The organism is Streptomyces sp. NPDC028305 (assembly GCF_055569495.1).
Genome location: NZ_JBVHTN010000005.1, coordinates 230,687 through 288,084, shown reverse-complemented (window position 1 = coordinate 288,084; position 57,398 = coordinate 230,687). Strand labels below are relative to the sequence as shown.

General features: G+C 70.8%; 46 protein-coding genes and 1 pseudogene (2 of these 47 running past the window's edge). 21 read left to right on the top strand and 26 right to left on the bottom strand.

Translation table 11 applies throughout. From position 1 onward, the window contains the following. The 6 genes and pseudogenes from ACZ4WQ_RS22210 to ACZ4WQ_RS22185 form a co-directional block, all read left to right on the top strand. Nucleotides 1-718, top strand: the 3' portion of a protein-coding gene (locus tag ACZ4WQ_RS22210; RefSeq protein WP_358846165.1) for a DUF3000 domain-containing protein. Its footprint begins 41 nt before the window's first position; the window shows 718 of its 759 coding nt (coding positions 42-759); its start codon lies off the left edge, out of view; it ends in the stop codon at nucleotides 716-718. Between the two features lie 396 nt (nucleotides 719-1,114). Next, nucleotides 1,115-1,774, top strand: a complete 660-nt coding sequence (locus tag ACZ4WQ_RS22205) for a response regulator transcription factor (protein WP_311723620.1) — start codon at nucleotides 1,115-1,117, stop codon at nucleotides 1,772-1,774. Nucleotides 1,775-1,998: 224 nt separating this feature from the next. After that, the gene (locus ACZ4WQ_RS22200; protein ID WP_311723621.1) at nucleotides 1,999-3,273 is read left to right on the top strand and encodes a ribonuclease D; all 1,275 of its coding nucleotides are present in this window, start codon (nucleotides 1,999-2,001) and stop codon (nucleotides 3,271-3,273) included. A gap of 186 nt (nucleotides 3,274-3,459) precedes the next feature. Then, nucleotides 3,460-4,677 carry a thiolase family protein gene (locus ACZ4WQ_RS22195; RefSeq protein ID WP_311723622.1) on the top strand — a complete coding sequence of 406 codons (1,218 nt, stop codon included), beginning with the start codon at nucleotides 3,460-3,462 and terminating at the stop codon, nucleotides 4,675-4,677. Nucleotides 4,678-4,682: 5 nt separating this feature from the next. Then, nucleotides 4,683-6,812, top strand: a complete 2,130-nt coding sequence (locus ACZ4WQ_RS22190) for a 3-hydroxyacyl-CoA dehydrogenase NAD-binding domain-containing protein (RefSeq protein WP_361187124.1) — start codon at nucleotides 4,683-4,685, stop codon at nucleotides 6,810-6,812. Between the two features lie 390 nt (nucleotides 6,813-7,202). Beyond that, nucleotides 7,203-7,316, top strand: a pseudogene (locus tag ACZ4WQ_RS22185) (DUF397 domain-containing protein); the annotation flags it as partial. 135 nt (nucleotides 7,317-7,451) lie between these two features. Here the strand turns inward: ACZ4WQ_RS22185 and ACZ4WQ_RS22180 are convergent. Together ACZ4WQ_RS22180 and ACZ4WQ_RS22175 are read right to left on the bottom strand one after the other, a co-directional pair. Further along, nucleotides 7,452-7,985, bottom strand: a complete 534-nt coding sequence (locus tag ACZ4WQ_RS22180) for an AAA family ATPase (RefSeq protein ID WP_398373746.1) — start codon at nucleotides 7,983-7,985, stop codon at nucleotides 7,452-7,454. 259 nt (nucleotides 7,986-8,244) lie between these two features. Continuing rightward, nucleotides 8,245-9,270 carry a hypothetical protein gene (locus ACZ4WQ_RS22175; protein WP_468022345.1) on the bottom strand — a complete coding sequence of 342 codons (1,026 nt, stop codon included), beginning with the start codon at nucleotides 9,268-9,270 and terminating at the stop codon, nucleotides 8,245-8,247. A gap of 406 nt (nucleotides 9,271-9,676) precedes the next feature. On the opposite strand from ACZ4WQ_RS22175, the gene ACZ4WQ_RS22170 reads away from it, so the two are divergent. The 3 genes from ACZ4WQ_RS22170 to ACZ4WQ_RS22160 are packed head-to-tail and all read left to right on the top strand — an operon-like array spanning nucleotide 9,677 to nucleotide 12,555. After that, nucleotides 9,677-10,039, top strand: a complete 363-nt coding sequence (locus ACZ4WQ_RS22170; RefSeq protein ID WP_311723630.1) for a hypothetical protein — start codon at nucleotides 9,677-9,679, stop codon at nucleotides 10,037-10,039. Between the two features lie 9 nt (nucleotides 10,040-10,048). Then, nucleotides 10,049-10,468 (top strand): hypothetical protein, encoded by a 420-nt coding sequence (locus ACZ4WQ_RS22165; RefSeq protein WP_398373744.1) that lies wholly within the window; start codon nucleotides 10,049-10,051, stop codon nucleotides 10,466-10,468. After that, nucleotides 10,465-12,555: an esterase/lipase family protein gene (locus ACZ4WQ_RS22160; protein WP_398373743.1), complete on the top strand. Its 2,091-nt coding sequence runs from the start codon at nucleotides 10,465-10,467 to the stop codon at nucleotides 12,553-12,555. Before ACZ4WQ_RS22165 ends, ACZ4WQ_RS22160 begins: the two co-directional genes overlap by 4 nt. Nucleotides 12,556-12,586: 31 nt before the next feature. On the opposite strand, the gene ACZ4WQ_RS22155 is transcribed toward ACZ4WQ_RS22160, so the two are convergent. Beyond that, the gene (locus tag ACZ4WQ_RS22155; RefSeq protein WP_398373742.1) at nucleotides 12,587-13,630 is read right to left on the bottom strand and encodes a hypothetical protein; all 1,044 of its coding nucleotides are present in this window, start codon (nucleotides 13,628-13,630) and stop codon (nucleotides 12,587-12,589) included. A 104-nt stretch (nucleotides 13,631-13,734) separates the two neighbouring features. On the opposite strand from ACZ4WQ_RS22155, the gene ACZ4WQ_RS22150 reads away from it, so the two are divergent. The 5 genes from ACZ4WQ_RS22150 (at nucleotide 13,735) to ACZ4WQ_RS22130 (ending at nucleotide 18,351) form a co-directional block, all read left to right on the top strand. Then, entirely contained in the window at nucleotides 13,735-14,136 is a 402-nt protein-coding gene (locus tag ACZ4WQ_RS22150; RefSeq protein ID WP_311723634.1) for a PIN domain-containing protein, read from the top strand. A 113-nt stretch (nucleotides 14,137-14,249) separates the two neighbouring features. Then, on the top strand, nucleotides 14,250-15,254 hold the full coding sequence (locus ACZ4WQ_RS22145; protein ID WP_398373741.1) for a FecCD family ABC transporter permease: 1,005 nt from the start codon (nucleotides 14,250-14,252) through the stop codon (nucleotides 15,252-15,254). A gap of 118 nt (nucleotides 15,255-15,372) precedes the next feature. Next, entirely contained in the window at nucleotides 15,373-16,428 is a 1,056-nt protein-coding gene (locus tag ACZ4WQ_RS22140; protein ID WP_468022344.1) for a FecCD family ABC transporter permease, read from the top strand. Continuing rightward, the gene (locus ACZ4WQ_RS22135; RefSeq protein WP_311723637.1) at nucleotides 16,425-17,276 is read left to right on the top strand and encodes an ABC transporter ATP-binding protein; all 852 of its coding nucleotides are present in this window, start codon (nucleotides 16,425-16,427) and stop codon (nucleotides 17,274-17,276) included. Before ACZ4WQ_RS22140 ends, ACZ4WQ_RS22135 begins: the two co-directional genes overlap by 4 nt. Nucleotides 17,277-17,313: 37 nt before the next feature. After that, the gene (locus ACZ4WQ_RS22130) at nucleotides 17,314-18,351 is read left to right on the top strand and encodes an ABC transporter substrate-binding protein (protein WP_398373740.1); all 1,038 of its coding nucleotides are present in this window, start codon (nucleotides 17,314-17,316) and stop codon (nucleotides 18,349-18,351) included. A gap of 28 nt (nucleotides 18,352-18,379) precedes the next feature. On the opposite strand, the gene ACZ4WQ_RS22125 is transcribed toward ACZ4WQ_RS22130, so the two are convergent. From ACZ4WQ_RS22125 to ACZ4WQ_RS22070, 12 genes are all read right to left on the bottom strand, one after another. Beyond that, nucleotides 18,380-19,852: an amino acid permease gene (locus ACZ4WQ_RS22125; protein WP_398374001.1), complete on the bottom strand. Its 1,473-nt coding sequence runs from the start codon at nucleotides 19,850-19,852 to the stop codon at nucleotides 18,380-18,382. A 256-nt stretch (nucleotides 19,853-20,108) separates the two neighbouring features. Further along, entirely contained in the window at nucleotides 20,109-22,091 is a 1,983-nt protein-coding gene (gene dxs, locus ACZ4WQ_RS22120) for a 1-deoxy-D-xylulose-5-phosphate synthase (protein WP_311723640.1), read from the bottom strand. A 222-nt stretch (nucleotides 22,092-22,313) separates the two neighbouring features. Continuing rightward, the gene (locus ACZ4WQ_RS22115) at nucleotides 22,314-23,603 is read right to left on the bottom strand and encodes a sugar ABC transporter permease (RefSeq protein WP_398373739.1); all 1,290 of its coding nucleotides are present in this window, start codon (nucleotides 23,601-23,603) and stop codon (nucleotides 22,314-22,316) included. After that, a complete protein-coding gene (locus ACZ4WQ_RS22110; RefSeq protein ID WP_311723642.1) occupies nucleotides 23,600-24,388 on the bottom strand; it encodes an ATP-binding cassette domain-containing protein in 789 nt (262 codons plus the stop codon). Before ACZ4WQ_RS22110 ends, ACZ4WQ_RS22115 begins: the two co-directional genes overlap by 4 nt. A 127-nt stretch (nucleotides 24,389-24,515) precedes the next feature. Then, nucleotides 24,516-25,619, bottom strand: a complete 1,104-nt coding sequence (locus ACZ4WQ_RS22105; RefSeq protein ID WP_385348231.1) for a substrate-binding domain-containing protein — start codon at nucleotides 25,617-25,619, stop codon at nucleotides 24,516-24,518. Between the two features lie 301 nt (nucleotides 25,620-25,920). Continuing rightward, nucleotides 25,921-27,120 carry an ROK family transcriptional regulator gene (locus tag ACZ4WQ_RS22100; RefSeq protein WP_398373738.1) on the bottom strand — a complete coding sequence of 400 codons (1,200 nt, stop codon included), beginning with the start codon at nucleotides 27,118-27,120 and terminating at the stop codon, nucleotides 25,921-25,923. Nucleotides 27,121-27,617: 497 nt separating this feature from the next. After that, complete coding sequence (locus tag ACZ4WQ_RS22095; protein ID WP_398373737.1) at nucleotides 27,618-28,316, bottom strand: hypothetical protein; 699 nt, start codon at nucleotides 28,314-28,316, stop codon at nucleotides 27,618-27,620. A 3-nt stretch (nucleotides 28,317-28,319) separates the two neighbouring features. Continuing rightward, on the bottom strand, nucleotides 28,320-28,577 hold the full coding sequence (locus ACZ4WQ_RS22090) for an acyl carrier protein (RefSeq protein WP_311723646.1): 258 nt from the start codon (nucleotides 28,575-28,577) through the stop codon (nucleotides 28,320-28,322). A 35-nt stretch (nucleotides 28,578-28,612) separates the two neighbouring features. After that, nucleotides 28,613-29,884 carry a type III PLP-dependent enzyme gene (locus ACZ4WQ_RS22085; protein ID WP_398373736.1) on the bottom strand — a complete coding sequence of 424 codons (1,272 nt, stop codon included), beginning with the start codon at nucleotides 29,882-29,884 and terminating at the stop codon, nucleotides 28,613-28,615. Further along, complete coding sequence (locus ACZ4WQ_RS22080; protein ID WP_398373735.1) at nucleotides 29,871-30,929, bottom strand: 3-oxoacyl-[acyl-carrier-protein] synthase III C-terminal domain-containing protein; 1,059 nt, start codon at nucleotides 30,927-30,929, stop codon at nucleotides 29,871-29,873. The genes ACZ4WQ_RS22085 and ACZ4WQ_RS22080 overlap by 14 nt, the downstream gene beginning before the upstream one ends. A gap of 5 nt (nucleotides 30,930-30,934) precedes the next feature. Then, the gene (locus ACZ4WQ_RS22075; RefSeq protein WP_358847771.1) at nucleotides 30,935-32,155 is read right to left on the bottom strand and encodes an acyl-CoA dehydrogenase family protein; all 1,221 of its coding nucleotides are present in this window, start codon (nucleotides 32,153-32,155) and stop codon (nucleotides 30,935-30,937) included. Then, nucleotides 32,152-32,889: an acyl-CoA dehydrogenase family protein gene (locus ACZ4WQ_RS22070; protein ID WP_398374000.1), complete on the bottom strand. Its 738-nt coding sequence runs from the start codon at nucleotides 32,887-32,889 to the stop codon at nucleotides 32,152-32,154. The genes ACZ4WQ_RS22075 and ACZ4WQ_RS22070 overlap by 4 nt, the downstream gene beginning before the upstream one ends. A 150-nt stretch (nucleotides 32,890-33,039) precedes the next feature. Between ACZ4WQ_RS22070 and ACZ4WQ_RS22065 the strand changes: the two genes are divergently transcribed. Genes ACZ4WQ_RS22065 through ACZ4WQ_RS22055 form a run of 3 tightly spaced genes read left to right on the top strand, consistent with a single transcriptional unit; the run spans nucleotide 33,040 to nucleotide 36,392 of the window. Further along, entirely contained in the window at nucleotides 33,040-33,288 is a 249-nt protein-coding gene (locus ACZ4WQ_RS22065; protein ID WP_352134952.1) for an acyl carrier protein, read from the top strand. Beyond that, nucleotides 33,281-34,897, top strand: a complete 1,617-nt coding sequence (locus ACZ4WQ_RS22060; RefSeq protein WP_385348243.1) for an AMP-binding protein — start codon at nucleotides 33,281-33,283, stop codon at nucleotides 34,895-34,897. The genes ACZ4WQ_RS22065 and ACZ4WQ_RS22060 overlap by 8 nt, the downstream gene beginning before the upstream one ends. Continuing rightward, nucleotides 34,884-36,392: a class I adenylate-forming enzyme family protein gene (locus ACZ4WQ_RS22055; protein WP_398373734.1), complete on the top strand. Its 1,509-nt coding sequence runs from the start codon at nucleotides 34,884-34,886 to the stop codon at nucleotides 36,390-36,392. Before ACZ4WQ_RS22060 ends, ACZ4WQ_RS22055 begins: the two co-directional genes overlap by 14 nt. On the opposite strand, the gene ACZ4WQ_RS22050 is transcribed toward ACZ4WQ_RS22055, so the two are convergent. From ACZ4WQ_RS22050 to ngcE, 8 genes are all read right to left on the bottom strand, one after another. Next, nucleotides 36,367-37,323 carry a hypothetical protein gene (locus tag ACZ4WQ_RS22050; RefSeq protein WP_398373733.1) on the bottom strand — a complete coding sequence of 319 codons (957 nt, stop codon included), beginning with the start codon at nucleotides 37,321-37,323 and terminating at the stop codon, nucleotides 36,367-36,369. The two genes, ACZ4WQ_RS22055 and ACZ4WQ_RS22050, sit on opposite strands and share 26 nt — an antisense overlap. Further along, nucleotides 37,320-38,360: a glycosyltransferase gene (locus ACZ4WQ_RS22045; protein WP_398373732.1), complete on the bottom strand. Its 1,041-nt coding sequence runs from the start codon at nucleotides 38,358-38,360 to the stop codon at nucleotides 37,320-37,322. The genes ACZ4WQ_RS22050 and ACZ4WQ_RS22045 overlap by 4 nt, the downstream gene beginning before the upstream one ends. Further along, nucleotides 38,350-39,759 (bottom strand): condensation domain-containing protein, encoded by a 1,410-nt coding sequence (locus ACZ4WQ_RS22040; RefSeq protein WP_398373731.1) that lies wholly within the window; start codon nucleotides 39,757-39,759, stop codon nucleotides 38,350-38,352. The genes ACZ4WQ_RS22045 and ACZ4WQ_RS22040 overlap by 11 nt, the downstream gene beginning before the upstream one ends. Continuing rightward, nucleotides 39,756-40,004, bottom strand: coding sequence for an acyl carrier protein (locus ACZ4WQ_RS22035; protein ID WP_311723656.1), 249 nt, complete (start codon nucleotides 40,002-40,004; stop codon nucleotides 39,756-39,758). Before ACZ4WQ_RS22035 ends, ACZ4WQ_RS22040 begins: the two co-directional genes overlap by 4 nt. After that, on the bottom strand, nucleotides 40,004-41,488 hold the full coding sequence (locus tag ACZ4WQ_RS22030) for a class I adenylate-forming enzyme family protein (RefSeq protein WP_398373729.1): 1,485 nt from the start codon (nucleotides 41,486-41,488) through the stop codon (nucleotides 40,004-40,006). The genes ACZ4WQ_RS22035 and ACZ4WQ_RS22030 overlap by 1 nt, the downstream gene beginning before the upstream one ends. Nucleotides 41,489-41,793: 305 nt before the next feature. Beyond that, the gene (locus ACZ4WQ_RS22025; protein WP_311723875.1) at nucleotides 41,794-42,666 is read right to left on the bottom strand and encodes a carbohydrate ABC transporter permease; all 873 of its coding nucleotides are present in this window, start codon (nucleotides 42,664-42,666) and stop codon (nucleotides 41,794-41,796) included. A 136-nt stretch (nucleotides 42,667-42,802) separates the two neighbouring features. Next, nucleotides 42,803-43,762 (bottom strand): carbohydrate ABC transporter permease, encoded by a 960-nt coding sequence (locus ACZ4WQ_RS22020; protein WP_311723876.1) that lies wholly within the window; start codon nucleotides 43,760-43,762, stop codon nucleotides 42,803-42,805. Between the two features lie 156 nt (nucleotides 43,763-43,918). Continuing rightward, on the bottom strand, nucleotides 43,919-45,355 hold the full coding sequence (gene ngcE, locus ACZ4WQ_RS22015) for an N-acetylglucosamine/diacetylchitobiose ABC transporter substrate-binding protein (protein ID WP_311723658.1): 1,437 nt from the start codon (nucleotides 45,353-45,355) through the stop codon (nucleotides 43,919-43,921). 345 nt (nucleotides 45,356-45,700) lie between these two features. Here ngcE and ACZ4WQ_RS22010 point away from each other — a divergent pair, with 345 nt between their 5' ends. Together ACZ4WQ_RS22010 and ACZ4WQ_RS22005 are read left to right on the top strand one after the other, a co-directional pair. Continuing rightward, complete coding sequence (locus ACZ4WQ_RS22010) at nucleotides 45,701-46,219, top strand: hypothetical protein (RefSeq protein ID WP_311723659.1); 519 nt, start codon at nucleotides 45,701-45,703, stop codon at nucleotides 46,217-46,219. Between the two features lie 201 nt (nucleotides 46,220-46,420). After that, nucleotides 46,421-50,290 carry a GH92 family glycosyl hydrolase gene (locus ACZ4WQ_RS22005; protein ID WP_398373728.1) on the top strand — a complete coding sequence of 1,290 codons (3,870 nt, stop codon included), beginning with the start codon at nucleotides 46,421-46,423 and terminating at the stop codon, nucleotides 50,288-50,290. Nucleotides 50,291-50,351: 61 nt separating this feature from the next. Here the strand turns inward: ACZ4WQ_RS22005 and ACZ4WQ_RS22000 are convergent, their stop codons facing one another. Beyond that, complete coding sequence (locus ACZ4WQ_RS22000) at nucleotides 50,352-50,666, bottom strand: hypothetical protein (protein ID WP_385348265.1); 315 nt, start codon at nucleotides 50,664-50,666, stop codon at nucleotides 50,352-50,354. Between the two features lie 197 nt (nucleotides 50,667-50,863). Between ACZ4WQ_RS22000 and ACZ4WQ_RS21995 the strand changes: the two genes are divergently transcribed. Both ACZ4WQ_RS21995 and ACZ4WQ_RS21990 read left to right on the top strand, forming a co-directional pair. Further along, entirely contained in the window at nucleotides 50,864-51,718 is an 855-nt protein-coding gene (locus tag ACZ4WQ_RS21995) for a helix-turn-helix domain-containing protein (RefSeq protein WP_385348268.1), read from the top strand. A gap of 84 nt (nucleotides 51,719-51,802) precedes the next feature. Continuing rightward, on the top strand, nucleotides 51,803-52,000 hold the full coding sequence (locus ACZ4WQ_RS21990; protein ID WP_385348271.1) for a DUF397 domain-containing protein: 198 nt from the start codon (nucleotides 51,803-51,805) through the stop codon (nucleotides 51,998-52,000). A gap of 625 nt (nucleotides 52,001-52,625) precedes the next feature. Here ACZ4WQ_RS21990 and ACZ4WQ_RS21985 read toward each other — a convergent pair. Together ACZ4WQ_RS21985 and ACZ4WQ_RS21980 are read right to left on the bottom strand one after the other, a co-directional pair. Then, complete coding sequence (locus ACZ4WQ_RS21985; protein WP_398373727.1) at nucleotides 52,626-57,311, bottom strand: putative T7SS-secreted protein; 4,686 nt, start codon at nucleotides 57,309-57,311, stop codon at nucleotides 52,626-52,628. Then, nucleotides 57,311-57,398, bottom strand: the final stretch of a protein-coding gene (locus ACZ4WQ_RS21980) for a hypothetical protein (RefSeq protein ID WP_398373726.1). 494 nt of this gene lie beyond the right edge of the window; the window shows 88 of its 582 coding nt (coding positions 495-582); its start codon lies off the right edge, out of view — the gene reads right to left on this strand; its stop codon occupies nucleotides 57,311-57,313. The genes ACZ4WQ_RS21985 and ACZ4WQ_RS21980 overlap by 1 nt, the downstream gene beginning before the upstream one ends.

The window sequence follows — 57,398 nt, the reverse complement described above, 5'->3', positions numbered from 1 at the left end:
CGCCGAGAGCGCCGACGGGGCGGACGCGGCGGGCGGGGAAGGGGCCCCGGCCGCCTTCCGGCATGCCGTGGCCGGGCTGTGCGCCGTGCGGCCGCGGCCCGAGGTGGAGCTCTCCCCGACGCCGCCGCCGCGGCGGCTGGCCCCGTTCTCGTACGCGCTCGAGGCGGCGGTCACGGCGAGCCCGGCGAACGCCGTCGACGATGACGACGAGGAGCTGGCCGAGGGGAGGCTGATCCTGCTGCACGACCCGGCCGGGCACGACTCCTGGCACGGTACGTTCCGCCTGGTCACCCTGGTCCACGCGGACCTGGAGCCGGAGATGGCGGCGGATCCGCTGCTGCCCGAGGTGTGCTGGTCGTGGCTGACCGGCGCGCTGGAGGCGCGCGGGGTCTCGTACCGGCAGCCCAGCGGCACGGTGACCCGGGCGAGCTCGCACTACTTCGGCGGGATAGGGGAGCGCGAGCCCTCGACCCGGATCGAGATCCGCGCCTCCTGGACCCCGGCCGAGCGGCCGGCGGCGGAGCCGGGGCGGACGGAGCACCGCCGTCCTGACCGGGGCGGCGCCCCGGGCGACGGGGCGGCCGGGGCACCCGACACCGCGGCGCACCTGGCGGCCTGGTGCGATCTGCTGTGCCAGATCGCGGGCCTGCCGCCGGCCGGGGCCGCCGAGGCGGGCGTCGTATCGCTCCCGCAGCGGCGCGGCCCTCAGCCGCGTTAGGCCCCGCCTCCCCGATCCCCGCGGGCCCGCGACGCCTGGCACGCGCCCCCGCGCTGCGTTGTCGGGCCCGCCCGAGTAGGCCCGCCCCAGCCTTCGGCCGGGCGGGGGTACCTCCCGACCGAAGGCTGGGGGCACCCCCGGAGGGCGACCCTCCGCCTTGCGATCGCACGCGCCCCCAGCTACCGCTGGCGGGGGCACCTCCCCGCGGTAGCTGGGGGCGTCACCGTCGCAGGGATCGGGGAGGCGGGACCTAGCACTCGCTGATCAGGCTTGATCGATCAGTCGTCCTAATTGCCCGAATTGTTACTCACCAAATCGTGATCATTCCCTAAAGCCGGGCCGTATCGGTGCCGAAGGACGTGGTGACCCGTCCCACCACTTCCCCCAGGAGGCCTGGTGTCTGTTCTCCTCGAGCAACCTTCCAGCCTGGTCGCCTACCGCCCGAACAAGCCGACGGCCATGGTCGTCGTCGCCGACCCCCGCGTACGTTCCACCGTCACCCGTCACCTGTGGGCCCTCGGGGTGCGCGACGTCATCGAGGCGTCGTCCGTCGCGGAGGCCCGTCCCCGGATCGCCAACCCGCGCGACATCTGCGTCGCCGACGTCCACCTCCCCGACGGCTCCGGCCTCACGCTGCTGTCCGAGACCCGCGCCGCGGGCTGGCCGAACGGCCTGGCCCTCTCCGCGGCCGACGACATCGGTGCCGTCCGCAACGCCCTGGCCGGTGGCGTCAAGGGCTACGTCGTCACCGGCACCCGCACCAACCTGGGCATCCCGGGCCGCCCCGGCGCCGCCCCCCTCGGCGCCGCCGCCCGGATGCACCGCCGCCCGCCGGGCGCCCCCGGACACCCGGGCGGCTACCGCGAGCTGTCGGGACGCGAGGTCGAGGTGCTGCGGCTGGTTGCGGAGGGCCAGTCCAACAAGGCCATCGGCGTCTCGATGGGCCTGTCGGCGCTCACCGTCAAGAGCCACCTCGCCCGCATCGCCCGCAAACTGGGCACCGGCGACCGGGCCGGCATGGTCGCGGTCGCGCTGCGCACCGGGATCATCCACTGAGCCACCCCACCCGTCCCCTCGAACCCCCCGCAGGGCCCCGCACGGGGCCCCCGTAAGCCGCACACCAGCCCCCTACGAGCCGCGTCAGACCTTCCGCACACCACCCGCACCACCCCTGGCTCCCGCCCAGGCGCACACCGTCCACCCAACGCCCGGCGCCCGCCGACGGAACGTTCCGTCGGCGGGCGCCATGCGTACCCGGTACGCACAGCTACCCTTGACAGGTGACCGACGCCCAAGAGACCGCAGCAGAGACGACACTGCGAACCACCGGGGGCGCTCCCCCGGACGACCTCCCCTCGGCGCCGGTCCCCTTGCTGGAGCCGCGTGAGGGCATCCCGCCCGTCACCGCCGACCCGGACGCGCTCGCCGAGGTCGTCGCCGCGTTCGCGGCGGGCCGCGGCCCGGTCGCCGTGGACGCCGAGCGCGCGTCCGGGTACCGCTACGGGCAGCGGGCCTATCTGGTCCAGCTGCGCCGCTCCGGCGCGGGGACCGCCCTGATCGACCCCGTCGGCTGCCCCGACCTGTCCGGCCTGGGCGACGCGATCGCCGACGCCGAATGGGTGCTGCACGCCGCCACCCAGGACCTGCCATGCCTGCGGGACATAGGCATGCTGCCCGGCCGCCTCTTCGACACCGAACTGGCGGGCCGGCTGGCCGGGTTCGCCCGGGTGGGCCTGGGCGCCATGGTCGAGAACATCCTCGGATACGCCCTGGAGAAGGGCCACTCCGCCGTCGACTGGTCCACCCGCCCGCTGCCCGATCCGTGGCTGCACTACGCCGCGCTCGACGTCGAGCTGCTGGTCGACCTGCGCGACGCGCTGGAGGAGGAGCTGGCGCGGCAGGGCAAGCTGGACTGGGCGCACCAGGAGTTCGCCGCCATCGCCGCGGCCCCGCCCGCCCCGCCCCGCAAGGACCCCTGGCGGCGTACGTCGGGGATGCACAAGGTCCGGCGGCGCCGGCAGATGGCCGTGGTGCGCGAGCTGTGGACCGCCCGGGACAAGATCGCGCAGCGCCGTGACGTCTCACCGGGCAAGGTGCTGGGCGACGCGGCCATCATCGAGGCCGCGCTGACCCTGCCGACGACCGTGCGCGCCCTGGGCGCGCTGAGCGGCTTCGGCCACCGCATGGGCCGCCGTCAGCTGGAGCAGTGGCAGGCCGCGGTGGACCGGGCGCGGGCCCTGCCGGAGTCCGAGCTCCCCCAGCCGGGCCAGCCGGTGGCCGGCCCGCCGCCCCCGCGCGCCTGGGCCGACAAGGACCCGGCCGCGGCGGCCCGCCTTTCAGCGGCTCGTACGGCGGTGACCGCGCTGGCCGAGCAGCTGAACCTGCCTCAGGAGAACCTGATCGCCCCGGACACGGTCCGGCGGCTGTGCTGGGAGCCCCCGGCCGAGCTGACCGCCGAGTCCGTCAAGGCCGTCCTGCACGGCTACGGCGCCCGGCCCTGGCAGATCGAGCAGACCACCCCGATCCTGCTGACGGCTCTGGGCACGGCGGCGTGACATGACGCGCCCCCCTTTAAGGCTCGGTTCGGACGGGAAGGCGAATTCCCGGGTGTGACCTTCACCCCTCCCGGAGCGGGGACTGGGCACCGTGGTTACTCATAAGTAGCATGAGGGTGTGGAGGCACGCCCCTTGCCGGGCGTGCCCGCAGCAGTGCCATCCCGCGCACCTGGAGGAGAGCCAACGTGCCTCGTACCGCTAGGGACGTCGTCTTCGTCGACGGCGTCCGGACCCCGTTCGGCAAGGCGGGTCCCAAGGGCATCTACCACGAGACCCGCGCCGACGACCTGGTCGTCAAGTGCATCCGGGAGCTGCTGCGCCGCAACCCGGACCTGCCGCCGGAGCGCATCGACGAGGTGGCCGTCGCCGCGACCACGCAGATCGGCGACCAGGGCCTGACCATCGGCCGCACCGCGGGCATCCTGGCCGGGCTGCCCCAGTCCGTGCCCGGCTACGCCATCGACCGGATGTGCGCCGGCGCGATGACCGCCGTGACGACGACCGCGGGCTCCATCGCCTTCGGCGCGTACGACGTGGTCGTCGCGGCCGGGGTGGAGCACATGGGCCGCCACCCGATGGGCGAGGGCGTCGACCCGAACCCGCGGTTCGTCTCGGAGAAGCTCGTCGACGAGTCGGCCCTGTTCATGGGCATGACCGCGGAGAACCTCCACGACCGGCTGCCGCACATCTCCAAGCAGCGCGCCGACGAGTTCGCGGTGCGCAGCCAGGAGAAGGCCGCCAAGGCCTACGCCAACGGCAAGATCCAGCAGGACCTGGTGCCGATCTCGGTACGGCGCACCAGCCCGGACGGCGGTGAGCTGGGCTGGGGCCTGGCGACCGCCGACGAGCCGATGCGCCCCGGCACCACGCTGGAGGGCCTGGCCGCCCTGAAGACCCCGTTCCGCCCGCATGGCCGGGTCACCGCGGGCAACTCCGCGGGGCTCAACGACGGCGCGACCGCCTCGCTGGTCGCCGCCGAGGACGTGGCCCGGGAACTGGGCCTGCCGGTGAAGATGCGGCTGGTCGGCTACGCCTTCGCGGGCGTCGAGCCGGAGGTGATGGGCTACGGCCCGGTCCCGGCGACCAAGAAGGCCCTCGCCAAGGCGGGGCTGACGATCGAGGACATCGGCCTCTTCGAGATCAACGAGGCCTTCGCCGTGCAGGTGCTGTCCTTCCTGGACCACTACGGCATCGACGACGACGATCCGCGCGTCAACCAGTACGGCGGCGCGATCGCCTTCGGGCACCCGCTCGCCTCCTCCGGGGTGCGGCTGATGACGCAGCTGGCCCGGCAGTTCGAGGAGCAGCCCGAGGTCCGCTACGGCATCACCACCATGTGCATCGGCTTCGGCATGGGCGGCACCGTGATCTGGGAGAACCCGCACTTCGAGGGGAACAAGTGAGCGGCGTGACCACTACCGAAGAGCTTCTCAAGGGCGCGGCCGAGCTGTTCCCGGACGAGGTCGTGACGCAGGCGCACGTCCGCCATCTGGACCTGCCCGGTGGCGCTGGCCGCTTCGCCCTCATCACACTCGACAACGGCCTGGACCACACCAAGCCCACCACCTTCGGCCCCGCCTCGCTGGCGAATCTGAACGCCGCGCTCGACCAGGTCGAGAAGGAGGCCGCCGAGGGCGCGATCGTCGGCGTCGGCGTGACCGGCAAGCCGTTCATCTTCGCCGTCGGCGCCGACCTCAAGGGCGTGGAGCTGCTGAAGCAGCATGCGGACGCGCTGGCCATCGGCAAGGGCGGCCACGACGTCTTCAAGCGGCTGGCGGGCCTCGCCGTGCCCACCTTCGCGTACTACAACGGCGCGGCGATGGGCGGCGGCGTCGAGGTCGGCCTGCACTGCACGTACCGCACGGTCTCGGCCGCGCTGCCCGCCTTCTCCCTCCCCGAGGTCTTCCTGGGCCTGGTCCCCGGCTGGGGCGGCTGCACCCTGCTGCCCAACCTGATCGGCGCGGACCGCGCGGTCACGGTGATCATCGAGAACTCGCTCAACCAGAACCGGCAGCTCAAGGGCAAGCAGGTCTACGAGCTCGGGATCGCCGACGCGATCTTCGAGGGCGCGGACTTCCTGGAGCAGTCGCTGCTGTGGACCGCGTCCGTGCTGAGCGGCCAGACCAAGGTCGTACGTCCCGAGGTGGACCGCGGCGAGGGCTGGGACGCGGCCGTCGCCCGCGGCCGGGCCATCGCCGACAGCAAGGTACACGGGGCGGCCCCGGCCGCGTACCGGGCGCTGGACATCATCGCCGCCGCCAAGAACGGCGATCTCGGCCAGGGCTTCGACGCCGAGGACGGTGCCCTCGCCGACCTCATCATGGGCGGCGAGCTGCGCAGCGGCATCTACGCCTTCAACCTGGTCCAGAAGCGCGCCAAGCGCCCGGCCGGCGCCCCGGACAAGTCCCTGGCCCGCCCGGTCACCAAGGTCGGCGTGGTCGGCGCGGGCCTGATGGCCTCGCAGCTGGCGCTGCTGTTCGCGCGCCGCCTGGAGGTGCCGGTCGTGCTGACCGACATCGACCAGGAGCGCGTCGACAAGGGCGTGGGCTACGTCCATGACGAGATCGACAAGCTGCTGCTCAAGGGCCGCGTCAACCAGGACAAGGCCAACCGCCTCAAGGCCGCGGTGACCGGCTCGCTCGACAAGGCCGAGGCCTTCTCGGACGCCGACTTCGTCATCGAGGCCGTCTTCGAGGAGATGGGCGTCAAGCAGCAGGTGTTCGCCGAGGTCGAGGCGGTCGTGCCGGAGCACGCCATCCTGGCCACCAACACCTCCTCGCTGTCGGTGAGCGAGATGGCGTCCAAGCTCCAGCACCCGGAGCGGGTCGTCGGCTTCCACTTCTTCAACCCCGTCGCGATCCTGCCGCTGCTGGAGATCGTCCGCGGCGAGAAGACCGACGACGCCTCGCTGGCCACCGCCTTCGGCGTGGCCAAGAAGCTCAAGAAGACGGCCGTCCTGGTCAAGGACGCCCCGGCGTTCGTCGTCAACCGGATCCTGACCCGCTTCATGGGCGAGATCCAGAACGTCATCGACGAGGGCACCCCGGTGGACGTCGCCGAGCGCGCCGTCGAGCCGCTGGGCCTGCCGATGTCGCCCCTGGTGCTGCTGGAGCTGGTCGGCCCGGCCATCGGTCTGCATGTCTCGGAGACCCTGCACCAGGCGTTCCCGGACCGCTTCACGGTCTCGGAGAACCTGCGGCGCGTGGTCGAGGCCGGCAAGCGCGGCTTCTACGTCCACGACTCCGGAAAGCCGGAGCTGGACCCGGAGGTCGCCGCGCTGCTCGAGCAGGGCGACTCGGTCCTCACCGAGGAGCAGGTGCGGGCGCGGGTGCTGGAGACGGTGGCGCAGGAGATCGGCCTCATGCTGGACGAGGGCGTCGTCGCCGAGGCGCAGGACATCGACCTGTGCCTGATCACCGGCGCGGGCTGGCCCTTCCACCTGGGCGGCATCACCCCGTACCTGGACCGCGAGGGCATCTCGGAGCGGGTGGTCGGCCAGCGCTTCCTGGCCCCGGGCCTGGCAAGCGTCCCCGCGTAGCGCGTTGTGTTCCGAGCGCCGGACGGGCCACTCGCCCGTCCGGCGCTCGCGTTCTCAATCGTCCGACTCGTCCATGTCGGCGGGCGCGGGAAGGCGTCTGCCCCGGCTGTCGGCGACCCTCAAGGCATCGCGCAGCGCTTCACACAACCGGTGTGCCAGATCACGGAGTTCCCCGGCACCCGCCTTCCGGTCAGCCAGCAGTTCACCCGCGTGGCCGAGCAGTTGGTTCCCCATGCCGAGCTGTACTGCTTCGATCTCGTCAGCCATGCGGGACAGATAGCCGTTGCCGCCCTCGTCCGACACGAGATGGCAGGGCTGGCCACTCGGACCGGACCACGGCAGCAGACGGGGGTGCGTGCTCACCGGATCGCCGCCAGCCTACTCCCCCGCGCGGTCCCTGTCCGCGACAGCAAGAACCCCCAGGGCCCGGCGTTGGTCTTCTCGCGGGACGGCTGGTCATCGTTCGTCTCCGCGGTCAAGCGCGGGGAGTTCGCCGCCACCTGACCCTTGCGGAGGGCAGATCGGACGCGGGTAGCGCTCGCCGACTGGCGCCGCCGTCATCAGGAGCGATCACGCACCAGCCATTACCGGCGACAAGCCGAGGCCCGCACATGAAGACCACGATGTGCCGGCGGAGTGCTAACCGCCCCAGCCGGTAGCGGCCACCACCTCACGGGCGATGTCCACGACGGGCCGCCCGTCCGTCACCACCCGCACAGTGTCGGCAGCTACCCGCTCATCCAAGAGCCGTGCCTTGCGGGCGCTCGCCTTCAGCTCCTGCTCCAGTTCCGAGCCGAGTTCCCGGCCCGCCAACCGCTCGCCGACGGTGGTGTCGGATGCGGTGAGGAGAACTCGCACGATCCGCACGCCTGCCCCCATGGCACGCTCAAACATGCCCGTCGTCTCGGGCAGCACACTCAGCGTGTTCGTATAGATCAGGCGGCGGTAACCGCGCTGGGCAAAGTTCCCCCATACGGCAGTCAGATTGCTCTCGGTGATCTCCGAGCGGTGCGGATCCCCGTCTGGGGCCGGATGCACCTGCCCCATGAAGTCACCCTCGATGACTGCGTGAGAGACCGCCACGGCTCGCAGCCGTGCCGAAACCTCCCAGGCCACCGTCGTCTTGCCGACACCGGCACGCCCTCCGATGAGCAGTATCTCCGCGTGATCCATGAAGGCAGCTTGCCAGCTCGCGACCACGTCACGCGATCCGATATCGCTCTACGCCCATGGCCGCAACGCCGATCTCCACTGCGTTTGACGTAGTAGTCGAGCCAGTCGACGCGGATCCCGCAGTACTTGCACAGGTGCTGCGCAGCAGCTTGGACGGCGCGGCCACATGCTCATCCACGGCTCCTTCCTGAACCGTGTAGGGAGGCGGCCATGGTCGGCCCGCAGGGGCGCCAGCCACAGCACCAGTCACCGACTCTACTCATACCTGGCCCGCCCAGAGGCGACGGCCGTCGGCCTGAATGTGCACCGTCGGCGAGTACTCCCGAAAGCCCCACGCGGAGGCGCCTTTCCCGGCCACGAAGGCCTTGGCCTGGAACGCCTGGGCGGGGACGACGGGGGCGGCGCAGCCGTCGAGAGGGCTGGTCCTGGTGGCGCCGGCCGGGACGGTGACTTCCTGTGCGGTGCCCCATGGCGCGGGGCAGTCGTGCGCGGCCCCGGCCTGGACGTAGCCGATCCTGACCTTCACCGTCGTCGCCCGGGGCGAGGAGTTGGTGAGCTGGACGACGAAAGACAGGGAGTCCTTGTCGAGGCGGGTGCAGGGCCGCCATGACACGGCGCCCACCGCGCGCGTCCGGCCGCAGCGGTGGTCGCCGCCTTTCAGCTCCGCCGCCTGCGCGGCGTCACCGCCGGGCGAACCATCGTCCTCCGAGGCGCCGCTGCGCAGTGCCATGGTGCCGGTGATCAAGCCGAGGGCGATCGCCGTCACCGCGGCGAATTGCCACCCTTTCCACTTCCGCCGTGGCTCCGCCGTAACGGCATACGTTTCGGGATCGGCGTGCGTGGCGGGGGCGACCGTGGCCGGGGCGAGGCTGGCGAGGACTTCGTCCCTCCAACCGGGACCGGCCGCCTCTTTCAGCCGCCGCGCGAGATCCGCGATCTCCATGCCGATTGTGGGCAATTCCCGAGCGCTGTGCGGCGCCTTCTGTGAAAGCGCCCGGGTGACGGCTTCGCAATCCTCCTGGCTGGGCAGCCGGTTCTTCTTGCTGCCGGGCAGCAATTGATCGCGGCCCTTGAGCCAGTACGACAGCAGAGGCAGATCGATTTTCTTCCGGCTCCGGCCAGCGCGCTCGAACTCCAGGCGCTCTTTTTCGAGTTCCGCGACAAGGCCCGCGCGGGTGGGGCGCCGCGCGGAGTCGGTCACCTGGCCGACGGTGGCCGCCCATGCGTCGAGGGCCTGGACCAGGGCGTGTGCCAAGTCCTTGAAGAGCCCGGTCCGTTCCACCATCAAACCCCCCGTAGTGAATACCATTCACCATATAACCCCGCTTCATCGCGGGCTAGTTGATGCCGTACCGCACCGCCTCCGGTTGCACTGCAACGCGAGAGACCCCAGGTCAGGACGGTGCACATGGCAGTGCAACGGGTCGCCCCGTTGCACCCCGGGCCCGCCCGGCCAAACCGGTGCACGGTGGTTTCCGGCGGCGCGGTCCGCACCGCCGGAACAGATCGGAACCGAAGGGACTCCACCATGTGCCGACGATGCAAGGGCGACGGGAAGTGCACCACCTGCGGCGGCTCCGGATTCCGGGGCGTATGGAAGTGCGACAGCTGCCGCGGCAGCGGTGACTGCAAGGCCTGCGACGGCCGCGGCTAGCCGATCCCACACGACCGAAATCCTGGAGCATTTCACGATGTCCAACGACGCACTTCTGGAAAAGCTCGTCCTCCGGACCGATGACGAAGACTACGAAACCCCGCTTCCCATCACCCTCATGGTGGGCGGAGTCATCATCACCGGCTCCATACTCCCCCGCGATGAATGGCTCAGGCAGCACATGAACCTGCTGTCCGAGAAGAGTTCGCTGACCGAATTCGCCAAGGACTTCGCCGCAGACATGCTGCGGCATGAGCCGGAGACCAGTCATATACATCTGACCTGGGCGCGGATCGTCACGGGTGGCCCCCACGTCCCCATCGATGAATACGGGCTTCTGCGGGTGCCGCTGTCCGAGGTGAATGCCTGGACGATCGGCGATCTGAACCCCATCGGATGAGCGGCTGACATGCGCAAACTAACGATCGCGGCCGGTGTCGTGCTGCTCATCGCCGCGACGATCGCGGCCGTCCATGCCTACCGGAGCGACACCTCGGCGGAGAAACCTCCGGCGCAGGAGCTGAGATACGAACCCGGCGGCCCGGTCCCGGCCGAGGCCGCCCGGGTCGCGCGGGACCTGGTGGCCGAGGACGAGAAGACACAGCGAGTGGCGCTCGCGCCCGAGTTGGAGCGGACCCTGCCCGAGGGACGGCTCACCGCCAGGAACGCCAAGCTCCCTCTGAAAGACGGCACCTGGCATGAGGAGGACGGCATCGCCAACGCCCAAGCCACCCTGGAGGAGCCGGGAAAGCCTGCGCAGCGGGTGCTGCTGGGATTCGCCCGCAGCGGCGGGGCCTGGCGGATCATCCTCGCGGAGGTCCTCCCATGAGCCTCGCCACCCGCTGCCGGGCCCTCGTCCCCTGCGCCGCCCTGATGCTCCTGCTCACCCTGCTCGGGGCGGTGCCCACCGCTACCGCCGAGCCGCGCAGTTGCGTCGGCGGCGGGCTCGGGCAGGTCAGCGACACCGAGACCGTCGCGAACTCCATGCCCGTCCTCTTCGTCCACGGCATCAACGCGGGCGCCGACACCTGGGACGGGCCGGGAGACGATCCGGAAGGCTGGTTCCCCCGGAAGGTCGCAAAGCTGCCCCACGTCACCGCGTGGACCTTCGACTACAAGCAGGCGCAGCCGGCCTGGGTGACGGACCGACGGATCGGTCCCGCCTTGGGGACCGCGATCGAATGTCTCGCCGACGCCTCCGGCTACAAGGTCATGGTGGTGGCCCACTCGATGGGCGGTCTGGCCACGCAATACGCGGTTTCACAGCCCAGTCGCAAACCCGGCGGCAGGATATGGCAGGAGGTGTCGGAGGTGATCACCATCGGCACGCCCTTCCGAGGCTCTCCCGTGGCCTCTTTCCTGGACGGACTTCCCGGTCCCCGAGGTTCACTACAGGAACTGGCCCTGAAACAGGTGGTCTCCGCCTGTTTCGGACTCGCCAAGGGCCTGGCCTCGACCATTTGCGAGACGGTTGAGGTGCTCCGCTCGCCGCAGGGCGTGGCTCTCAAGGAGAACTCGCCGGAAATCCGAAAGCTCCCGGCTTGGCCCGAGGAGCTGCCGGTCCGTGCCATGGCCGGGGACATCCGTCTGGGCCTCGAAATCATGAAACTGGGGTCGCGCTCCAAACCCGTCTCCATAGGGGACGGAGTGGTGCCGCTCTCCTCGGCGACCGCGTATGCCCACAAGTCCGGCGCGCCTCACGTGCTCACCTGCACGGACACCCTCATCTCGGTGCGAGCGGTGCTCTTCGGTGAGTGCAGTCACACCAGCGTCAAGACCGCGCCAGAAATCATGTCCGCGGTCATCGACCGGGCGAAGGCCCTCCAGCGGAAACAGGCGACACCCGAACTCGCCTACGCGACCGCCGACAGCGTCAATGTGTGGACCGACGGCAGAAGCAAGGCACTCGCCCCCATCCCCAGCGGATACCGCGTACGGCAGCTCACCTGGTCGTCCGACGGCACCTCCCTCGCCTGGCTGGCCGAGCGGGGCGAGGACGCGGGCCGGAAACTGTTTCTGGTGCGCCGGGTCCGTGGACAGCCTTTCGTCACGCCCCGCGTCCGTAGCTGGGACTGCTCCGGCTGCTCGACGATCGCCTTCCGCGAGGACGAACTGGTCTCCGACGGCGCGACGGACCCGAACCAGCCCATGCTGTGGAGCTACCCGCCCCGGGGCGGCGCGCGGCGGGCACTGCCCGTGACGGGCCTGCCCAGGCCCGACGAGTGCTTCAGCCCGACCTACTGCGGCCGCCTCGACCTCCTCGGCGCCGCACCCCGGGGTGAGCTGACCGTCTCGTACTTCGAGAACGGCGGTGGCAACTTCCCCGGAGTGGGCTCGTTCTACCAGGTCACCCGCGAGGGCAGGGCCCGGCCCGCCCAGTCGTTCTACGGCAGCGGGCTCGGGCCCGAGGTCGCGGCGGCCAGTCCGCGGCGGGACCGGCTCGCCGTGCCCTGGTACCAACACCTCAGCGCCTGCGCGGAGTACTCCAACGTCGCGCTCGTCGACCAGCGCAGCGGACGGGTGGACCGGCTGGACCTGCCCTCCCGGGACGGCAACCTGTGGATGGTCTCGGCCTGGTTCGACCGCGACGGCCAGGCGTACGCGGCCTTCCGTTCGGAGCCCGGCTGCGGCAGTGACGACCAGTACGCGTCGGACGGCCGGCGGATTCCCCGCTGGGGTGAGACGCGGGTGTACCGCGCCACGAACGTCCGGTGGGTCGAGACGCGGGAGAAGCGGCCCATCCTGGCGCGCGACGTCCATGCCTCGGGGAAGACGGCGTCTCTGCTCGGCACCCCGGCGGTCGAGGTGTCGGGCGGATACCACACGGGGACGCTGGTCGCACAGAACGCCGCGAACCGAGAGGTCGAAGTGGCGCGCGGGGTGCACGCCTTCGGGTGGCGGCCGGCGTCCTCGTGAGCCGGGAGGTGAGCCGCGCGGGCGGCGCGCCCTAATCCCCCACCCGCCCCCACGCGCGCAGGGCCAGCCCCGGCTCGTCCGTCTTCTGACGGGCCGCGAGCAGGGCGCCGTCGTCCGCGAGGGCGGCGAGGACGACCAGTCCCCGGCCGTCCAGCGCCAGCGCGGGCCGGCCCGTGCCCGGCTCGCCCGAGGGCGTCCACCAGACCCCCGCCGCCTCGTTCTCCGTCAGGTGCGCGGCGACGGCGAGCCGCCCGCTCTTGGCGTCGCGGTGGGCCAGCACCGTGCAGTCGTGGCCGTCCACGGTCGTACGGAGGGCCGCGACGGGCCCGGCGCCGGTCTCGCCGCCCAGGGGCGCCGCCTCGTCCGCCCCGGGCCGCCAGGCCAGCACCCCGCGCCCCTCCGCGTCGCGCCAGTAGTGCGTGACCGTGTCGCGGCCGGTGGCGAGCCCGGAGGCGGAGCCGGCCTCGGGGGCGGCGGGGATGTCGTCGGCGCGTTCGTAGGCGGCGCCGGGCTCGGGCTGGTGCCAGCGCAGCGCGCCGCGTTCGGCGGGCGCGAGCAGTTCGACGCGTCCTTCGGCGGTCGCGGTGGCGGACAGGCCGTCCAGCACATCGGCGCCCTTGAGGTCGGTCCACCCGCCCCACTTGCCCTTGGCGTCCTGGCGCCGCGCGCTCACCCCGCTCCCGGCGTTGCGCACGAAGACGTGCACGGCGCCCGAGGAGTCCACGGCCGCGGCCGGAGCGCCGGTCCGCTGTGCCTTGCGGCGGTCCTTGGGGTGCGGGGTGCCGAGCGAGTGCCAGGCCGTCAGGGGGCGGCCGGTCTGGAACTGCGTGGCGTGTACGACGTCCACGTCCGGGCCGTCGGCGCCGCCCTGACGGTGCCGCAGGCCCACGAGATGGACATAGCCGTCCGCGCCCTGGGTCACGGTCAGCGCGGTCAGGCCGGGCACCTTGATCAGCCGCGGCCCGGTCCACCGCGGGCCGCCGGGCCGCTCCTCGGTCCAGCGGGCGACGCCGCCCGCCACCGGCGCGTAGGCCGTGAGCCTGCCGTCCTTGCCGCGGAGCAACCGCAACGCCATGGCCCGCTGCAACCTTCCGTGACGTCGATCCCCCGGGTGGGCCCCGCGGGGCCGGCGCGCCAGATGTGCTGACGCGCCACCACCCATAGTAATTTGCCTGGCTGATGAAAGGCTTTGTTGTCGTGGACGCGGCGAATGTGATCGGTTCGGTGCCCGACGGCTGGTGGCGGGACCGGCGCGGCGCGGCCGAGCGGCTGCGGGACCGGCTCGCCACGCTCGCCGAGCGCGGGCTGGAGCCGCGCCCCGGCGTGCCGGAGTGGGCCGAACAGCCGCCCGTGGACCTCGTGCTCGTGGTCGAGGGCGCCGCACGCGACATCGCGCCCGTGCCGGGGGTGCGGGTGGCGTCGGCGCCGGGCAGCGGCGACGACCGGATCGTGGAGGTGGTGGCGGACCGCGAGCCGGGCCGGCCGTGCCTGGTGGTGACCGCCGACCGGGAGCTGCGGACGCGGGTGCGGGCGCTCGGGGCGGAGGTCACGGGCCCGCGCGCGGTCCGCCCCGCCGACTGAGCCGCCCGCCCGCCCCACGTACTCTTAGGCAAGCCTTGGCTAAGGGCAGATTTCGGCCCGGCGGGGCGAGAAGGCTTTGCGTACGGAAGAGAGAGACGGAAGAGAGAAGGCGAATGTCGGGAGTCGCGCGCCGTCGCGTCGGCTGGATAACCGCGGCGGCGTTGCTGCTCCTGGCCGCCGTGGCGCTCAGCCTCGCGGTCGGCAGCCGCCAGATCGCCCTCAGCGAGGTCTACGACGCCCTGGTGCACGGCGGCACCAGCGACAACGCCCAAGTCGTACGGGCCCTGCGGGTGCCGCGCACCGTCATCGGCATCATGGTCGGCGTCGCCCTCGCCGTGGCCGGCACCGTGCTCCAGGGGATCACCCGCAACCCGATCGCCGAGCCCGGGATCCTGGGCATCAGCCAGGGCGCCTCGCTGGGCGTGGTCTGTGCGATCGCGTTCTTCGGGGTGCACCCGCTGACCGGATATGTGTGGTTCGCGTTCGCGGGCGCGGCGCTCGCGGCGGTCTGCGCCTACGCGGTGGCCAGCAGCGGCCGCGGGGGCGCGTCCCCGGTCAAACTCGCCCTGGCCGGTGCCGCGATGAACGCCTTCATCGCCTCGGTGGTCTCCGCGATCGTCACCACCAACGCCCGGGTCCTGGACGAGTTCCGCTTCTGGGACGTGGGCTCGCTCAGCGGGCGGGACGCCACGATCGTCGGACAGACCTGGCCGTTCCTGGCCGCCGGGCTGCTGCTGGTGCTGGCCATGGCCCGCGGGCTCGACGCGCTGGCTCTCGGCGACGACGTCGCCCGGGGGCTCGGCCGCAATGTCGCGCTGCTGCGTATGACCGGCACCGTGGGGGCGACCGTGCTGACCGGCGTCGCGGTTGCCGCCGCCGGGCCCATCGCCTTCACCGGCCTGGCCGTTCCGCATATCGCCCGCGCCCTCGTCGGCACCGCCCACCGCTGGCTGCTGCCCATGGCCGCGCTGCTCGGCCCGGTGATGATCCTCACCTCGGACGTCATCGGCCGTATCGTCTTCCCGCCCTCGGAGGTGCCGGTGTCCGTGATGACCGCCCTGGCGGGCGTGCCGTTCCTGATCGCCCTGGTCCGCAGGAAGGCGGTGGCGGCAGCGTGAGCGTGTCTTGGCGCGCTGCGCGGGCTGGACTGAGGAGCCGCGCAGCGACGGAGGAGCGAGCAGTGACGAGGGAAGCCCGCGCGTCGGAGCGCGCCGGGACTGAGCGGGGGGAGGACGCGTGAGCTCCACCACCCGCACCGCCGGGTACCGCGTGGTCAGGGCCGGGCGGGGCAGCTTCCTCGTCCACCGCAGGGCCGTCGTGGCGGCCGTCGTCCTCGCCGCCGCGCTGGCCGCGGCCGTCGTGGCTTCGCTGTGCGTCGGCGAGTCGTTCGTCCCGCCCTCCGAAGTGGTCCGGGTGCTGCTGGGGCAGCCGAGCCCGGACGAGCTGGTGGTGGGCACCCTGCGGCTGCCGCGCCTGGTGACCGGGCTGCTGGTCGGCGTGGCCTTCGGGCTGTCCGGCGCGCTGATCCAGACCATGGCCCGCAACCCGCTCGCCAGCCCCGACGTCATCGGGGTGACGCACGGCGCGGGCGCCGCCACGGTCGCCGCCATGACCTTCGGCCTCACCTCGTACACCGCCCTGCCGTATGTGTCGATCGGCGGCGGTCTCGCGGCCGCCGCGCTGGTCTACGTCTTCGCCTGGCGCAAGGGGCTGAGCGCCTCCCGCTTCGTCCTCATCGGCATCGGCATCTCGGTGGCCCTGGGCTCGCTGTCCCGGCTGTTCCTCACCAAGGGCGACTATCTGGTGGCCCAGCAGGCCAAGGTCTGGCTCACCGGCTCGCTCAACGGCCGCGGTTACGACCAGGCCGCGCCGCTGGCGACCGTGCTGCTGCTCCTGGTGGTGCCGCTGCTGTGGGCGGCCCGCGCACGGCGCGGGGTGTCGCTGGACGACGACACGGCCACCGCGCTCGGCATCCGGCTGGACCGGGTCCGGCTGGGGCTGAGCGCCCTCGGGGTGGTGCTCGCGTCCGTCGCCACCGGCGCCGCGGGCCCGGTCGACTTCGTGGCGCTGCTGGCCCCGCAGATCGCGCGCCGGGTCGCCCGCACCGAGCAGCCCCCGCTGCTGTGTTCCGCGCTGACCGGGGCGCTGGTCGTGGTCGTCGCGGATCTGCTGGCCCGCCGGCTCTTCTCCCCGACCGAGCTGCCGGTCGGGGTGTTCACCGCCCTGGTGGGCGCCCCGTATCTGATGTGGCTGCTCATCCGCACCCGTAGCCGTTCCGGAGGCACCGCGTGACCGACAACCGCCTGACCGCGCGGGAGCTGACCCTCGCGTACGAGGACCGCACGGTCGTCGACGGCCTCGACCTGGAGATCCCGCACGGGAAGGTCACGGTGATCGTCGGCCCCAACGCCTGCGGCAAGTCCACCCTGCTGCGCGCGCTGGGCCGGCTGCTCAAGCCGCGCGGCGGCGCCGTGCTGCTGGACGGCACCGAGCTGTCCCGCCTGCCCACCAAGCGGATCGCCCAGGCCATCGGGCTGTTGCCGCAGACCCCCGTGCCGCCGGAGGGGATCACGGTGGCGGATCTGGTCTCGCGGGGGCGGCAGCCGCACCAGAAGTGGTGGCAGCAGTGGTCGGAGGACGACGAGCGGGCCGTCGGCGAGGCGATGGAGCGCACCGGGACCGCCGAGCTCGCGGAGCGGCCGGTGGACGAGCTCTCCGGCGGTCAGCGGCAGCGGGTGTGGATCGCCATGGCCCTGGCCCAGGACACCGATCTGCTGCTGCTCGACGAGCCGACGACCTACCTGGACATCGCCCACCAGGTGGAGGTGCTCGACCTGGTCCGGCAGCTCAACCAGGACCGCGGCCGCACCGTGGTCGCGGTGCTGCACGACCTGAACCAGGCGGCGCGCTACGCCGACCACCTGATCGCCATGCGGGGCGGCCGGATCGTGGCGCAGGGCCCGCCGGGCGACATCGTCACGGCCGATCTGGTCCAGGAGGTCTTCGGGCTCGCCTCGGTCGTCGTGCCGGACCCGGTGACGGGCGACCCGCTGGTGGTCCCGGGCGCCCCGTGGGCGGCGGCCGGGGCCGGTGGTGACAGGGGTGGTGCTACCGCCGCGCCCGCACGCAACATAAGGTAAGCCTCGCCTAAGAACTGCCTGTGACAGGAGCCCTGCCATGTCCTCTCGACGCCGCGGTACCGCCGCCGTCGCCCTCGCCTTCGCCGCCGCGCTGTCCCTCGCGGCCTGCGGCAGCTCCTCCGACGGCGACAAGGAAGGGAGCGGCGGGCAGGGCGACAAGAAGTCCGTGTCCAAGGACGGCAAGGACTTCGCGAGCGCGGCCGAGAAGACCGCCGCCATGGGCACCGACGCGGGGCCCGGCCAGTGGCCGCGCACCATCGACCACGCCATGGGCAAGACCGAGCTCAAGGCCCAGCCGAAGCGGGTGGTGGTGCTGGACGTCGGCGAGCTCGACAACGTGGTGTCGCTCGGCATCAAGCCGGTCGGCCTGGCGCCCACCGAAGGCTCTCCGGAGCTGCCGTCCTACCTGAAGAAGGAGGCGGGCAGCCCGAAGAACGTGGGCACCATCAACAACCTCAACCTCGAGGCGATCGCCGGGCTCAAGCCCGATCTGATCCTCGGCAGCCAGCTGCGCGCCGCCGACAAGTACGACGAGCTGTCGAAGATCGCGCCGACCGTCTTCTCCATCCGCCCCGGCTTCACCTGGAAGCAGAACTACCTCCTCAACGCCTCGGCCCTGGACAAGACCGCCGAGGCCAAGGCGAAGCTCGCCGACTACGACAAGAAGATCAAGGCGCTGGACGAGAAGCTCGGCGACAAGAAGCCGACCGTCTCGATGGTGCGCTTCATGCCCGACGGGGTGACCCGCCTCTACGCGAACGCCTCGTTCATCGGCACGATCCTGAAGGACGCGCACATTCCGCGGCCGAAGAACCAGGACATCGAGGACCTCGCCGCCGAGATCAGCGCCGAGAACATCGACCAGGCCGACGCCGACTACATCTTCACCGGCGTCTACGGCGACCCGAAGGCCACGGACCGCACCAAGGCGCAGGGCAACCCGCTGTGGAAGAACCTCAAGGCGGTCAAGAACGGCCACGCGTCCGACGTCCCGGACGAGACCTGGTACCTCGGCCTCGGCGTGATGGCGGCGGACACCGTGGTGGCCGACCTCCAGGAGCGCCTCACCGCATAGCCCACGGCGGCCCGGCCTGGGCGGCGCCTCAGCGCCGCTCCGGGCGGGCCGCCAGCCTGCTGTGGCCGCGACCGTAGAGGAAGTAGACGACGAAGCCGATCGCCATCCACACCGCGAACCGCACCCAGGTCTCCGCGGGGAGGTTCAGCATCAGCCACAGCGAGGCGGCGACCGAGGCGATCGGCAGCACCGGCACCCAGGGGGCGCGGAAGGCGCGGGGCAGGTCGGGGCGGGTGCGGCGCAGGACGATGACGCCGAGCGCGACCACGACGAAGGCGAAGAGCGTGCCGATGTTCACCAGCGCCGCCAGCTGGGAGATGCTGGTGAACCCGGCGACGACGGCGATGACCACACCGAGCAGGATCGTCGAGCGGTACGGCGTGGCGTACCTCGGGTGCACCTTGGAGAAGACCCTGGGCAGCAGCCCGTCGCGGCTCATCGCGAAGAAGACCCGGGTCTGCCCGAGCAGCAGGATCAGACACACGGTGGTGAGCCCGATCACCGCGCCGAAGCTGATGAGCCCCGCGTAGAAAGGGTGTCCGGTGGCCTTGAAGGCGTCGGCCAGCGGGGCGTCCACCGACAGCTGGGTGTACTTCTGCATGCCGGTGACCACCACGGACACCGCGACATAGAGCACGGTGCAGATGAGGAGCGAGCCGAGGATGCCGCGCGGCATGTCGCGCTGCGGGTTTCTGGTCTCCTCGGCCGTGGTGGCCACGATGTCGAAGCCGATGAAGGCGAAGAAGACCACGGCGGCGGCGGTGAAGATGCCCTGCACCCCGTAGGCCGTCGGCTGATACCCGGACATCAGCTGGATCAGCGGGGCCTTGAGCCCGGACGTGGCGGCCGTGACCTGGGGCTCGGGGATGAAGGGGTGGTAGTTCTCGGCCTTGATGAAGAAGGATCCGGCGATGATGACCAGCAGCACCACGGTCACCTTGATCGCCACCACGACCGTCGTGACGCGCGCGGACAGCTTCATGCCCAGCACCAGGATCCCGGTGAGCAGCAGCACCAGCAGAGCCGCGAGGATGTCGAAGGTGAAGCCGTGCGCCACATCGGGGCCGGACAGCACGGCCGGCAGCTGCCATCCGGCGTTGTCGAGCAGCGAGCGCACATAGCCGGACCAGCCGACCGCCACCACGGCGGTGGCCAGGGCGAATTCCAGGACCAGGTCCCAGCCGATGATCCAGGCGGGCAGCTCGCCCAGCGAGGCGTACGAGAAGGTGTACGCGGACCCGGCCACCGGCACCGTGGAGGCGAACTCGGCGTAGCAGAGCGCGGCCAGCGCGCAGGCGATCCCGGCGGCCACGAAGGCCAGCGCGGTCGCGGGCCCCGCCTGCTGCTTGGCCACGGCCCCGGTCAGCACGAAGATGCCGGTGCCGATGATCACGCCGACGCCGAAGACGGTCAGGTCGAGGGCGGAGAGCGTCCTGGTCAGGGCGTGCTCGGGCTCCTCGGTGTCCTGGATGGACTGCTCGACGGACTTCGTTCTGAACAGACCGCCCCGGCCCCTGCCTCCGGCGCCCCTGCCTCCGGCGCCCCCGCCGCTGGGTTCTCTCACGCTCACCGCGCCACCTCCACGCCTGCCCGTGCGCGCCATCGTTCTGCCAACCGGGCATGCGGGATGTGTGCACACTCTCGGGCATGGCCGATTCACCCGATGGGGGCGGAGCGGTGGGAAAAGCACTGGGCCGGTCGGAGCACCGCGCGTGTCGCGCGGCGGCCCCGGCCGGCCCGGCCCGGAAGCGCGGAGGTCAGTCCCGTACGGGCTCGGCCGCGGTGGAGGCCTGCGACGCGGCGCCCGTGCCCGCCGGCTCGGCCGCCGGGGCCGACTCGACGGACTTGTCTTCGTATCGTCCGCCGATCCTGGAGACCAGGCCGGTGATCTGGCGGGCGATGTCCGGGGCGGTCAGCCCGATCTCCGCCATGACCTCCTTGCGGGAGGCGTGCTGGAGGAAGCGCGGCGGGATGCCGAAGTCGCGCAGCGGCATGTCCACCCCGGAGTCGCGCAGCGCCTGCGCGACGGCGGAGCCCACACCGCCCACCCGGATGTTGTCCTCGACGGTGACCACCACGCGGTGGCGCTCGGCGAGCGCGGGCAGCTCCTCGTCCACCGGCTTGACCCAGCGCGGGTCCACCACCGTGGCGGAAATGCCCTGTTTGTCGAGAAGGTCGGCGACCTCCAGACACATCGGCGCCAGCGCGCCGACCGAGACCAGCAGCACATCCGGCCGGTCCGCGTCCGCCGGGGCGGGCTCGCGCAGCACGTCCATGCCGCCGATCCGGCCCACCGCCCGGACCGCCGGGCCGACCGCACCCTTGGAGTAGCGCACCACCGTCGGGGCGTCGTCCACCTCCACGGCCTCGCGCAGCTGGGCGCGGACCTGGTCGGCGTCGCGCGGGGCGGCGATCCGCAGCCCCGGGACGACCTGGAGGATGGACATGTCCCACATGCCGTTGTGCGAGGCGCCGTCGGTGCCGGTGATCCCGGCCCGGTCGAGGACGAAGGTCACCCCGCACTTGTGCAGCGCCACATCCATCAGGACCTGGTCGAAGGCGCGGTTGAGGAACGTGGCGTACACCGCGAAGACCGGGTGCAGCCCGCCGGTCGCCAGGCCCGCGGCCGAGACCGCTCCGTGCTGCTCGGCGATGCCGACGTCGAAGACCCGCTCCGGGAAGCGCTTGGCGAACTCGGTGAGGCCCACCGGGTGCAGCATCGCCGCGGTGATCGCGACGATGTCCTCGCGCTCCTCGCCGAGCTTGACCATCTCCTCGCCGAAGACCGAGGTCCAGTCGGCACCGCCCGCGGAGATCGGCAGCCCGGTGTCGGGGTGGATCGGGCCGATGCCGTGGAAGCGGTCGGTCTCGTCCTGCTCGGCCGGGGTGTAGCCGCGGCCCTTCTCGGTGAGGCAGTGCACGATGACCGGGCCGCCGAAACGCTTCGCCCGCTGGAACGCGGACTCCAGCGCCTCGATGTCATGGCCGTCGATCGGGCCGACGTACTTCAGCCCCAGGTCCTCGAACATGCCCTGCGGGGCGATGAAGTCCTTCAGCCCCTTCTTGGCGCCGTGCAGCGTCTCGTACAGCGGCCGGCCGACGACCGGAGTGCGCTCCAGGAGGTCCTTGCCGCGGGCGAGGAAGCGCTCATAGCCGTCGGTGGTGCGGAGCGTGGCCAGGTGGTTCGCCAGACCGCCGATCGTCGGCGAGTACGACCACTCGTTGTCGTTCACCACGATGACGAGCGGGCGGTTCTTGGCGGCGGCGATGTTGTTCAGCGCCTCCCAGGCCATGCCGCCGGTCAGCGCGCCGTCACCGATGACCGCGACCACCCGGTCCTGCTTGCCCAGCAGCTCATTGGCCTTGGCGAGGCCCTCGGCCCAGCCCAGCACGGTGGAGGCGTGGCTGTTCTCGATGACGTCGTGCTCGGACTCGGCACGCGAGGGGTAGCCGGACAGCCCGCCCTTGCCCTTGAGCTTGGAGAAGTCCTGGCGGCCGGTGAGGAGTTTATGGACGTAGGACTGGTGGCCGGTGTCCAGGAGCACCTTGTCCCGGGGCGAGTCGAAGACCCGGTGCAGGGCGATGGTGAGCTCCACCACACCGAGGTTGGGGCCCAGATGGCCACCGGTCTTGGAGACGGCGTCGACGAGGAAGGTGCGGATCTCCGCGGCCAGCTGGTCCAGCTGCTCCGGAGTGAGCCGGTCCAGATCACGCGGTCCCCTGATGTGGGTCAGCAGCACCCGTGCCTCCTTGCTGTCGAGTTTGCCGTCGTGCGTCTTTGCTCTTGTGCTGGTCGAGCCTTGCGGGTCCGCCTGAGTCTAATGTTCCGTCCCACCGGCGATGGCCGGGTCCCCGCGATCCACGTCACGCGTTCGGCGGCAGAACACCGGTACCCGGCACCGCCTGCGCGAGGCGATGCCGGGTACGTGAGGTTGGGCACAGCGGATACGGCGCGGGTCCGATCAGCCGCGCCCCGCCGAGCGCTGGGTCCTCCGCGACACCGAGTCGATCACGACCGCGGCCAGCAGCACCGCACCGGTGATCATGTACTGCACGGAGTTGGCGACGCCCAGCAGCGCCATGCCGGACGCGATGGAGCCGATGACCAGCATGCCCAGCAGCGCCGACCAGACCGAGCCGCGGCCGCCGAAGAGGCTGGTGCCGCCGATGACCGCGGCGGCGATCGCCTCCATGAGCAGATTGCCGGTGCCGGCCTGCTGGCTCGCGGAACCGATCCGGGAGGCGATCATGATTCCGCCGAACGCCGCCATCAGCCCGGACAGGGCGTACACCGAGATCCGCACCAGATCCACATTGATGCCCGCGCGGCGGGACGCCTCGACGTTGCCGCCCAGCGCGATCACCTTGCGCCCGTACGACGTGCGGCGCACCACGAAGTCGAGGGCGAGCAGCACCACCACGAAGATCACGAGCGCCAGCGGCAGGCCCTTGTACTCGTTGAGCCGCCAGGCCGCGGCGTAGGCGATGACGGCCAGCACCGCGGTGCGCACCAGAATCTCGCTCAGCGGCCGGGAGGGGATGCCGGCCGCCTTGCGGCGCCGCGCGCCCAGGAACTGGGCCAGGAAGAACGCGGCCACGGCGGCCGTGGCCGCCCCGTACGCGGCGATCAGCTGTGAGAAGTAGTGGCTGGACAGGGTCTGCACAAAGCCGTCGTCGTCGAGGTCGAGGGTGCCGGTGGTGCCCAGCACCTGGAGCATCAGCCCGTTCCAGGCCAGCAGACCGGCGAGGGTGACCACGAAGGCCGGGACGCCGATCTTGGCGAAGAAGAAGCCGTGCAGCGCGCCCAGGGCGGCACCGAGGGCCAGCGCGATGACCACGGCGAGCACCTCGGGCACGCCGTGCCTGATGTTGAGCACCGCCATGGTGCTCGCGGCCAGACCGCTGAGCGAGCCGACGGACAGGTCGATCTCACCGAGCAGCAGCACGAAGACGATGCCGACCGAGATCAGGCCGGTGCCGACGATCAGGATCGACAGGTCGGAGAGGTTCTTGGGCGAGAGGAAGGCGTCGTCCTTCACCTGGTAGACCACCCAGATGACGGCGATGCCCACGATGACGGGGAGCGCGCCCAGCTCACCGCTGCGCAGCTTGCGGCCGAACTCCTGGAGGTAGCCCTTGAAGCCCTCCTGGCGCACCAGCAGCCGGGGGTCGACCGCGGCGACCGCGTCCTTGGCGACCGGGACCGCGTCCTCGGTGTCGCCGCCATTGGTCTCGTCGGTCTTGGTGGTCACTTGGCGACCTCCGCGTTACGCGCCTTGCGGCGGGTCACGGCGTTCTCCGTGGCGCCGGTGATGGCGGAGATGATCTCTTCTTGAGAGGTGGTCTGCACATCGAAGGTGCCGTTGTTACGGCCGAGCCGCAGCACCGCGACCCGGTCCGCCACGGCCTTGACGTCGGCCATGTTGTGGCTGATGAGGATCACCGCCAGGCCGCGCTCGCGCAGCCGCTCGACCAGGTCGAGGACCTGCGCGGTCTGCTCGACGCCCAGGGCCGCGGTCGGCTCGTCGAGGATGACCAGCTTGGGCTCGCCGAGCATCGAGCGGGCGATGGCGACGGTCTGCCGCTGGCCGCCGGACAGCGAGGCGATGGGGATCCGCACGCTGGGGATCCGGATGGACAGGGTCTCCAGCAGCTCGCGGGAGCGGCGCTCCATCTCGACCTCGTCGAGCACCCCGGCGCGCAGGATCTCGCGGCCGAGGAAGAGATTGCCGACCACGTCGATGTTGTCGCACAGGGCGAGGTCCTGGTACACGGTCGCGATGCCCAGCTCCTGGGCGTCGTGCGGGCGGCTGACCTGGACCGGCCTGCCCTCCCACTCGACGACGCCCTCGTCGGCGGGGCCGACTCCGGCGATCGCCTTGACGAGGGTCGACTTGCCGGCGCCGTTGTCGCCGACCAGGGCGACCACTTCACCGGCACGGACCTCCAGATGTATGTCCGTCAGCGCCTGGACGGCGCCGAACCGCTTGGAGATCCCGCGCAACGCCAACACGGGTTCGTTCGGCACGATGGCCATCTCCGATCTGAGCAGGGGCGGACCCCTGCGGTGTAGCGGAGGTGGGAGAGCGCTCTCTCACCTCGACAGGGGGGTGGTGTCGACAGCAGGGGCGGCCGCCCGTGAGCCACGGGCGGCCGGTGGCGCACTACTTGATGCCGAGTTCGTCGCACGCGGCCTTGAACTTGGCCGTGCAGATGGCGGAGACCTTGTACAGGCCGTCCTTGACCACGGTGTCCTTGATGTTGTCCTTGGTCATCGACACCGGCGGGATCAGCGTCGCCGGGATCCCCTTCTTGGTCGGGCTGTCGGCCGTGGTCTCGGCGGGGACCTTCTCACCGCGGCCGAGCGCGAGGGCCATCTTCGCTGCGGCCGCCGCCTCCTGGCCGTAGGGCTTGTACACGCTCATGTACTGCGTGCCCGCCAGGACCCGCTGGACGCCCGCGAGTTCCGCGTCCTGCCCGGTGACCGGGGGCAGCGGGTCGACGCCGCCCTGCTTGAGCGCGGCGATCGCACCGCCCGCCATGGTGTCGTTGGCCGAGTAGACACCTATGATCTTGTCCTTGCCAAGGGAGTTGATCGCACCGGTCATGGCCTTGTTGGCCTCATCCGCCAGCCAGCGGTCGATGTCGTACTTCTTGGCGATGTCGACCTTGCCCTCCAGAACCGACAGCGCGCCCTTCTTGAACATGGCCGCGTTCGGGTCGGCCTCCCAGCCGTTGAGCATGACGACCTTGCCGGACTTGGCCTTGCTGCCGAGCGCCTTGAGCAGCGCCTCGCCCTGCACCTTGCCGACCGTCTCGTTGTCGAACGAGGTGTATCCGGAGACCGGGCCCTCGGCGAGCCGGTCGTAGGCGACGACCGGGATTCCGGCCTCGTCGGCCTTCTTGACCGAGCTGGAGATGGCCCTGGAGTCCACCGAGTCGAGGATGATCACGTCCACCTTCTTGGTGATCATCGAGTCGACCTGCTGCTGCTGCACCGAGGTGTCCGACTTGGCGTTGGCATACACGATCTTGCAGTCCGCACAGCCCGCCTTGATCTCCTTCTCGATCAGGGGGTGGTCCATCGCCTCGTATCTGGCGGTCTGGTCTTCCGGCAGGAGCAGGCCGATGGTGAGCGGGCCGGTCTTCTTTTTCTCTTTGTCGTCGTTGCTCTTGTCTGCTTCCTTGGCGGAGCCACAAGCGGCGAGGGAGACGGCCATGGAGACGGCGGCCGTGGCGACGACGACGCGACGCATCGTTGCGTTCATGGTGGGGGTGACCTCCCTGACGAGGCCGCGTCATTGCGGCCGAGGTGGCTGGCAGTCAACTCGGCCGCCCGCATGGCGTCAAGAAGTAAATCCTTAACGAGATGGCAACGGTGCCATTCGTTATCTGGGTGAACACAGCCCGATGCGGGCCGAGTCAGGCAGAAAAGCCGGGGCTCCGGGCACGTACAGTGCCCGGAGCCCCGGCTCAACGGCGATCGGTGGTTCTGTTCAGGCCCTGGTCAGGCCCGAATCGGGCCCTGGTCGGTTCCGATTCGGCCCTCTTCCGGGCCCGCTCGGTGACTCAGGTGAGGGCGGGTGCGCCCGCCGACAGCGCCCCGTCGAGCAGCGTCGAGTCGCCCATCTCACTCAGCACCAGCGCGAGCGCCCCCAGTACCTCGGCCCGGCCGCCCAGCGCCCCGGGCATCACCGAAAGCCGGCGGGCCGCGCTCGGGATCGCGTACCGCGCGACCGACTCCCGGATCGGCCCGAGCACCAGCTCCCCCGCCTCGGCGAGGTGGCCGCCCAGCACCACCCGGCTCGGGTTGATCAGATTGCAGAGGTTCGCGACACCGCTCCCCACGTGCCGGCCCACGTCCGCGATCACCCGGCGGCAGCCGGGGTCACCGTCCCGGGCCAGCTGCACCATGCGCTCCACGGTCAGGTCCACGCCATGGCTGGAGTACAGCAGCGGCAGCACATACCGGGCCGCGGTGAACGTCTCCAGACAGCCGCGGTTGCCGCAGCGGCACACCGGGCCCGACTCGTCCAGCGTGATATGACCGATCTCACCGGCCGTGCCGCCGGGGCCGCGGTAGATCTTCCCGCTGATCACCAGCCCCGCGCCGACGCCGTCGGCGACCTTGATGTACGCGAGGTCGGAGACCCCGCGCCCGGCCCCCCACACCAGCTCGCCGAGCGCGCCGAGGTTGGCATCGTTGTCCACGTGCACCGGCACGCCGAGGCGCTGGGCCAGGTCGTCCCGCGGATTGGTGCCCGCCCAGCCCGGCAGGATCGCGGTCGAGCCCAGCGTGCCCGTCTCGACGTCGATCGGGGCCGGCACGCCGAGACCGACGCCCACCACCTTGTCCTGGCTGATGCCGGTCGCCGTGATCAGCCTGCTGACCAGGTGCTCCGCCCGGTCCAGGCCCTGGGAGGCAGAGGCGTCCACATCCAGCGGCTCGGACTCCTCGGCCAGCACCTGGTGGGCCAGGTTGCCGATGGCCACGCGCAGGTGTGTGTGCCCGAAGTCCACGCCGACCACGATGCCCGCGTCACCGCTGAGCGAGACGCTGCGGGCCCGGCGGCCGCCCGCCGAGGTCGGCGTGACCTCGACCGTGCCGCCGTCCTTCAGCTCGCGGACGATGTTGGAGACGGTGGCCGCGGACAGCCCGGTGGTCCGGGCGATCTCCGCCTGCGTGAGCGAACCCGCCATGCGCACCGCGCGTACCACCCGCTCGAGGTTGGCCCGGTGCAGCGACGACTGCGATCCCGGAGTCTCCACGCCCATCCACTCCTGCCTCCGCGGGCGGCACGACCGCCGCTCCGCCGACCGGGTCGCAGCTGGTGAGGCCCGGCTTGTCTCCAACATGTGAACTCTAAGCTGAGCCGCCTCGGTTGTGCCCCGTCAAGACCTTGACGGACCTGACAGAGCCGTGGCGACTCCTTGATCACGAAAGTGCGCACACGCCGGACCGTGAGTGATCGTCCGGTGGTTCCCGGCGATGCCCGCCGCCGCGCCGGTACGCCTTGAGGCTTCCCGTGGCTTGGACGCACAATCTCGATATCGCGCCAGCGTACGACGGGCGCGGCGGCAAGGTGGGCGCTGTCCAGCACCTGGTCGCCTGCCGGCGGCTGCTGCGCCGGACGGTCTGGACCAAGCCTGCCCGGCGCTTGAGGGCAAAGCACAGCCAGCCCGCCCGGCGATTGAGGACCGGGGTCTGGGGCGGAGCCCCAGGAATCGGGAAGGGGCGGGGAGGGGCCCGGCCCGCCGCAGGCGCGTCACCCCGCCACGAACACCGCGACGTGCAGCCGCCCCAGCCCCCCGTCCCAGTCCGCGATCACCAGCCGCACCGCACCCGCCTCCCCCGCACCCGCAAGGGCCCCACCCAGCACCCGCCACACCCCGGCGCACCCGTGCCCCGCCGTGGCCGTCCACACCGTCGCGCCCGCCGCTTCCAGCGCGCCCGCCTGCTCGCGCAGGCCGTCGCCCAGAACGTACGCGCCGCCCCGCTCCAGGAGCGGCGGCAGGCAGTCCGCCGCCGCCCCGGCCCGCTCCTCCGCCACCGTCTCGAGGCGCCAGCCACCCGTGCCGCCCGTCCCGCCGAGGGCCAGCGCCGCCCCGGCCGCCGGGTCGAGCACGAACAGCGCGGCGTCGCCCAGGCCCGCACCCCGGTGGATGCGGTCGAGCAGCTTGAGGCCGCTGAACGGGGCGCCGATCCCCTGGTCGGCGACGGAGAAGGCGCGCGGCTCGCCGGGGCAGGCGTCGGCGAGGTAGCCCGCCGCGAGCCCGGCCGGGGCCGCGTCGTACGCCTCGTGGGCCACCACCAGGTAGTCCAGCGGGCGCGGCAGCGGCCCGTCGCCGGCGGGCGCCGCCGCCAGCAGCTCGCCGCCCAGCGCGACGAAGGAGCGCTCGCCGGGCCGCGCCGGGAAGTCCAGCCCCCAAGCCGCGCCCAAGCACAGCCCCGCCCCGTCCGCCATCTCTCAGCGCTCGGCCGGGAGGCTGCGCATGAGGAAGTCGACCAGCGAGCCGACGGTCTCGAAGACGTCCGGCTCGATGGCGTCCGTGTCGACGACCACCCCGGCGTTGTCCTCCAGGTCGATCATCAGCTCGATGATGCTGGTGGAGTCGAGCCCCAGGTCCTCGAAGAGCCGCTTGCCCTCGTCGACCGGAGTGTCGGCGTACGGCACCATCGCGGCCACCGACCTGCCGATCGCCTCGACCATTTGCGCGCGGTCCATCCCGGGCCTCCCGTCACTTGCCGAACGTACTGAGCTCACTGAACGAACTGGTGGTGTCGCTGCTTGCGCAGCAGGTCATCGGCGGTGTCCCGGTCGCGGACCAGCAGCGGGCGGCCCTCGTGGACCAGCACCTCGGCCGGGAACCCATGGCTGAGGAAGAGTCCGGGCGACGCCGTGGGCCCGTACGCGCCCGACCGCAGCACGGCCAGCACGTCGCCCGGCGCGAGGTCGGGCAGGGGCACGGCGCGGGCGAGGGTGTCGTCCGGGGTGCACAGCGGGCCGGTGATGTGCCAGGGGCGCTCGGGCCCCGTGCCGCCGCCCGCGACCGCCGCGACGGGGAAGTTGCGCCGGGCGTACGAGCCGACCCCGACCGCCGCCATGTGGTGGTGCGTGCCGCCGTCGGTGACCGCGAACCAGGTGCCGCGGGATTCCTTCACATACTGAACCCGGACGAGATAGGCGCCCGCGCGTGCCGTGAGGAAGCGGCCGGACTCCAGCAGCAGCCGGGTGCGCGGATGGCGGCGCGCGAAGTCCCCCACGACGGGGGCCAGGCCCTCCCGCAGGGCGTCGAGGTCCAGGTCGCGCTCGCCGTCGAAGTACGCGACCCCGAGCCCGCCGCCGATGTCGATCGCCTCCGGCTCGATGCCCGTGGCCGCCGCGACGCGCTCGGCCAGCGCCAGCACCTGGGCGGTGTTCTCCACGATCGCCGCGGCGTCGAGGATCCGGGTGCCCAGATAGACGTGCACACCGACCGGCGTGGCGTGGGTGAGCGCGCTCAACCGGTCCTTTCCGTCCAGAAGCTGTTCCTCGTCGATCCCGAACTGCCGGGGCTTGCCGCCCATGGCCAGCCGCGAGCCCGCCGCGCCGAACGAGGGATTGACGCGCAGCAGCACCCGCTGGCGCAGCCCCGCCTGCCGCGCCGTCGCCTCGATGAGCTCCAGCTCCTGCCAGGACTCGCAGACGATGGCGTACACGCGGCACTGGACGCAGGCGCGGATGTCGTCTGTTGTCTTGCCGGGGCCGAGGAAGATGATGTTCTCGGGGCGGGCCCCGGCCGTGCGGGCGGTGCGCAGCTCGACGAGCGAGGAGACCTCGGCGTGGGTGCCGTGCGCGAACAGCAGGGAGCAGACGCTGCTGTTGGGGTTGGCCTTCAGAGAGTAGAAGATCTCCACGGGGGGCGGCAGCGCCTCCGCGAGCGAGCGGACCGCGCCCGTCAGCAGCTCGCCGTCGTAGACGTACAGCGGGGTGCCGTAGTGGTCCGCCAGTTCCGCGGCCCGGATCCCCTGGACGGCGTCAAAGCTCTCCATGGCTCCTCCCTCTCCCGTTTCCCGGCTCGTACTCCCGCTCGCTCCCCCGCCCGTTCTCCCGCTCGTCGCACCGCTCGTCCCCCCGCTCCAGGACCGCCGCGCCGAAGGTCGCGCCGAGGCCGACGGTGGCCAGCACATACGTGTCCCCCGGCCCGAGCCTCCCGGAGGCGCGCAGCGAGGCGAGGTTGAGGTAGGGGTCGGAGCAGTTGGCGTGGCCCAGACGCGGCAGGTTGTCGAGGAAGACCTGGGAGAAGGGGATGCCCAGCTCCTTCGCCACGCCTTTCCAGGACAGGCGGTTGACGTTGTGCGGGACGATCCACCGCACGCCGTCGAGCCCGGTCCCCGCCTCCCCCAGCGCCTCCTCGATCACGGCGGCGAGGGCGGGCGCGTAGAAGCGGGTGTACTCCCGCTCCCGGTCGGGGTCCGCGCCGCCGAGGCTGCGGTAGAACCGCCCGTACGTACGGAAGGCGGAGCCGAGCAGCCGGTCCCCGGGCACCCGCGGCCCCACCACGCACGCGGCGGCGGCGTCGGCGACGACCGCGATCCCGGGGATGACGCCCTGCCGCGGGCGCGCCACCCGGTCGCCGGTGAGCAGCAGCACGCTTCCGCTGTCGTCATTTTGGGGGCTCAGATCGCCTCCGGGGCGCCTCAGCAGCTGTTCGGCCAGGAAGAGCGCGAACAGCCCGGCGGCGCAGTTCATCTGGCCGACGGAGAAGGCCGGGGCGTGGTCGAGGCCCAGCGCGGTGCGGACGCTGTCGAGCAGTTGGGCGCCCGTCGGGTCGTCCCCGGCCGGGTCGGCGTCCTCGCCGATGCGCGCGTACAGCACCTGGCGCACACCGCGCGGGTCCGTGCCGCTCAGGGCCTCGCGGCCCGCCGCCGTGAGCATGTCGGCGAGCGAGTGCCCGGGGCTTCGGGGGATGTCGCGGAAGCCGAGGTAGTCGCGGTAGAAGCGGGCCTTGGCGTCCGGGAGTCCGGCTTCCGCGGTCACGTCCGCGACCGTGAGCGCGGTGTGCGGGACGAAGGTGCCGATGGGCCCCAGGCGCATCGGCGTCACCCGTCCTCGCCCGCGGGCACGGTATCGCCGCCCGCGGGCACGGCGCCCGACCGGGCGTAGTCCTGGGCCAGCCGCAGCCGCTGGATGTCGCTGGTGCCCTCCATGATCTCCAGCGCGGCGGCGTCGCGGGCCCACTTCTCCAGCAGGGGGTGGTCCAGCAGCGCGCCGCGCCCCAGGAGGGCGGGCAGCCGGTGGGTGACGTCCCGGACCAGGCGGACCGCCTCCAGCTTGCACAGGGCGGAGGCGTCGCCGCGCCCCCGGTCCGCCTCGACGAGCCGCGCGGTGCGGTGGACGAGCCGGGCGGTGGCCGCGATCCGCAGCGCGGCCGTCTCCAGCGCCCGCCGCTCGGCCGGGGCCGGTGCCCGGCGCTCGGCGCGTACGTAGTCGTGCACGGCCGCGGCGAGCCCGACGGCGGTCGCGGCGATCTGCACCCGCGCGCCGTAGAAGGCGGTGACCGCGCCCCACATCCCCCGGCGGGTGGCGGGCAGATGGGCGCCGAGCACCCGGTCCCGCGCGACCGGCACCTCGTCGAAGGTCATTTCACTGATGCGGGCGCCCCGCAGCCCGATCATGTCGAGCGCCTCGCCGTACGCGCCGGGCGCCGGGAGGTCCAGGAGTACGGCGCGCACGCCCAGCGGCGAGGTGCCGGTCTGGGCGAAGACCACCCCGACGCCGCCGCGCGAGCCGTTCCCGACGTACTTCTTCGCGCCGCTCAGCAGCCAGTCGCCGCTGCGGTCGGCGGGGTCGGCGGGGGCGAGCGCGGTGCTCATCCGGGTGGCGTCGCTGCCCGCCTGCGGTTCGGTGATGGCGCAGAAGGCCCAGGTCGTGCCGGTGACCACCCGTTCGTAGAACGCGGCCTGCTGCGCGGGGTCGCCCATGGAACGGACCACCACCCCGGCGAGGGCGGGGCCGGGGGCGGAGAACAGAGCGCCCGCGTCGCCGCGCGCCAGCTCCATGGCGCAGATCATCTGGCCGAGGAAGTCCCGCGGCAGGCCCTTCGCCTCGGCCCGGGCCCGCTCGTCGTGGAACCGCTCCGGAATGCCCAGGGCACGGACGAGGCCGAACGCGGGGTTGTCGAGGTGGCCGTCCATGCGGGCCGGGTCGGCGTCGATGGCGAGGGCGGCCTCCCGGAGGGCGGGGGCGAACTCGCGCGCACGGGCGCGCAGGGGTTCGTGCGCGGTGTCCAGGGCCGCGGCGTCCAGGGCGTGGTACGTCACGACCGCTCCCACTCGGGGTCTCGCGGCGACGGCCTCCAGAGGCTGCCGACGTACGCCGAGACATACAGGGCGCGCACGGGGTGGCCGGCCAGATAGCCGGCGCCGCCGAAGAGGTTCGTCAGGGCCTCGTCGGCCGCGTCGAGGCGCCGGTGCAGCTCGTGGGCGGCGAGCGGATCGGCGCCGGACGTGGTCAGCAGGAGCTCGCAGGCGCGGACGGCGGCGGTGCAGTCCGCGATCTTCGCGCGCACCAACTGCCGCTCGATCAGCGGCCGGTCGCCGGAGCGCCGCCCCGCCACATGGGCCACGGCCCGCTCCAGCAGCGCCTCGGCGAGCCCGGCGCGCAGCGCGCCGAACAGCGTCCCGGCGAGGGCGAGCCGGTCCCGGGCCCCGGGCCCCGGCTCGGCGGCGGGGGTGGCGGTGGCGGCGGCTGTGGTGGCGTCCGGAACGTCCCGAGGGGCGACCCGGACGACCTCGAGCCCCTCGCGCTGGGCCAGTTCATGGCGCGGGCCGGGCCGCACCGTGACCCGCTCCCCGGGCACCGCGCGCCCCGCCATCAGCCAGCCGCGCATGCGCGGGGCCATTCCGCCGGGAAGGACACAAAAGCCCCTGCCGGAGCAGGGGGCGGTGAAATCCAGATGGCGCACGGCGTCGGCCAAAGCCGCCGAGAAGCCGCTCTCGCGGGCTGTACGCAAGACGTCGAGGGCGGCGGTGAGGGGCTCGGCTCCGGGGTCCACAGAGGACAATTCCGCAGCTTTTGCCGCCATATCCCCCAGCCCCATATCCCACGGTCCCGTGATGGCCAATCGTGGAGCACGACCCTAGGAGTCACCAAGATCCACGTCAAGACCTTGACACCCGATGCCGTTTCCACTTCGATCCGGACCATGCGAAAGTCCTCCGCAGAGCAGAGCGTTCTGGCAGCGCTGCGACAAGTATTGGGGCGCGGCGAGCTGACCGGTGTCGACTCCGGCACCCGGCTCTTCGAGGACCTCGGTCTCGATTCCACCTCGGTTATCGAGCTGCTCATGCTCATCGAGACCCAGACCGGCGCCGAATTCGATACGGAAAGCCTGGAACTGGAGCATTTCGCCACCGTCGGAACGCTCACGGAGTTCGTGAGCACACATGGCTGACGGGGCGGGTCCGGGCGCCCAACAGGGCCTGCACGGCCACTTCCTGGCCTCGGCCCGGGCCCACCCGGACCGGATCGCGCTGCGGGTGGGGAAGCGGACCTGGACCTATTCCGAAGTACACCGCGCCGCACGGTCGTTGGCCTCGTCCGTCGTGGCCGCGGCCGGGGGCCGGCCGGCCGCGGTCGGGGTCCTCGCGGCGCGCGGCGAGGTGGCGTACGTCGGCCTGTTGGCCGCGCTGTACGCGGGCGCCGCCGCGGTGCCGCTGAATGTGGAATTCCCCGCGGCGCGCACCGACGCCATGCTGCGGGCCGCCCGTCCGGCCGTGGTCATCGCGGACGACCAGGGGGCGCGGATCATTGCCCGGCTGCCCGATCAGCCGCCCGTTGTGCATGCCGGAGGAGTGAATTCCGGCGGCGTGAATACCGGGCTCGGCGCGGAGGGCGGCGAAAGCGCCCCGGAGACGCCGCGGCACCCTGAGGAAAATGGCCCCGGGGAAAACGCGGACGAGGCCGATCCGTTCGAGCCATGGTCCGTGGAACCCGACGATCGCGCGTACATCATGTTCACCTCCGGCTCCACCGGCCGCCCGAAAGGCGTGCCCATCTCGCACGGGAATGCGGAGCACTATCTGCGGTGTGTGCGAGACCGCTACGACTTCGGGCCTCAGGACGTCTTCTCGCAGACTTTCGACGTCACCTTCGACGTGCTGATCTTCGATCTGTTCTGCGCCTGGAGCGCGGGGGCGAGCGTCGCCCACGTCCCCGGCTTCGGCTATGCCGATCTCCCCGCGCTGGTGAACGAGCTCGGCATTACGGTCTGGTTCTCGGCCCCCAGCGCGATCTCCGTCGTCCGCAGGACGCGGCGGCTCACCGACGGGGCCATGCCCGGGCTGCACTGGAGCCTGTTCGCCGGCGAGGCGCTCATGGAACACGACGCGGCCGACTGGCAGCGGGCCGCCCCCGGGTCCACCGTGGTGAACCTGTACGGGCCCACGGAACTCACCGTGAGCTGTACCGCCCACGCATGGCGCGCGGCGGACGCCCGGCACCCCGAGGCGCACGGCGGCGTGCCCATGGGCCGGCTCCACCCCGGGCTGCGGGGCGTGCTCCTCGACGCGGAGGGCGACCGCCACCCGGAGCGGGGCGAACTGTGCGTCACCGGGCCGCAGATGTTCGCGGGCTACCTGGACCCGGCGGACGGCGCCGGGCGCTTCCTCGAACTCGACGGCGAGCGCTGGTACCGCACCGGCGACCTGGTCGCCACGGCCCCCGACGGCACCCTGCTGTACTCGGGCCGGCTCGACCACCAGGTGCAGATCCGGGGCGTACGGGTGGAGATCCCCGAGGTGGAGTGGGCGCTGCGGCGCTGTCCGGGCGTGGACGAGGCGGTGGTGGTGGCGGTGCCCGCGGGCAACAGCCATGCCCTGCACGCCTTCTACACCGGGACCGCCACCGAGCGGGCCCCGGTCGTCGGGGAACTCGGCAAGCTGCTCCCCCGGGCGGCGATTCCGCGCGTCCTCCAGCGGGTGACCCGGTTCCCGCTGAACGGAAACGGCAAGATCGACCGCAAGGCGCTGGCTCAGGAGGCGGAGCGACATGCCGTCCGGTGACCCCGGGTTCGGGCCGGCGTCCGTGCTGCACGACCTGCTGGACACGGCGGCCCGCCGCCACCCGGCCCGCCCGGCGCTTACCCAGGCCGGGGTGACCTGGGCCTACGCCCGGCTGCGCACGGCCTCGTTGCGCGCGGCGGCGTGGCTGCGCGCGCGGGGCGCCGGGCGCGGCGACCGGGTCCTGCTCGCTCTCCCGTCCTCCGCCGCCGCCGGGAAGCACCCCCTGCCGCCCGGTCTGGCCACGGCGGCCCTGGTGTACGGCTGTTCGCGGGTGGGGGCGGCGTTCTGCGTGCTGCACGAGCAGGTGCGCGGCCCGGCCCTCGCCCATGTCCGCGAGGACAGCGAGGCCGTCCTCCTGGTCACCGCGGACGACGGCCCACCGCTCCTGGACGAGGACCCCCCGGAGCCCGCGGACGAATACAGGTACGGGACGACCGGCCCGCTGTCCGTGGACCCCGTCTGCCTCATCTACACCTCGGGCTCCACCGGCCCGCCGAAGGCCGTGGTGTCCACCCACGCCCAGCTGCTGTTCGCGGCGCAAGCGATCCACGGCGAACTGGCGTACACCGCCGAGGACATCGTCTACGGCGCGCTGCCGCTCTCCTTCGACTACGGCCTCTACCAGCTCTTCCTCAGCACCCTCGCGGGCGCCCATCTATGGCTCGGCGGCGCCTCGGACATGGGCCTGATCCTGCTGAAGAACCTCCGGCGCTCCGGGGCCACCGTGCTGCCCGTCGTCCCGTCGCTCGCCCAGGGCCTGGCCCGGATGCTGCCGCGCTACGGCGCCGACGGCCTGCGGCTGCGGCTGCTCACCAACACCGGCTCGGCGATGCCCCCGGAGGTGCTGGCCGGGCTGCGCGCCGCGCTGCCCGGGCTGCGGGTCCAGCTCATGTTCGGGCTGACGGAGTGCAAGCGCGTGGCCATCATGCCGCCGGACGAGGATCTGCGCAGGCCGGGCGCGTGCGGCCGGGCGCTGCCCGGCACGGAGGTCTTCGTCGTGGACGACCGGGGGCGGCGGGTGGCGCCGCGCACCGTCGGGGAGATCGTGGTGCGCGGCCCGCATGTGATGGCGGGTTACTGGCGGCGGCCGGAGCAGACCGCGCTGCGGTTCCCGCGCGCCGAGGGGCTGTTCCCCGAGCTGTGCACCGGGGACTTCGGCCATCTGGACGAGGACGGCTATCTGTACTTCTCCGGGCGCCGCGACGATCTGTACAAGCAGCGCGGGTTCCGGGTGAGCGCGGAGGAGGTGGAGACCGCCGCCCGCCGGGTGCCGGGCGTCCGCGGCGCGGCCGTTCTGCCGCCGTCGGGGGACGGCGAGGAGGCGGTGCTGTGCGTGGCGGGCTCGCTGGGCGCGGGCGAGGTGCTGGCCGCGCTGAAGGAGGAGATCGAGCCGTACAAGATCCCCGCCCGCTGTGTGGTGGTTCCGGAGCTGCCCCTCACCGGACACGGCAAGACGGACCGCAAAGCACTCAGGGCCATCGCCGCAGAATCCTGACGGAGGTCTTCACGCGCCGGCCGTCGGCGTCCGTCAGGAAGCGCAGACCGGCGTAGGAGTCGCAGATCTTCCACACCGTCCCGACCACCGACCGGTGCGACGGCCAGCGATCGGCGTCGACCAGCCCGTATGCGGCCAGGATGGTCAGATAGAGGGGATCGGCGGGCAGCCAGCGGTCGCCGCGGCGCACCTCGATCCAGTGGTGCGGCAGCGGAAACGCACCGGCCAGCAGCAGCCCGCCGGCCCGGCGTACGGGCATCCCGGCCGCCGCCGCGACGTGCACCAGGTAGGTGGTGCCCGCGCGGCAGTCGGCCAGCCGGGTCTCCCGCACGAACCCGGCGTCGTCGCACAGTTCGTCGGGCACGAGGTGGTATTCGAGCCGCGCGGCTTCCGCCGGCAGCGGGCCCAGTTCGCGCGCGCAGTCGGCAGCGCCCTGGTCCGCGTCGGCCGCGTTCTCCCCGGCGGACACCCGGAGGTCCGCCTCGAAGACATCGGGCCCCAGCCGCCGCAGGGTGCCGTCCAGCACGCCGGAGGCGAGCCGCGGCGAGGGCTCCAGCACCCCGGCCTCCGGCACCCCGGCTTCCCGCACCCCGGCCTCCCGCCCCTGGAACCGCGCCCGGTACGTCGTCGTGGCGACCACGGCCGTGTTGAAGGGCTGGGCCGACAGCCGCACCTGGAGCCAGGCGGGGGACGGGATGCGCAGCGCGAGACCGAGGTTCTTCAGGTCGAAGTCGTCGAAGCGGCGGTCCGCGCCGCTCCCTTCGTACGCGAGGCCGAGGTCCAGCGCCTCGCCCAGCAGCGCCTCGCCGATCCGGTGCACCCGGGCCGCCGTCCCGGCGCTCACCTCGAACCGCCGGAAGCGGCGCGGGACCCGCGCGGCCCGCTCCAGCGCCGCCTCGATCGCCCCCTCGATCGCCCGCTCGCGGCTCATATCTCCCCCCGCAGGATGTCGCGCAGCGAGGACGCGTCGCGCCGCATCAGCGGATCGGCGATCTCCACGGCCTCGTGGTTCCCGTCCTTCTCGACCACGTGCACGATCACCCGCGCCGCGTCGTCGGTCACGGCCACCGCGCCGCCGGAGTCGAAGGAGAGGACCCAGCCCAGGTCCGGGTCATGGTGAGCCCGTGTCAGGGCGCGGTCGTGACCGGCGGCGAAGGCCCGTACGGGCTCGGGCAGCGGGCCGTCCACCGGGGCGAGCGGACCGAGCGCGGCGATGCCCGTCCGCTGGAGCAGGGCCACCTTCGCGGCCCGCCGGTGGACGGGGTGGTCGCTGCCCCCGAGGAACCGGTTCAGCACCTCGGTCTCCGCCTCGTTCCGGGCGAACCCGCCCGCGTAGCTGGAGGCCCGCACCCGGTAGACATACGACGGCTCGTCCGGCTTGCTCACCCGCGCGCCCGCCGCCACCAGCCGCAGCCACAGGTCCCACTCCTCGCCGTACGCCACCTGGCGGTAGCCGCCGATCCGCTCGTACAGCTCGCGCGCGTACAGCGAGCCCACCACCACATAGTTCTGCGCCAGCAGCTGGACCAGCTGGTCGCCCGGGAGCGGCAGCCCGCCCTTGGTGTAGGTGGCGGGGCGGAAGGGGCCCTGGCCCGTCCAGGTGAGCGGGCGCGGGCTGATCAGGCCGGGCGAGGCCGCGTAGGTCTCGCTCATCGCGGCCACATGGTGCGGCAGTACGAGGTCGTCGCCGTCCAGCTGGAGCACCAGGTCCGTCTCCAGCACCTCGATCGCGGCCCGCCGCGCGCCCCACACGCCCAGCCGGCGCGGGCCGCGGTTGCGCAGCAGGGTCAGCGGGAGGATGGCGCGCCAGCGCTCGACGAGCCGTACGGTGTCGTCATCCGAGTGGTCGTCGACCACCACCACCTGGTCGGCGTGGGTGGTCTGCATGGCCAGGGAGCCGAGCGCCTGGTCGATGAACGCCGCGGAGTTCATCGCGGCGATCACCACACCGACGGTGTCACGAGACATGGGCCGGCAGCCGCTCGTCGCTTTCCTGCGGGCCTTCCGGGCCCTGCGGCCCCCGTCGCTCCGTCACCACCAGCTCCTCCACGCCGTAGAGCAGCTCGCGGAGGTCCGACGCGGGCAGATACCGGGTGTCGGCGGCCATCGCGATCACCCGCTCGCCGTGCTCCGCGGTGCGCACGGCGCAGTAGAGCTTGACCGAGGGCAGCCGGAACGGCTCGGCCCAGCGGAAGGAGGTCTCCACGCCGCTGGGGCCACGCGCGCCCTCACCCTCCTCGGGGGGTGTGAGGGCACCGAGGTCGTTGTGCAGCACCGACAGGTCCAGCTGCTCGCCGCGCTCCCGGCCGACCTCCGCCACCAGCCGCCCCAGGCGGACCGGGTCGTACTGGGCGCGGGCGTATCCGCGCAGCTTGGCGAGGTGAGCGGCGCGGACGCAGTCGTCGAACGAGGGCCCCGAGACATCGAAGCACAGCAGCACATCCGCGGCCAGCGGGGTCACCATCGCCTGCCGCGCGGCGCCGATCCGGTTCGCGAAGATCGTCGTGAGCGCGCAGTGGGAGAGGCCCGCGCGGCGCGCGAGCAGCGTGCCGACGGCCGCCAGATACACGGTCTCCTCACCGGCCCGGCAGCGCGCCGCCACCTCCCGAGCCGCCTCCTCCAGCCGCCCCGAGCGGAACTCCCCGTGGGCCCACTCCGGCGGCCCCGCGGGGTCGGCGGGCTCGGGGAACATGCTCCGGGGCGCACGGCGCAGCAGCGAGCGCTGGTACGCGTCGGCGCGGCGGTCCATGGTGCGCCCGGCCTCGGACCGCTCGGTCTCGGCGAGGTCGGCGGGCTGCGGTACGGGCTCGGCGCGTACGGCCCCGGCGGATACGAGGGCGCCATCGGCCAGGTGAGCCTTCAACTCGCGCACGACCAGCCCCATCGCCCAGCCGTCCACCGCCACATGCGACACATACAGCGCGAGATGGCGGGCCTCGCCGTCGGGCCCCGTCAGCACCGCCGCCCGGATGCCCCACTCCCGGGACAGGTCGAAGTCCGTCCCGGCCAGGGCGTCCAGCGCCGCGGCCGGGTCGTCGCCCCGGACCACCCGGACCGTCAGCCGCCCCTCCCCGCGCACCTCCTGGTACGGGGTGGAGTCGGCGGTCCCGTCCCGGTACACGGTGCGCAGGCTCTCGTGGGCGGTGACCAGCGCCCGTATCGCGCCGATCACCTCGCGCAGCGTGCGGCCCTCGGGCACCGGCAGCGACACCCGCTGGTTGTAGTCGTAGTGGGCCCGGTCGGCCCGGCGCTGAAGAGCGCGGTAGATGAACTGCTGGCCCCAGGTCAGCGGGGCCCGTACGGTGCGCTCCCCGCTCACCTCGACGACCTCGACGACCTCGACGCCCGTCTCCCGCGGGCCGGTCAACGCTGCCTCAGCACGAAGTCCGCCATCCGGCCGACGGTCGAGAGGTTCTCCGGCGAGACCTCCTCGTCGGGGACGTCGATCCCGTAGTTCCCCTGGAGCCAGACCAGCAGCTCCAGCATGGCCATCGAGTCGAAGTCGGCGATCTCCAGCAGGTTGGCGTCGGGGCCGGGCGGGGCCTCGGCCAGCGCGGGCACCACCACGGTGACATGCCGGGCGATCTCCTCGACCAGGCTCTCGCGGTCCATCACGCGCTTCCTTCCTTCTCGTGCTCTGACTCGGCCGAACGCGGGTGGAGGACCTTGCCGGTCGTCGAGCGGGGCAGTTCGGCGGTCACCTGGATCCGGCGGGGGATCTTGTGCTCCGCCAGCCGCTCCTGGCACCAGACGATCAGCTCGTCCGCCGTCACCGGCCCGGGGGCGGCCACCCGTGCCACCGGCACCTGGCCCCGGCCGCCGTCCGCCGCCGCGAAGACCTGCGCCTCGGTGACGGCGGGATGCTCGGCGAGCACCCGCTCCACCTCCACCGGGTTGACCTTCTTCCCCCCGACGTTGATCATCCGGGCCAGCCGGCCGACCAGCCTGATGGAACCGTCGGGGCCCAGCGTCGCCAGGTCCCCGGTGCGCCGCAGGTCCCCGTTCATGGACAGCGGGCGCAGTCCGTCCACATGGGCGTAGCCGTCGGCCAGCGAGTCCGTGGCCAGCTGGAGTTCGCCCGCGCCGTCCTCGTCGCCGGTCTCCCGCAGGGTCGCCACGACGCCCGGGACCGGGCGCCCGACGTCCCCCGCGCGGTCCTTGTCGGGATCCACCCGCTTGATGGCGATCATCCCGGTCTCGGAGGAGCCGTAGATGTTCAGCAGCGCGAAGTCGTGGGCCTCCGTCACCGCCGCCGCGGCGCCTTCGGGGAGCGGGGCCCCGGCGGACACCGCGCGCTCCAGGCCGTCGAAGCGCGATGTCGTGTCGGCCGCCATGAGCCGGTAGTGGAAGGGCAGGGCGACCAGGACCCGCGCCCCGCTGTCCCGGACGGCGGCCGCGAGCTGCGAGGGCACCAGGCGCGATCCGCAGAGCGTCACCGGCGCGCCGACGAGCAGCGGGCCGAGCAGGCCCACGGTGTGGCCGTACATGTGGAAGACCGGCGCCGCGCACACCACGGGCGCCTCGGGGCCGTAGCCCACGGCGGCGGCGCAGCGCAGCGAGTCGGCGAGCTGTGCGCGCGCCGACCGTACGACGCCGGCGGGCTCGCCCGTCGAGCCCGAGGTGAGGAAGATCCCCGAACGCCGGGAGCCCAAGGCGGCGGGGTCCTCCGTGCCGCCGCCTTCGCCCCCGCTCGTGGAGACGGCGAGCGAGAGCCCATGACGCTCCCACACGGCATCGCGCTCAGAGCCGGAGCCAGGGTCGGGACTGGGGTCGGAACCGGGATCGGACAGCAGCAGATGCGGCCCGAAGGCGGCGGTGACGCGCTCGTACTCCGCCTCCTTCTGGCCGGAGTCCAGTTGCATCAGGGGCACTTCGAGCAGATCGCAGGCGAGCGTCGCGACGAGGGTCAGCACGGGCCGGCCGGTCCGCACCGCCGCCAGCCGCAGCGGCCCCCGCCGCCTCAGCTGCCCGGCCAGATCCTCGGCCGCCGCCAGCAGCCCATCCCAGCTCCAGGTGTGACCGGCCTGCTCTTTGACGACGACGCGGCCCGGATCGGCGATCCTGCTCGCGACCCCCTCGCACAGCCCCGTGGACACCGCGGCTCCTCCCCGTTGTCAGCCTCGCCGCCGTGTGGCGCCCGGCCGGGAATTCCACCACCGGACGCCCAATTCCGTCATGGAGGAATTGCCGTTCGGAAACAGCGACTTGTCTCCCGGGTTGTCGCCGGGAAACTACGGGCACCTTACAGGCGCGTACCGCGCGGGTGAGAGGGATTGACGGCAACATCATCGCCGAATGAGTAAGAGCCGGGCCCCGCCCTTCCGCGTCAAACGGAAAGGCGGGGCCCGGTCGTGGTCCGTGTCGCGCCGCTATGGCAGCGTCGTGGCGCTACCCGGCGCTGCTACTTGAGCGCCCCCGCCGTCAGGCCGGCCTGCACCTGACGCTGGAAGACGATGTACACCCCGAGCACCGGCAGCATCGCCAGCACCAGCCCCGCGAACAGCGCGGACCAGTCGCCCTTGTACTGCTGGCTGGCCGCCAGCTGCACCAGGCCCTGCGTCAGCACCCGCTTGTCCTCCTCCGTGTTGAGCACGGTCGGCAGCATGTACTGGTTCCACTGCCCGAGGAAGTTGAAGATGCCGACGCTGATCAGGCCCGGCTTGGCCATCGGCAGCATGACCTGGAAGAACGTCCGGGTCTGCGAGGCCCCGTCGATCAGCGCCGCTTCGGCCACCGACGTCGGCAGCGTCTTGAAGAAGGACGTCAGGAAGAAGACGGTGAACGGCAGCGAATAGGCGATATAGACCAGAATCAGCCCGTGAAAGGTGTTCAGCAGGCTCATGTTCCGCATGACGAAGAACAGCGGGACAAGCGCCAGAATGACCGGGAAGCTCATTCCGCCCACGAACAAGTAGTAGATGAAACGCTTGCCCGGGAATTCGAAGCGGGCCAGGATGTACGCCGCCATCGACCCCAGCAGCATCGTCCCGATCAGCGAGCACCCCACCACCAGGACGGTGTTGAGGAAGAAGTCGCCGATGTTCGACTTGTTCCAGGCCCGCGCCCAGTTGTCGAAGTGCAGTGTGGACGGCAGGCCCCAGGGAGAGGTGAAGATCTCCTTGTCGGTCTTGAGCGAGCTCATCACCGCCCACAGCAGCGGCAGGGTGACCAGCAGCGCCCAGATCACCAGCATGCCGTGCGAGAAGACGTTGAGGACCTTCCCCTCGCCGCCGGCCCGGCCCCCGGGCGCGGAGCCCGGCGGGACCTTGCCCATCGGGGACGTCGCGCCCGGCGCCTGGGCTTCCTTGGTGGCGCCCGGGAGCTCCGAGGGCTGTGCTTGCGCGGTCACTGTGCTACCCCCAGATGGGCGGAGATACGGCGGATCCGGTGTACGGAAGCGGGCCTGGCCATCAGTACTCCAGCCGTTCGCGCCGACCGAGTTTGCCCACGATGACCGCGAAGATCAGGGTCACGATCAGCATCGCGACACCTATGGCCGTCGCACGCCCGGCCTGCCCGTCGCGGAACGTCTTGGTGTAGACCATGTAGCCCAGGACCTGGGTGGAGTCCGCGGGTCCCCCCGGCCCCACGGTCATGATCTGCACCACGGCGAACGCGTCGCAGGCGAGGATGCCCATATAGATCCAGCCGGACTGGACCGTGTCCCACAGCAGCGGCAGGGTGATCCTGAAGAAGGTCGTGATGCGGTTGGCGCCGTCCAACAGCGCCGCCTCGTAGAAGTCCTTGGGAATGGCGCTCATTCCGGCGGAGAACAGCACGACGTAGAAGCCGACGTTGGACCAGACCATGACGACCATGAGGCACCACAGCGCGAGCTTCGGATCGGCCAGCCACTCCTGCTCCAGCGCATCCAGCCCGATGCCCCCCAGAAGCGCGTTGAGCGCGCCGTTCCGCGGGTTGTACGTGAACTGGAACAGCAGGGCGACGATGGCGATCGAGAGCACCTGCGGGAAGAAGTACACGATCTTGTAGAAGCTCGACCCGGCCACCCCGGAGACGGCCCCGTTCTTCTTTCCGCGGCCGCCGACATTGAGCATGAAGGCGAAGAACAGTCCCAGGCCGAGCGTCACCAGCGGCACGACCAGCAGCAGAAGCAGGTTGTGCCCGACGGCTTTCCAGAAGAGGTCGTCGTGCAGCATCCAGTCGTAGTTCTTGAACCCGACCATCTTGAAGTCGGAGCTCAGGCCGGTCCAGTCCGTGAACGAGTAATAAATGGACTGGACGAACGGCGAGATCACGAAGATCGCATAAACGACCACCGGCACGGACAGGAATCCCAGCGGGAATCCGTACTGCCGGTACGCGCGCTGAATCTTCTGCCGCGTGGACAGCTTGACGCGCGGGGGCATGACACCCGGGGTTTTGACCACTGGCTGCCCAACGCCCGGGCCCTTCGCGACCGCCGCCGTGGCCGTCGCCGCCGCCGACTGGCGCTTATCGTGCTGCATCTCTACCGACCTCGGTCTTTCCCTGCGGACAGGGCCGCTGGTGACGCTCGGACCTCATCAGGCGTGCTTGTACTTCTTGACGGCGTCGTCCTTGGCCGTGTCGTCGGCGAACTTCTGGATCTTCTTGATCGCCTCGGCCGGGGTCATCCGGCCCGCCATCATCTCGCCCAGCGCGCCCACGCCGATCTGCTGCTTCTGGAGCGCCACGTACCAGTCCTGGAGACGCGGGTTGACGACGTTGTCCCCGGCCTTCTTCAGCGCTTCCTGGGCGGACGCCAGGCCCGGGGGCAGGGTCAGGCCGTCGGTGCCGCCGTTGAGCGAGGTGAGCGAGGAGACCTGCTTGACGAAGTTCTTGGTGGACTTCTCGCCGAGCATGATGCGGAGCAGCTCCATGCCGCCCTCGGGGTTCTTGGCCGCCTTCGGCACGATGAAGGGCTCACCGCCGGAGGCCCAGATGGTGCCGAACGGCATCTTGTCGCCGCTGTCCAGGCTGGACGGCGCGCTGACGGCCATCTGGAAGTTGTCGGGCGTGGTCTTCTTCGCCTCGTTCTCGACCCAGGAGCCGTTCGGGATGAACAGCGCCTTGCCCTCGGTCCACGCGGTCTGCGACTCGATGTGGGTCAGGCCCGGGCTGCCCTTGAGGATGTAGCCCTTCTTGTAGAGCTCGTAGTACGCCTCGAAGGCGGCCTTGACGGCCGGGTGCTTCCAGGCGTTCGGCTCCAGGTTGTCGATCGCGGTCAGCGTCTCGGGGCCGCCGATCTTCGCGATGAAGGGGTAGAGGCTGAACGGCATGTAGTACGGGAACTTGCCCGGGTAGGTCCAGCCGGCGACGCCCTTCTTCTTCGCCTTCTCGCAGACCTTGAGCATGTCGTCCCAGGTCTCCGGGTACTCCGCGTCCAGCTTCTCCAGGTTGGTCTTGGAGTACCACACGCCGTAGACGGTGTAGGCGTAGTACAGGATCCACACCGGCTTGCCGTCGAACTGGCCCATCTCCACGACGCCGGGGCGCAGCGTGTCGCGCACCTTCTTGCTGGGGTCGTCCACGGAGGGGGCGTCCAGCAGCGGCGTCAGGTCGGTCAGCTGGTTCTTGGCGACCAGGGTCCCGAAGTCCATCTGCTCGGCGCCGGAGTTGTCGATCAGGTCCGGCGGGGTGCCACCGTTGAACCGCGGCTGGAGCACGGTCTGGATCTTCTGGGTGGCCGAGTGCTTGATCTTGCCATCGGTCTTCGGGTACGCCTTCGCGTACTCGGCCTCGGCGTCCTTCGCGTACTTCTGTCCGAAACCACCGTCGAAAATGACGACGTCGAGCGCGGCGCTCTCATTGACGGCAAGCGGGTTCTTGTCGCTCTTCTTGCCCTTGTCGACCTTGTTTCCGTCGTCGTCACCGCCGCTCGCACAGGCAGTCAGCATGCTGATGGACGGCACGGCTACCAGTCCGAGCGCCGCGGACCGCTTGATCAGGTCGCGACGGCCGAAATCTGGGGTGGATCCCATGCTCAAGTCCTCGCCTTCGTCAGGACTCAGGCGGTGTAACGGTTTCCCGTACATACTCGCCACCGGCGAGGGGCCCGACACCGCGGGTCAGTTGAAGCGTGATTCGGAGTATTGCTGAGTGTGCTCCGGGGAGCACGGAGGCCCGCAGAGGCGGGCGCGACGTGGGGCCGCATGACGGCCTCCCCCCGGGGCGACAGGTATAGTCCACTTGGCCTCAAGTGGGCAAGATCGAATGGTCATTGGGTCGCAGTCTTTCCCGAGTTGAGACCTGTCCGACATACCGTAGGGGACGCAGCCCGTGCGGCACGCCGCCGTGCGCGTGAACCAACAAGAAAGGCGGCCCCTGTGGTCCGGAAGCAATTCCCCTTCGCCTCCACGCTTGTCGTGGTCGCGACACTCGCGTCGATTTCGGCGTGCGGCTCCAGCGGCGGGGGCGGATCCTCCGCCGGTGACGCCAAGGGCGGCGCGGCGATCGGGAAGGGCATGGCCGAGCTGCCGGTGGAGCCGACCGAGTCGCCCACCCCCACCGAGGACCCGACCGAGGACCCCACGGACACCCCGACCGGCGGCGGTGGACTGGTCAGCCCGGACATCAAGATGGGCAACTGCGGATGGGGCTCGACCGGCATTCCGTACGCCAATGTGAAGATAACCAACTCCGACTCGACCACGTCCTACTACACGCTGATGGTCGGCTTCGTCGACAGCAAGGGCGAAGTGGTGACCACGGCCTTCGAGTCGGACGCCGAGGTGGCCGGAAACGCCAGCAAGACCGTCAAGGTGGTCGCGCTCGAGGCGGACTCCTCCAAGAAGGCCACAAAGTGCCGGGTCTCCCTCGGCACCAAGTCCAAGACCGCCGCCTGAGCCATCGATGAGGACCCGGGTGCGGGAGCGGCCCCAGGGAGCGGCCACACCCCCACCGCGGCCGGTCCCACCCATCCGGCCCGTTCGCTCACCCGGCTCCGAAATCCCCTACACATCCTTGACACCACCGGGGCGGCCCCTCCCTACTTAACTCTGCGCTACGGAACAGACAACGTTGTCTAGCTCGTGGAGACGCGGAGCATGCGACTGAGACGCCCCAGCCCCAGACCATGGCACGCACCCCGACGACCGGCCGCCCTGGTGGCGGCCGTTGTGTTGACCCTGACGGCGCAAGGCGCGGCGGCGGCCGCCTCGCGCGGTGAGCCCGCCGCCCCCGCCCTCGCCTCGCCCTTCGAGTCGTCCTTCGAACCGAACGACCCACAACCGGACTGGCGCAACACGGTCGAGACCGGCCCCGACGGCGAGAAGAAGGCCTCCGGGGTCGACGGCGGATACAGCAGCGGCATCCCCGGTAATGTCACCGACAAGGTCACCGCGATCCGGGCCAACGGGGAGAACACCGGCGGCGGCGAGGTGAAGGAGAACCTCGCCGACGGCGAGTCCAGCACCAAGTGGCTCGTCTTCGAGAAGACCGCCTGGCTGGAATTCGACCTCAGCGATCCGGTCAAGGCCGTTCGCTACGCCCTCACCTCAGCCAACGACGCCCCCGGCCGCGACCCCGCCGACTGGACCCTCAAGGGCTCCGCCGACGGCTCCGACTGGAAGACCCTCGACACCCGCGAGAACCAGTCCTTCGCCTCGCGCTTCCAGACCCGCGAGTTCACCTTCGACAACGAGACGGCCTACCGGCACTACCGGCTGGAGATCTCCCGCAACGCGGGCGACGACATCGTGCAACTGGCCGAGGTGCAGTTCGCGACCGCCGACACCACCCCGCCCGCCCCCGCCGATATGCGCACCCAGGCCGACCGCGGCCCGGCCGGCTCCCCCACCGCCAAGGCGAACGCCGGCTTCACCGGCACCCGCGCCCTGCTGTACGCGGGCACGCACAAGCCGGACGGCCGGGCGTACTCGTACAACAAGATCTTCGACGTGAACACGGCCGTCACCCGCGACACCCTGCTCTCGTACCGGATCTTCCCCTCGATGCCGGAGACCGACCTCAACTACCCGGCCACCCATGTCTCCGTCGACCTCGCCTTCACCGACGGCACCTATCTGAGCGACCTGCCCGGCGCGGTCGACCAGCACGGCGCCCGACTGAGCCCCCAGGGCCAGGGCGCCTCCAAGACGCTGTACGTCAACCAGTGGAACCACAAGGAGTCGCGGATCGGCGCGGTCGCGGCGGGCAAGACGATCGACCGCGTCCTGGTCGCGTACGACTCGCCCAAGGGCGCCGCGAAGTTCCGCGGCTGGGTCGACGACATCTCCATTGCGCCCAAGGCCCCCGAGAAGCGCCTGAAGCATCTGTCCGACTACGCGGTCACCACCCGCGGCACCAACTCCAGCGGCAGCTTCTCCCGCGGCAACAACTTCCCGGCCACCGCCGTCCCCAACGGCTTCAACTTCTGGACCCCGGTGACCAACGCGGGCTCGACCAGCTGGCTGTACGAGTACGCCCGCGGCAACAACGCCGACAACCTCCCCACCGTCCAGGCGTTCAGCGCGAGCCATGAGCCGAGCCCCTGGATGGGCGACCGGCAGACCTTCCAGATCATGCCCTCGGTCGCGTCCGACGTGCCCGACGCCGGGCGCACCGCCCGCGCCCTCCCCTTCCGCCACAGCAACGAGACCGCCCGGCCGCACTACTACGGCGTGACCTTCGAGAACGGCCTCAAGGCCGAGGTCACCCCCACCGACCACGCCGCGCTGCTGCGCTTCACCTACCCCGGCGACGACGCCAGCGTCATCTTCGACAACGTCAACGGCGACGGCGGGCTGACCCTGGACGCCGAGAACGGCGTCGTCACCGGCTACTCCGACGTCAAGAGCGGCCTCAGCACGGGCGCGGGCCGCATGTTCGTCTACGGCGTCTTCGACGCGCCCGTCAGCGCGGGCGGCAAGCTGTCGGGCGGGGGCGGCAAGGACGTCACCGGATACTTCCGCTTCAAGCCCGGCGCGGATCGTACGGTCACCCTGCGGATCGCCACGTCCCTGATCAGCCTCGACCAGGCGAAGACGAACCTGGACCGCGAGATCCCGACATCGGCTTCATTTACGCAGGTCAAGTCCCGCGCGCAGGCGGCCTGGGACAACATCCTGGGCCGGATCGAGGTAGAGGGCGCGACCCGCGACCAGCTCACCACCCTCTACTCCAGCCTCTACCGGCTGTACCTGTATCCCAATTCCGCTTTCGAGAACACGGGGACCGTCGAGAAGCCTCGATACCAATACGCGAGCGCCTTCTCCAAGCCGACCGGCGAGAACACCCCGACCCACACCGGCGCCAAAATCGTCGACGGCCGGGTCTACGTCAACAACGGCTTCTGGGACACCTACCGCACCACCTGGCCCGCGTACTCCCTGCTCACCCCGAAGCGGGCCGGTGAGATGGTCGACGGCTTCGTCCAGCAGTACAAGGACGGCGGCTGGATCTCCCGCTGGTCCTCCCCCGGCTACGCCGACCTGATGACCGGCACCAGCTCGGACGTCGCCTTCGCCGACGCCTACCTCAAGGGCGTCGACTTCGACGCCGAGGCCGCGTACGAGGCCGCTCTGAGGAACGCCACCACCGTCCCGACCTCCGGCGGCGTGGGCCGCAAGGGCATGGACCGGTCGCCCTTCCTCGGCTACACCACCACCGACACCCACGAGGGCCTGTCCTGGGCGCTGGAGGGCTACCTCAACGACTTCGGCCTCGCGAAGATGGGCAAGGCGCTCTACGCGAAGACCAAGAAGGCCCGCTACAAGGAGGAGTCCGACTACTTCCTGCGCCGCGCCCAGAACTACGTGAAGCTCTTCGACGACAAGGCGGGCTTCTTCCAGGGCAAGGACGCGGACGGCCAATGGCGCGTCGAGTCCGGGAAGTACGACCCCCGGGTCTGGGGCTACGACTACACCGAGACCAACGGCTGGGGCTACGCCTTCACCGCCCCCCAGGACAGCCGGGGCCTCGCCAACCTGTACGGCGGGCGTTCCGGCCTCGCGAAGAAGCTCGACACCTACTTCTCCACCCCCGAGACCGCCTCCCCCGACTTCGTCGGCTCCTACGGCGGCGTCATCCACGAGATGACCGAGGCCCGGGACGTCCGCATGGGCATGTACGGCCACAGCAACCAGGTCGCCCACCACGCGGCATACATGTACGACGCGGCCGGCCAACCCTGGAAGACCCAGGAGAAGGTCCGCGAGGTCCTCTCCCGCCTCTACACCGGCAGCGAGATCGGCCAGGGCTACCACGGCGACGAGGACAACGGCGAGCAGTCCGGGTGGTACGTCTTCAGCGCCCTGGGCTTCTACCCGCTGGTCATGGGCGGCTCCGAGTACGCGGTGGGTTCGCCGCTGTTCACCAAGGCCACGGTGCACCTGGAGAACGGCCGCGACCTGGTCATCAAGGCGCCGAAGAACAGCGCGCGGAATGTGTACGTCCAGGGGCTGAGGGTCAACGGCAAGCCGTGGGGCTCGACTGCGTTGCCGCATGACGTGCTCGCGCGCGGCGGGACGCTGGAGTTCGACATGGGCGCCAAACCCTCCAAGTGGGGCACGGGGAAGGGCGCGGCGCCCTCGTCGATTACAACGGACGACAAGGTGCCTGCGCCGCGCCGCGATGTGACGGTGCCGCCGAGCGGGGGTTCCGCGCTGCTGGACGACACGTCGAAGACGGAGGCGTCGTTCGAGTCGCTGGACCTTCCGTTGGCCGAGCGCACCCGGGTGGTCCAGTACACGCTGACGTCCTCGGCGGACAAGGCGAAGGCCCCATCGGGGTGGGTGCTCCAGGGCTCCCGCGACGGCGAGAAGTGGACGGACGTGGACCGGCGGTCGGGCGAGTCCTTCGCATGGGACAAGCAGACGCGGGTCTTCTCGGTCAGCTCGCCGGGGTCGTATGAGCAGTACCGGCTGGTGCCGGACGGCGGCAAGGCGACGCTGGCGGAGGTGGAGCTGCTGGCGTAGTTGGTTTGCGCTCGGCACGGGCCGCGTCGTCCCCGCGGGGGTGGCGCGGCCCGTGTGCGTCTCAGGCCGCCTCGGCCGCCTCGAAGCTGGGCACGGAGGGCGCGGCGAACCAGAGCAACCGGGCTGTGATGTCGCCACGGCGCCCGAACCACCAGGTGGCCCGCTCGGGTGACTTGAGGCTGAGGCGGTGTCGGCCGTCCACGGTGACGACGTGGGCGCTTCCGTCGTCGTACGCCAGTCCCCAGGCGGCGATCTCGCCGTCCGGCTCGCCTGGGGCCGCCTCGTACTGGACGGTGACGGCGAAGACGCGCGGGGCGTTGTCCAGGGCGAGTTCACACAGCTCTTTGTCGATGTCGAGCGGGGGTTCATTGGCCATGGAAGTCTCCCGATCCGGAGGGGAATTGGACCAAGGCGAAGCCGTGCACATACGGTGGCGCGACATCGCCAGCCGAAGTGGCTTGCGTCACACCGTAGCGTGAATTGTGGGCTGCATCCCACACTTCTTGCAGATGGAGCCCAAGTACGCCCGTTAGGGTGACACGCACGCCTCGACCGATCATGGAGAGATCGCCCATGGCCTCGACCAGCCGCCCACCAACCGTGCGACAACGACGCCTTGGCGCCGAGTTGCGCAGGCTCCGCGAACGCACAGACATGTCCGCCACCGAGGCCGGTACGCACTTCGGCGCCAGCCAGTCACGCGTCAGCAGCATCGAGGCAGGGCGTTACGCGGTGAGCGCAGACCGGGTCCGGGCGCTGGCCAGTCTGTACAACTGCGGGGATCAGGAGCTGATCGAAGCGCTCACGGAGTTGACCGGGAGACAGACCCGGGGCTGGTGGGAGCAGGACCGGGAAGTGCTACCGGCAGGGCTACTCGACCTGGCCGAGCTTGAGTATCACGCCACGTTCGTGCGTGTCGCCACCATGGTTCATATCCCAGGGTTGCTCCAGACCAGGGACCACGCCCGCGCACTGTTCGACTCCACTGTGCCACCGCCCCCGCCACACGAGGTAGAACACCGCCTGTCATACAGGATCAAACGGCAGGGCATCCTTCACGGGGCGGAGCCGACACCGTTTACAGCGATCATCCACGAAGCGGCCCTGCGATTGGGGTACGGAGGTCCCACCGTCGCCCGCGCTCAACTTCAACATCTCATCGACATGGGCGAACAGGACAACATCAATGTGCTGGTGATCCCATTCGGGGCGGGACCCCTGCCCGGTTCCGGTCAGCCCATTGACTACTTCGGCGGTTCCGCCCCTCAGCTCGACACCGTCTCACTTGACACAGATCTCGGCGCACAACTACTCGACGCGGAGGCACATCTCATGAAATACCGGAGTGTCCTGGAACGGTTCGAGAGCTACGCGCTCAAGCAAGATGCATCCCGCAGCCTCATCCACCACATCGCACAAAACATCTGACAAGGAGGGGCCTTGCCTGCCCTGACCTCTTGGCGAAAGTCGTCCTACAGCCACGAAGGATCCAACTGCCTCTACGTAGCCAGATTGCCGATTGACTGGCAATCGTCCTCCTACTGCGGCGAGGGAAACAGCTGCGTAAACGTCGCCACCCCCACCCCCGACGCCGTCAAAATCCGCGAGAGCGACGACCCCGACATCACCCTCACCACCACCCCCGCCACTCTCGGCGTCTTCATACGCGCGGCCAAGAAAGGCCGATTCGACCACCTGTACAGCAACTGACTCGCTCACTCCCACCCGCAGGGAGGAACCTAAGTTGATGGCGATGTCGTGCCGTTGCCTGCCTATCTCGCCCGCAACCCATCGAACGTCTTGGGACGTGTTGCCCATGCCCTCATGACAGAACTCCTCAAGAGTTACCCGGACCTGGCAGAGAGGAAGAGCGCTGTTCGGGTCATAGACCTTGGAATAACCCAAGGCGGAAACAACTTGGGAGTCGAAATCCAGGGAACTCCGCTTATCCGAATCGAGCTGCGGGGCAGCACTGCCCGATACAGTCTGACTGCCCGCTGACAGCCGTCCCTGAAATCCCGGGCGGGCCCATCGCGGAGTGACTCGGCGCAAACCGAGTGACCCGGCTCGTCAGTCAGAACGCACGAATTCAGGGATGCCGATTAGCGCCTCTGGATCATCGAACGAACGTGCATCGATTCCCTCAGGCACTTTTACTCGTGACACAGAAGCTCCATGCAAGCACGATTCGCACCAGACCAGAGCATAGCCTACACGGGTTTGCAAGTTTGCAATATATCGAAAATCGATCCGCCGGCGTCCGCAATTTGGACACGCGGTCTCGCTTGACCCTGTATTACTTACCTGCAAGAGCGTCTTTAGCCATGCCTCCCTGTTACTCACTGGCCAGGGTCCCATTGTGATAGTTCCAGAACTGGTATTCCGAGGCATAGGCAGCACGCTCCCAAGCGTGTTCCTGTTCAAGCGACTTCGATGGGCCATATAGATCGATCTGCATGACATGCATTCGTTCGTGTCCGATGGTCTTCACCAAATTCTCCTTCGACGAGAAGGCGTCTGGATACAGAGTGATCGTCCTGTCTGGTGCCGTGTGTCCGTATAGATCTCGGCCGATCAGATCCGGGTCTCGGTCAATTCTCACTTTCACACCTTCGAGTCCGACCCCGGCCTCCTTCGCTACCTGATTAACGACACGCTTCTGCATCGCTATCGGAAGGTCGCTGAACGGTCCCGTATTCGATGTTCGCCGTTCCAGGCCCTTCCCAGCGCCTTCTCTGGCAGCAGGGCAAGGCGCAAGTCCGAAGGGGTCAGTCCAGGTGTGAGGGTTGTGGATGTAGGTGGCGGGATTGGGGGCTGGAGTAAGGCCTAGGGGGTCAGGGGTGAGGTAGCGGGCGGTGGTGGGGTCGTAGTAGCGGTGGTGGTTGTAATGGAGGCCAGTTTCCGGGTCGTAGTACTGGCCAGGGAAGCGAAGAGGGGTGTAGGTAGTGCTGGTGGTGGCCCAGGTGGTCGCCCCCCAGAGGGTAGTGCGGGTGTGCCAGGCGATCCCGCCAGACTCGTCGATGAGTTCCGTGGGAGTGCCGACGAGGTCCGTGACGACGGCGAAGAAACGCCGGTCGATCTCCTGCTGGGTGGTGGCCTCGGTGATGCGCTCCGTCTGGGCGATGGGGTGCAGGCCATCGTGGTCCCAGGTGAGGGTGACCGGGTAAGGGAGTTCGGCTGTGGTGGTGGTCTGTTCGACGAGAGTGGAGCCGTCCCAGGTGAAGTCCACCCGCTCCAGGACAGTTTCACGGTCCGCCCCCAGCCGCTGCTTGGCGGTGCGACGGCCGAAGGAGTCGTATAGGTAGCGCCACAACCTGCCGTCGGGAGTGATGACGGAAGTAAGCCGGTCTTCGGCATCCCAGGTGTAGCGCCAAGTGTCGGGCTTCGTAGACAGCCGGGTCTTCTGTCGGAGGGTGAGGCGGCCCGCGGCATCATGCTCGTAGCGGATGTTGCCCGCGCCGGTGATCTGGGTGCCGATGTAGGTGCGGGTGCCGGTTGCTTCCTGAGCAGGATGGGCGCTGGGCCAGCTGGCCTGGGTCTGGTTGCCCGCCTCGTCGTACGCATACCTCTCGGTCCAGTCCAGCGCCTGAACGGTGGTGACCCGACCTGCCCCATCAAGGTCGAAAGTGCGACGGCCGGAGAGTTGGTCGTCGATCGCGGTGACATAGCCGTCGGCGCGGTAGGTGTAGGTGCGGCGCTGGACCAGTCCGAGGGTCGGTCCCGTCAGGGCCTGTTCGGTGAGGCGGCCAGCCCGGTCCCACATATGGGAGAGGGACAGTTCGTCCCCAATGCGACGAGTGACCTCGCGGCCTGCGGCGTCGTAGTCGAAGGCGACGGTATGGCCGGAGGTGGTGAGTGTGGTGCGGTTGCCTGTCGCGTCAAAGGTGTACGTGGTGGTGGCGCCGGTGGGCGTGGTGCGACGGATGCGGCGTCCCAAGGCGTCATAGGCGTGGGTGAGGACCCGGCCGTTGATCATTTCGGCCTTGACGCGGCCCATACGGTCGCGCTGGTACACCACTTCTGAATCTGGGCCGGTGGCCTGGAGGAGGCGGCCTGCCGGATCGTAGGTGTACCGGGTGACGCGACCGTCGGCAGCCTTGCTGACAATGCGCCCCGCAGCGTCGTGCTCGTAGTGGAGCGTCTGGCCGAGCGGATTGGTGTGCTCGGCGAGGCGGCCTGCCGCATCGTGGGTGTAGGTCAGGGTGCGGTCGTCGAAGTCCGTCTCCGCGACCAGGCGGCCGGCCGGGTCATAGGTGTACGACCAGGTCAGGCCCTGAGGGTTGGTGACCTGGGTCAGCCGCAGGTGAGCGTCATGCGTGAACTCATAGCGCACGCCATCCGGTCCGGTTCGGGCGGCCAGCAGGTCGAAGTGAGTGTACTCGTACGAGGTCACCCCACCCGCCGCGTCAACGCTTCGCGTGCAGTTGCCCTCGCCGTCGTACGTCCAGCTCTCCGTCGTCCCGTCCGGGCCGGTGCGGGCAGCGAGTTTGCCCTCGACCGTCCACCGCAGGTGTGCGGTGTGGCCCAGGGGGTCGGTGAGGACCACCGGTCGGCCGAAGGGGTCACGCTGGTAGCGGGTGGCGGCGCCGAGGGGATCGGTGATCTCCACCGGTAGCCCCGCCGGGTCACACATCACGCCTGTGGTTTGCCCTAGCGCATCAGTGATGGCGATCAAGTGGCCACGGTCGTCATAGGCGTAGCGGGTGGTGTGGCCGGTCGGATCGGTGACGCTGGTGCGGTGGCCCGACTCGTCGTAGGTCTGGCTCCATGTGGCGCCGTCCGGGCCGGTCACGGACGTCGGCAGACCCAGGGCGTTGTACGCGGCGCTGGTCTCATGGCCGTCCGGGCCCGTGATCTTTGTGAGGTGGCCTGCCTCGTCGTACGTGTAGGCGGTGATGTGTCCGAGCGGGTCGGCATGAGTCAGGGGGCGGTCGTGGCGGTCGTAGGTGGTGCGGGTGGTGTGACCGAGCGGGTCGGTGACGGCGACGATCTGGCCGGCGTCATTGACCAGGTAGCGGGTGGCGTGGCCGTCGGGGGTGGTGACGGTGGTGATGCGGTGGCCGGTGGCCTGGTCGATGCGGTCGTAGTCGATGCGGATCGATATGTGGCCCGCTTCGCCGCCTTCGGCAATGCAGCGGTCGCGGTTGTCGTAGACGTAGTCGTAACGGCGGTCGTTGGTGTCGGTCCAGGAGATGACACGGCGCTCGTCGTCGTACTCGAACCTCAGCGGCAGACCGGAGGAGTTGATGACCTCGGTGAGGTTGCCCTCGGTGTAGCCGTAGCCGAGCAGTTCCTGGTCGGTTCCGTCGGAGGCGGCACCTGCCAGGTGGAGGGCGGTGATCCGGCCGTCCTGGGTGGTCAGCTTCAGGTGGTAGCCAGCCGAGTGGATGATCCCGAGGGGGGTGCCGTCGGGGTCGTATTCAAAGGTGATGAAGTTGCCGGAGCGGTCCGATATCTGCTCCAGCCGCGCGACCCCGTCAGCCTCGTCGTTCGGGCCGGTGAAGTGGCGGGTGTGGCCGGTGGACGGGTCGGTGAGGGTGTAGTCGCCGTGTGCGTCCCGCTCCAGCGGCCAGCGGGGGCCTGCGTTCGGGAGCGTGGGCAGGTCGGGTGCGGGGTGGGGGTAGGACAGCAGCAGGCCGTCCTCGCTGATGAAGACGACCCCTTCGGCGTCGACCTCCAGTCGCTGGTCCGCCGTGCTCGACCACGACGGGCCGAACCAGCGTCCCGCCGGGTAGCCCGACTCCACCCGGCGACGGAAGATCAGCGGAAGCACGCCCGGCAGGGTCACGTCCGTCTGGGGCAGGAACATCTTGCCTGTCGCCAGATCGACCGGGTCTGTGCCATCGGTGGTCTTCTTGGCGTCCTGCGTGCCGTGGGCGTTCGGTCCGTCCTTGTCCAGGGACTTGCGCGCGCCGCTCCGCCCACGCCGACCGTACTTGCCCGCCGTGGCGCCCTTGCGCGCCGCGCCGATCCCCTTGGCACCCACCACCTCGGGGAGGAGCCTGCCCGCGCCCTCGGCGGGGTCCTTGGCGAACCCCTCCAGCATCTGCTTGCCCGCGCCGAAGGGGTCGCTGGCCAGGGTGACCAGCCCCGCCGCCGTGTTGTTCAGGCCCGTCGCGTACTCGGCCGGGTGCAGGATGTTGTACGGGTCCAGCGGGTTGAGGCTGCGCGCGAAGCCGATGACCCCCGCGCCGCCCTTGATCACGCCCGCCGTGAAGTGCGTGGCGTCGAGTTTCAGGCCGGTCAGGCCGTCCTCCGCCTGCTCGAAGTACGACGGCTTGGGCGGCGCGGCGTCCCGGGCGGCCTTGACCGCGGTGCGGGCCGTATCCGCCGCTTCGTTGCGCTGGCGGCGGGCCTCGTCCAGCTTCTCCTGCGCCGCCTTGGCCTTGCCCGGGCCCGGGTCGGTGAACTTCCCCGGCTTACAGGCGTCCTTGCCGTCCTTGATAGCGGCGTTGTACGCGTCGACCTGCTCGTTGTAGGCCGTTCTCGCCTCCTGCGAGGCCTTCTTCGCTGCCTTATAGGCGTCGATGGCCTCCTGCGCCTGGGTCTGCGCCCACTCCACCGTGCCCGCGAAGGTGTCCATCGCGGTGGCGGCCTTCTCGCACGCGTCGGCGGCCTTGAACCACTTCTTCGGCTCGACCGCCACCTCCTCGCGGAACGCGTCCGCCGCCTTGCCCTTCCAGTGCGCCGAGTCCAGCCGCTTCAGACCATCCCCGACATCCGTGAACGCCTTCTTGAAGTCCCGCAGATGGCTCGCCGTCGAGCGGATCTTGCTCGCACTGCCATAGATCAGCTTCTTGGGGTTCTCGGTCTCGTCCAGCTGCATCTCGGCGACATCCGCGCCCAGCGTGTTCGCCGCCGAACGGGACTTGTCACGCAGCCAGTCCGCTCCGCTCTCCCAGCCGACCTTGTCCAGCCCTTCCGCGAGCTTGTTACCCCCGGCCTCGACGACATTCCCGAGTGCCTCGACACCGTCCTCGACCTTGTCCTCGATGACATCCGGGACCAGATCCCACCCCATCAGCCCGCACCCCCGCCCTGCTCGCCACCCTGCTGGTCAGGCGGAAGCGCGTACTGGGCGATGCTGCTCTTGCGGGAGATCTTGTCG

Coding starts and splice junctions, on each gene's coding strand:
- ACZ4WQ_RS22180 (WP_398373746.1), bottom strand. CDS start 7,985: ATGGATCACGCGGAGATACTGCTCATCGGAGGGCGTGCCGGTGTCGGC.
- ACZ4WQ_RS22175 (WP_468022345.1), bottom strand. CDS start 9,270: ATGGTGGAACGGACCGGGCTCTTCAAGGACTTGGCACACGCCCTGGTC.
- ACZ4WQ_RS22170 (WP_311723630.1), top strand. CDS start 9,677: ATGTCCAACGACGCACTTCTGGAAAAGCTCGTCCTCCGGACCGATGAC.
- ACZ4WQ_RS22165 (WP_398373744.1), top strand. CDS start 10,049: ATGCGCAAACTAACGATCGCGGCCGGTGTCGTGCTGCTCATCGCCGCG.
- ACZ4WQ_RS22160 (WP_398373743.1), top strand. CDS start 10,465: ATGAGCCTCGCCACCCGCTGCCGGGCCCTCGTCCCCTGCGCCGCCCTG.
- ACZ4WQ_RS22155 (WP_398373742.1), bottom strand. CDS start 13,630: ATGGCGTTGCGGTTGCTCCGCGGCAAGGACGGCAGGCTCACGGCCTAC.
- ACZ4WQ_RS22150 (WP_311723634.1), top strand. CDS start 13,735: ATGAAAGGCTTTGTTGTCGTGGACGCGGCGAATGTGATCGGTTCGGTG.
- ACZ4WQ_RS22145 (WP_398373741.1), top strand. CDS start 14,250: ATGTCGGGAGTCGCGCGCCGTCGCGTCGGCTGGATAACCGCGGCGGCG.
- ACZ4WQ_RS22130 (WP_398373740.1), top strand. CDS start 17,314: ATGTCCTCTCGACGCCGCGGTACCGCCGCCGTCGCCCTCGCCTTCGCC.
- ACZ4WQ_RS22110 (WP_311723642.1), bottom strand. CDS start 24,388: ATGGCCATCGTGCCGAACGAACCCGTGTTGGCGTTGCGCGGGATCTCC.
- ACZ4WQ_RS22105 (WP_385348231.1), bottom strand. CDS start 25,619: ATGAACGCAACGATGCGTCGCGTCGTCGTCGCCACGGCCGCCGTCTCC.
- ACZ4WQ_RS22095 (WP_398373737.1), bottom strand. CDS start 28,316: ATGGCGGACGGGGCGGGGCTGTGCTTGGGCGCGGCTTGGGGGCTGGAC.
- ACZ4WQ_RS22090 (WP_311723646.1), bottom strand. CDS start 28,577: ATGGACCGCGCGCAAATGGTCGAGGCGATCGGCAGGTCGGTGGCCGCG.
- ACZ4WQ_RS22085 (WP_398373736.1), bottom strand. CDS start 29,884: ATGGAGAGCTTTGACGCCGTCCAGGGGATCCGGGCCGCGGAACTGGCG.
- ACZ4WQ_RS22080 (WP_398373735.1), bottom strand. CDS start 30,929: ATGCGCCTGGGGCCCATCGGCACCTTCGTCCCGCACACCGCGCTCACG.
- ACZ4WQ_RS22065 (WP_352134952.1), top strand. CDS start 33,040: ATGCGAAAGTCCTCCGCAGAGCAGAGCGTTCTGGCAGCGCTGCGACAA.
- ACZ4WQ_RS22060 (WP_385348243.1), top strand. CDS start 33,281: ATGGCTGACGGGGCGGGTCCGGGCGCCCAACAGGGCCTGCACGGCCAC.
- ACZ4WQ_RS22055 (WP_398373734.1), top strand. CDS start 34,884: ATGCCGTCCGGTGACCCCGGGTTCGGGCCGGCGTCCGTGCTGCACGAC.
- ACZ4WQ_RS22050 (WP_398373733.1), bottom strand. CDS start 37,323: ATGAGCCGCGAGCGGGCGATCGAGGGGGCGATCGAGGCGGCGCTGGAG.
- ACZ4WQ_RS22045 (WP_398373732.1), bottom strand. CDS start 38,360: ATGTCTCGTGACACCGTCGGTGTGGTGATCGCCGCGATGAACTCCGCG.
- ACZ4WQ_RS22035 (WP_311723656.1), bottom strand. CDS start 40,004: ATGGACCGCGAGAGCCTGGTCGAGGAGATCGCCCGGCATGTCACCGTG.
- ACZ4WQ_RS22025 (WP_311723875.1), bottom strand. CDS start 42,666: ATGGGCAAGGTCCCGCCGGGCTCCGCGCCCGGGGGCCGGGCCGGCGGC.
- ACZ4WQ_RS22020 (WP_311723876.1), bottom strand. CDS start 43,762: ATGCCCCCGCGCGTCAAGCTGTCCACGCGGCAGAAGATTCAGCGCGCG.
- ngcE (WP_311723658.1), bottom strand. CDS start 45,355: ATGGGATCCACCCCAGATTTCGGCCGTCGCGACCTGATCAAGCGGTCC.
- ACZ4WQ_RS22005 (WP_398373728.1), top strand. CDS start 46,421: ATGCGACTGAGACGCCCCAGCCCCAGACCATGGCACGCACCCCGACGA.
- ACZ4WQ_RS22000 (WP_385348265.1), bottom strand. CDS start 50,666: ATGGCCAATGAACCCCCGCTCGACATCGACAAAGAGCTGTGTGAACTC.
- ACZ4WQ_RS21995 (WP_385348268.1), top strand. CDS start 50,864: ATGGCCTCGACCAGCCGCCCACCAACCGTGCGACAACGACGCCTTGGC.
- ACZ4WQ_RS21985 (WP_398373727.1), bottom strand. CDS start 57,311: ATGGGGTGGGATCTGGTCCCGGATGTCATCGAGGACAAGGTCGAGGAC.